Below are 57,671 nucleotides of genomic sequence, written 5' to 3' on the forward strand. Positions count from 1 at the left end.
CCGGCAAAATGCGCCTTGATAAATTGCTGTGCCGTAGCCGGAAGTTCGCCGACTGCGATCGGACGGTCGTTGCCCGCGAATGCGGGGGCGGAAGTTACCATCAGGGCTGTGCCTGCGAGAATCATCATGAGCTTTTTCATAATCGTTTCAATATTAGGTTTGACTTGTGTTCACAGTGCAAAGTTGCGACCTAAAGCTGAAATGAAGTTGAAATAATCGGCCCCGATCCGTTTTTTTCGTTTTTTATATCCGGAAATGTACCGAGAAACAGTGGCACCTATTTATATAAGAGTATCCCACGCGCAGCCCGTAAAGGCGGCACACGGCGTCGACGATCGAGAGGCCGAGCCCCGTCGAACTCTCCTTCTTCGTCCCCTGGTAAAAGCGCTCGAAAATATGCTCCGCGTCGAGTGCTCCTCCGCCGCCGCTGTTGCAGACGCGCAGTTCATGCGGGGCAACAGTGACCGACACCGTCCCGCCCTTGTCGCCGTGGACATAGGCGTTTTTCAGCAGGTTCGACACCAGGCTGGCCGCCAGCGACGGATTCATCCGCACAGACAGATGTCCCTGCTCATGCAGTTCGAAACGCATTTCGCGCCCGGCGTAGATCTCCTCCATATCCTCGGCCATACGTCGCACCTGGGCGTTGAAGTCGACCTGTTCCGTCTCGGGGAATTGTCCGTTCTCGATCTTCGAAAGCAGCAGCAGCGAGCGGTTGAGCCGCACGAGGTAGTCCAGCGTCCCCTGCACCTTCAGTATCTCGCCGAGCTGCGCCTCGGTCAACGCCGAACCGTCGTCCACGAGCATCTCCAGCCGGTTGCGGCAAATGGCCAGCGGGGTCTGCATCTCGTGCGAGGCATTGCCGATAAATTGTTTCTGGCGTTCGAACAGGGACTCCGCCCGCTCGGCATAACGGTTCGCCGCCTCGTTCAGCCGCCGGAATTCGACGACCTTCGTATCGTTCACCAGCGGGGCGTTCTTCCCGCCCACGGTATAACTGTCGAACCATCGCAACAGGGCATAGAGTGGCCGCAGGGTACGGTGAAGCACCAGCACGTTGACCAGCAGGATCGCCAGCAACAGGAACAGATAGAGGTAGACGATCCACCAGAGGATCGCTTCCTGCAAGTCGTCCTTTTCGATGGTCGGGGTCATCACGGTCAGTTCCTTGTAACGTCCTCCGCTGTCGCGGAATATCGTCCGCAGCACCCGCGCCGGTTCCTCTTCGTCTTTCTCAGGAATAAATATCTCCTCGTCGCTGAAAACCATATGCTGCCGCCCTTCGGCATACTCCGCCGACACGTCGTGCAGGTAATAGCCGTTGTTGCTGCCCGAATAGGCGGCAGGCAGTTCCCTCCCCGCGAGGCTCCGCGTGACCAGCATCTCGGCATAGTTCTCCAGCGAATCGTCCACCTCGTCGTTGATCTCGTCGATCATCGTCAGGTAGAACAACACGGCCCACCCCGCCAGCAACAGCGAGAGGGCCCAGGACATGTGCAACACGATGCGATAGACCAACCTCATGGGGCAACGAGTTTATAGCCGAATCCATAGACGGCCCGGATCTCGATGTCGGCCTGCGCGTCGTGGAGCCGGCGGCGCAGGTTCTTCATCTGGGCGTATACGAAATCGAAATTATCCGCCTGGTCGATATGGTCGCCCCACACGGCTTCTGCCAGCGTGGCCTTATCGACCATATGGTTCGGGCGGCTCATAAAATAGTAGAGGATGTCGTACTCCTTGCGCAGCAGTTCCACCTCGCATCCGGCTACCTCCACACGGCGGCTGTCGGGGTAGAGGCGGACATTCCCCACGTCGAGGCTCTGCTGCCCGTCGCGCTGGTGACGGCGCACGACGCTGCGGATACGGGCGCTCAGTTCCGCCAGGTGGAACGGCTTGGGCAGGTAATCGTCGGCCCCGAGCTCGAGCCCCTCGACCTTGTCATCGAGCGAATCCCGGGCCGAAATGATGATCACGCCGGCAGGTTTTCGCTGCCGCCTGAGCTCTTCGAGTATCCGCAGGCCACTGCCGTCGGGCAGCATGATGTCCAGCAGGATACAGTCGTAATCGTATCCGGCGATCTTTTCGAGCGCCGATGCGTAATCGGACGCCTGCTCGACCACATACTGTTCGCGGCGCAGCGTCTGCACCATGATCTCCCGCAGGGAGGGTTCGTCTTCCACGATCAGGATTTTCATAAACAGCAAATATTCTTCGGGGCAAAGATACACCACGAATCCGAAAGGAATCTGAAACCGCGGCGGCAATGCCCACGTCCAAATATACGAAAAAATCTTGCACCCGCCGCTCCGGCACGGACAGCCCAGGCACGGAAAAGGGCGGAAACCGTACAAGTTTCCGCCCTATCCGTGTTTTCGGCCGGGCTCCCGCCCGCACCGGATTATTTCTCGGCAGGATCGACCTGGCAGGCTTTCGAACCGTCGTAAGCCCACTTCACATAGATGGCACCCCACGTATACCCGCCGCCGAATGCCGACAGGATCAGGTTGTCGCCCGGCTTCAGCTCCTTCTCGTAGTCGTAGAGGCACGAGGGGATCGTCGCCGCCGTAGTGTTGCCGTTGCGGTCGATATTGATCATGCACTTGTCATGGTCGAGCCCCATGCGGCGTGCCGTAGCGTCGATGATGCGCAGGTTGGCCTGATGGGGAACCAGATAACGGATGTCGTCCGAGGTAAGGTTGTTGCGCTCCATGATCTCCACCGATACATCGGCCATCTTCGAAACGGCGGCCTTGAATACGGCGTGTCCGTCCCACATGATCGTGTGCCAGTTGTTCTGCACGGTCTCGATCGAAGCCGGATAGCGCGAACCGCCGGCCTTCATGTAAAGCTGCAACTCGCCCGAGCCGTCCGAACGCAGGATCTCGTCCAGCACGCCGTAACCCTCCGTATTGGGTTCCAGCAGCACGGCTGCGGCACCGTCGCCGAAGATCGGACAGGTAGAACGGTCGGTATAGTCGACGATGGTCGACATCTTGTCGGCGCCTACCACGACTACCTTCTTGCACGATCCCGACTCGATGAACTTGGCGCCCGTCGTCAGTGCAAAGAGGAACCCGCTGCAAGCCGCCGAAACGTCGTATGCGAAAGCGTTTTTGCAACCCGCCTGGTCGGCGATCAGATTACCCGTCGAAGGGAAGAACATATCGGGGGTCACCGTGGCGCAGATCACCAGATCCACCTCCATCGGGTCTACGCCCGCCTTGTCCAGCAGGTTGATGACCGCGCGGGCACCCATATAGGAAGAGCCGACGCCTTCGCCTTTGAGGATATGGCGCGTCTTGACGCCGATATGCGACATGATCCACTCGTCGGACGTGTCGACCATGGTGCTTAATTCTTCGTTGGTGAGGATATAATCGGGGAGATATAGACCCACACCGGTAATTGCTGCTGTTATCTTGCCCATTAACTTTTCTTTACCTAATGATTATTAATTTTTGAAAGCGCGCTGCAACTTGGCGGTCAGATCCGCCGTAATGCACCGCTCGGTCGAAAGGATCATGCTCCTGATCGCCTTGGGCGATGAGATACCATGGCCGATGACCACAGGCGCATTGACGCCGAGCACGGGCGTGCCGCCCACGTTCTCGTAATTCATCGCGTCCCAGAAAGCGTTTCCGCCGCCGAGTTTCTTGTTGATGTGGTAGAGGCCCTCGGCCATCTTCAGTACCGTATTGCCCACGAAACCGTCGCAGACGACCACGTCTGCGACCTTGCCCGTGAAGAGGTACGACGCCTCGACGTTACCCACGAAATCGATGCGGTCGTCGGCCTTCAGCAACTCGTACGTGGCCTTGGACTGCGTATTGCCCTTGGTCTCCTCCTCGCCGATGTTGAGCACGGCTACACGGGGTTTTCGGATCCCGAGCACGGCTTCGGCATAAATCGAGCCTATCAGCCCGTACTGCGCCAGCACCTCGGGTTTGCAGTCTACGTTCAATCCCACGTCCAGCAACAGCGCGGGATGCCCCGTCACCGTAGGAATGATGGATGAGATCGTGGGACGGATAACCCCCTCGATCGGTTTCACGGCGTACATCGACCCGACCATCATGGCGCCCGTGCTGCCGGCACTGGCAAAACCGTCTATGGCCCCTTTGGCCAGGTAACCGAAGCCCACCGTGATGCTGGAATCGGCCTTGGCCTGGAACGCCTTGGCGGGATGGTCGCCCATTTCGATCACCTCGGTGGTGGCAACGATATCGAACCGGTCGGCAGGACAGCCTTCGCCCGCGAGCACGGCCCTGACCCTCGCCTCGTCGCCGAACAATACGATACGGCTGTCAGGCCCGATCGCATCGAGTGCCATGACAGCCCCTTTGACCGCAGCCTCGGGCGCATAATCACCTCCCATGGCATCTACACCAATCTTTAACATAATCGTGCGATTTGGTTAAACTTCACGTCCCGCCCCTCCCTGCCGGCATCCGGTCACAGGCCGGACGGCCGCACACACAAAGACAGGTGCTTGCATAAATTAAAAAGAGGGCAGCCTCGCGGATGCACTCTTTAACCCTGCCGATTTATTCGGCAGCCTTTTTCTCGATCGCCAGCTTTCCGCGATAGAACCCGCATTCGGGGCATACGCGGTGATACAACGTAGCTGCGCCGCAGTTCGAGCAGATGACCACCGTCGGAACGACAGCCTTGTAATGAGTTCTTCTCTTATCGCGTCGCGTCGACGAGACTTTGTGTTTAGGATGTGCCATTTTACAATATAAATTATAAGTTTAACGTATTTCCTGTCCTAAATATTTCCCGGCCCCGGGACAAAAGCGCCTCCCGGCCGGAAATAGCTTATTCCTTTTATTCTGTTTGCGTCCCGTCGGCCTCCATCTGTTCCTTGAGCGCGGCCAGCTTGGCCCATTCGCCCTCGTTGCGGCCCTCGGCCTCGATCCTGTCTTCGAGACGGCCGAACTCCTCGTCGGAAACGATGCGGAAACGTTCCAGCATGTCGGGATTGCACTCCCCGTCGGGATGCACCCGCTGGTAAGGCAGCGCCAGCACGATACTTTCGTAGATGTACTGCGTCAGGTCGACTTCGTCCTCCATCGGCAGCAGCCACATGACTTCGCCGTCGTACTCATGCACCTCGTCCGAGAATTTCACCAGCAACTGCCCCTCGTAATGGATTGGCACATTGCAGTCTTCCAGGCAGCGGTCGCACTCCACGACGACACTCCCGTCCACGGTAACATCAAGCGTAAGCATCGACTCGCCGCGCTCCAGGGCGACCGAGACATCGCAGTCCCCGTCCTTGATTTCCGTACTGCCGAAAGCCCTGAACAACCCGCCGTCGACCTTGAAATGGAAGTCGTGCAGGCCGCTCCTGAGCCCCCTGTAAGCAATCGTATATCTTTTTGTTTCCTCCATAGGAGCGCATTTAGGGCACAAAGTTACGAAAATATAAGACATTTGCAAAGAAAATGCAGAGTTTTAGCATCCCCGCACTCCCGGATATCCGGTCGCCCGCCCGCAGAAGAGGCACGGCACAGGCTCCGGAAATTCCGGCCGCGGATTCCATCTTCGGCAAAAATCGTTATATTTGCACCGTATGGCAACAAAAGAGGGATTCACAATCGAGATTTCGAGCCGCTACGAAGGCTGGTGGCGCTACAACGTCGCGCTGATGTGCGGCTGCTTCGACACGGCGGGCAACCGCACCGGCTTCGCATCGACCGAGGCACATGTCGCCGACGTCGGCTCGAACCTGCGGGAAAAGCCCGCCGGGAATCCCGGCGGCGGCCGCGCAAGTCTCGAAACCGGGCCGTGCGACCACCTTCTGCTCTACATCTATATCGTACCCCATACGCTGCCGGCCGGCAACGACATCGGCGACACGGCACCCTTCGAAGTCGAAATCCGCATCGCATACGGCGGACGGCGGCTCCGCGCGGAGAAACGCCTCATCAACCAGTGGTCGGGCGCCTCGATCGAGATGCGCGTGGATTCCGAAGCCCGGTAGCGGGCATCCCGGGACAACGCCCGCCGCCCCGGGACACGCCGCCAGGCAGCCCGGCAACCTCAGCCCTCCCCGCAGCCACAAAAAAAAAGAAGGAACCCACGCGGGTTCCTTCTTCCATTATAGCGACGGCTTACGATTATTTGTTGTTGTAAGCGGCCATCTTCTGAATCAGCATCACGACCTTGTTCGAGTAGCCCCACTCGTTGTCGTACCAAGCCACGAGCTTCACGAAGTTCGGGTTGAGTGCGATACCGGCCTTTGCGTCGAAGATCGAGGTGTTGGCGTCACCCGTGAAGTCGGTCGAAACCACGTCGTCCTCGGTGTACTCGATGATACCCTTGAACTCGTTCTCCGAAGCCTTCTTCATGGCAGCCTTGATCTCGTCGTACGAAGCGCCCTTCTCCAGACGGCAGGTCAGGTCTACGACCGAAACATCGAGCGTCGGAACGCGGAATGCCATACCGGTCAGTTTGCCGTTCAGGGCGGGGATCACCTTGCCTACGGCCTTTGCAGCACCGGTCGACGAGGGGATGATGTTGCCGCCGGCAGCACGGCCGCCGCGCCAGTCCTTCATCGAGGGGCCGTCTACGGTCTTCTGCGTTGCGGTGGTAGCGTGTACGGTGGTCATGAGACCCTCGACGATGCCGAAGTTGTCGTTGATGACCTTAGCCAGCGGAGCGAGGCAGTTCGTGGTGCACGATGCGTTCGAAACGATCTTCTGGCCGGCGTAGCTGTCGGTGTTCACACCGCATACGAACATCGGGGTGTCGTCCTTCGAGGGGGCCGACATAACGACGTATTTGGCACCGGCTGCAATGTGGGCCTCGGCCTTCTCCTTGGTCAGGAACAGACCGGTCGACTCTACGATATACTCGGCGCCGACTTCGTTCCACTTCAGGTTTGCGGGATCCTTCTCGGCGGTTACGCGGATCACGTTGCCGTTCACGATGAGCTGGCCCTTCTCCACGTTATAGTCGATCGTACCGTTGAAACGGCCGTGTACCGAGTCGTACTTGAGCATGTAAGCCATGTAGTCTACCGGAACGAGGTCATTGATACCTACAACCTCAATGTCTGCATTGTTGCATGCAGCGCGGAATACCAGACGGCCGATACGACCGAAACCGTTGATACCAACTTTGATCTTTGACATAGTTTTATGATTTATTTGTTAATAAAAAAATGCACTATTTTTTCACTGCGCAAAAGTACATACTTTATGTATATTACGCAAATAAAAAATTAAATTTTTTTAGGAACCCGGCTGCCTACTTTGCAGCCAGCTTGGCCTTTTTGGCCATCGCCGAGGCGAATACGAAATCGTTGAGTTCCGGGTTGTCGGCATGCAGGATATCGTCCTTGGTACCCTCCCACCACTTGCGGCCTTCGTGGATGTATACAATTTTCTCGCCGATCTCCATCACCGAGTTCATATCGTGCGTATTGATGATCGTCGTGATGTTGTACTCGCGCGTGATTTCGTGGATCAGGTTGTCGATGACGATCGAGGTCTGCGGGTCGAGGCCCGAGTTGGGCTCGTCGCAGAACAGGTAACGCGGGTTGAGCACGATGGCGCGGGCGATGGCCACGCGCTTGATCATTCCGCCCGACAACTCGGCCGGATAGAGGTGGTTGGCGTCTTCCAGCCGCACGCGCTGCAGGCAGAAATCCACACGTTCCATCTTCTCTTTCTCGCTCTGCGAGGTGAAGAGGTCGAGCGGCAGCTTGACGTTCTCCTCGACGGTCGAAGAGTCGAGCAGCGCCCCGCCCTGGAAAATCATGCCGATGTCCTTGCGGATGGCGCGCCGCTCGCGGAAATCGAGACGCGTGAAATTCGTATCGTCGTACCACACGTCGCCCGAATCGGGTTCATGCAGCCCTACCAGCGTTTTCAGCAGCACGGTCTTGCCCGAACCGCTGCGCCCGATGATGAGGTTGGTCTTCCCGGTCAGGAACTCGATCGAGATGTCGTCGAGCACCACGCGCCCGTCGAACGATTTGGTGATGTGCTCGGCACGTATCATATCAGCAGGACTTGCGTAAGGATCAGGTTAAAGATCATGATTACCACGGAACTGGCCACCACGGCGCGCGTCGAGGCGGCGCCCACTTCGAGCGAATTGCCCTTGGCATAGTACCCGTAGAACGCCGAAATCGAGGTGATGATATAGGCGAACACGGCGGTCTTGATAAGCGAGTAGACGATCGAATAGGGCTTGAAGTCCATCAGCAGTCCGTCGACATAGTCGGCCGGGATCATGATGCCGGTCAGGTAGGCGATGGCCCAGCCGCCGATGATTCCGATGGCGATGCTGAGGATCGTCAGGAACGGGAAGAAGACCACCGCGGCGACGATCTTCGGCAGGATGAGGTACGAAGCCGAATTGACACCCATGATCTCCAGCGCGTCGATCTGTTCGGTAATGCGCATCGTGCCGATCTCCGAAGCGATGCTCGAACCGACCTTGCCGGCCAGGATCAGCGCCACGACCGTCGACGAGAATTCGAGGATCATCGTCTCGCGCGTGGCGTAACCGACCAGCGAACGGGGGATGAACGGCGAATCGAGGTTGATGCACATCTGCAGGGTGATGACCGCACCGATGAATACCGAAATAATGGCCGTCAGGCCGATCGAGTCGATTCCCAGGGACTCCATTTCGTAAATGATGCGCCGGCGGTAGATGGCAGCCTTCTCCGGACGGGAAAAGACCTTTCCCATCAGCATGAAATAACGGCCGATCAACTCAAATATCTTCCACATGGCGCTACTCCTCTCCGGGCTCCTTGGTCTCTTCGAATTCGACATAGTCGCCCACGTCGCGCGAGACCCGTTTCTCGGGCGTTTCCGAGGTTTTATATACCTTCACTTCGCCTTCGCGACCCTTGCGGGGCTCCCCTGCAAAGGGCGAGCCGAAGCCCTGTCCGCCGAAGTTCCCTTCGCCGAACTGTTCTTCCATCCGGCGGCGCATCTTATAGACGCGCCAGCGGAACAGCAGGATCGCCGCTACTACCAATACGATGACTCCCATAATGAAATAGAGAAAAAAAAGTGCGATTCCCCTGAGCAGCGCCGGGGCGCCGACAGCCAGGATGAGGATGACCAGGGTCGTCAGCGGATTGCGCTGCACGAACCTCACCAGGCCATCTATGATCGCTGTCAGAAAATTCATTGCATTTTCGGTTTACAACCCTACAAAGGTAGGGAAAATTATGCGTATTTCAATTAAATGTCGTAAATTTGGTGCCGGAACTTTGCCGGCGGGCGGGGCAAAGCCTTCGGGCAGGCCCTGCCGGGCGCAGGCGAAGTCCCGATGCCAGTGGCGTATTAAATAAAACCATACATAAATCCATGAACTCCAATCCGCTCAACAGCCTTACCGCCATCTCTCCCGTCGATGGCCGCTACCGTAATACAACGGAGAAATTAGCCGATTATTTTTCGGAACAGGCGCTCATCCGCTACCGCATCCGCGTCGAAGTGGAGTATTTCATCGCGCTGTGCGAATTGCCGCTGCCCCAGCTGGCGGACATCGACCGCACGAAATTCGCAGCCCTGCGCGCCCTGTACCTCGATTTCGCACCGGCCGACGCCGAGCGCGTGAAGGAGATCGAATCGGTCACCAACCACGACGTCAAAGCCATAGAGTACATCATCAAGGAAAAAATGGACAGCCTCGGGCTGGGAGCTTACAAGGAATTCGTACATTTCGGCCTCACCTCGCAGGACATCAACAACACGGCCATCCCGCTCTCGCTCAAGGACGCCATGACAGGGGTTTACTACCCGGCCGTCGAAGAGGTGCGCGACAAACTGGCCGCCTTCGCCGACGAATGGCGCGACGTGCCGATGCTGGCCCGCACCCACGGCCAGCCGGCCTCCCCCACGACGCTGGGCAAGGAGTTCATGGTCTTTGTCGAACGCGTGGAGAAACAGCTCGCCATGCTGCACGACATCGCCGTGCCGGCCAAATTCGGCGGCGCGACAGGCAACTTCAACGCCCACCGTGCGGCCTACCCGCAGTACGACTGGGTGGCCTTCGCCAACAAATTCGCGGGCGAAACGCTGGGGCTCTGCCGCTCGCAATATACCACGCAGATCGAGCATTACGACAACCTCGCGGCGATCTTCGACAACATGAAGCGCATCGATACCATCCTGATAGACCTCTGCCGCGACATGTGGACGTACATCTCGATGGAATATTTCAAACAACAGATCAAGGCGGGCGAAGTCGGTTCGAGCGCCATGCCCCACAAAGTCAACCCCATCGACTTCGAGAATGCCGAGGGGAATTTCGGCATCGCCAACGCCGTCTTCGGACACCTCGCTTCGAAGCTCCCCGTTTCGCGCCTGCAACGCGACCTGACGGATTCGACCGTGCTGCGTAACATCGGCGTCCCCATTGCCCATGCGGCCATCGCGCTCCGCTCGCTGATGAAAGGCCTGAACAAGGTAATCCTCAACCGCGAAGCCCTCGAGCGCGACCTGGCGAACAACTGGGCCGTCGTAGCCGAAGGCATCCAGACCATCCTGCGCCGCGAAGGTTATCCCAAGCCCTACGAGGCGCTCAAGGCCCTGACCCGCACCAACGCTCATATCACGCACGAGTCGATCGCCGCGTTCATCGAGACGCTCGACGTGGCCGAGGCCGTGAAAGAGGAGCTGCGCGCCCTCTCGCCCTCGACCTACACGGGCATCTTCCGGTAACCCTTACGGAAAATATCCCGCAGGGGCGCAGTAATACCCCGCAACGGCGCAAGGCCCGGAATCATGTTCCGGGCCTTTGTCTTTGGCATACGTTTTGCGAGAGGATAGTCAACTGCGGACAGCAACCGCAGTGAGGTTTCTTCATTTATTTAAGTTTGGGTTAGTAGTTTTAGGAGGGCAATCCTCCAAGGGCAGCAGGCAATCGTGAGATTCCCTGCTGTCTTGTTATATATTGTCCTCCACCCGTTCACTCCGGCACCCTCACCCCCGATTTATCGCACTTTCAGGCAAGACGGATAAAAAAAAATTTGGATTTTATTGGCAGAAAGGTTATTTTTATCCCGTCACATATTGCACGGCCGCCCCGTAAACCCGATTGAATATCCAAAGACGACCGGCCCTGCGCCCGAACAACAGTATTAACCCACTAATTTCCAAAGTTTAACCACTATGATCAAATCTTTCCTGTCATGGGGAACGGCACTGTTGGTGCTGTGCTCCGGTCTGCTAAGCTCATGCGACGACAAAAACGAGGGGGGGGGGAAATCCTGACCCAAGCGTCACGCTCGCCATCGGCGACGCCGCATTCAACTCCCTGAAATTCACGCTCACACTCAAGGATGCGGACAAATGCAGCTACATCTGCACCAAGGCGTCCGAAGCCGTGCCTGCGGCAGCGACGATCATCGCCGAAGGCCAGTCCGTAAGCGCATCGGGCGTCGTCGAGATCGCCGGCCTCGAACCCAACACGGCCTACCGCCTCTCCGCCGTCGCCCTGAAAGGCAACATCAACGGTAAGGTCAGCTCGATCGAGCACACCACCTCGGCACCCGGCGTACATCCCGCGGTCGTCCTGACACCGGGCCAGTCCACCACAACGACCCTTACGTTCAACGCCGCCCTGACCGACCCAGAAACCGCAGCCTATGTCTGCCTCGAAAAGACCGAGGGGCTGACCCTTCCCACGGCCGAGGAGATACTGCGTGACGGCAAAGCCATCGCACAGACGGGCGATATCCTTGTCGAGAACCTGAAACCCTCGACCACCTACGTCATCGCGGCAGCTGTCGCCAACACCGGGATCTACTCGGAAGTCAACAGCATCGTGATGGCAACCGGAACGCCGACGCCCGTGGTGACGCTGACAGCGGGAGCCACAGCCCCGACGACACTCACCTTTACGGTAGGCCTCGCCGACACGGAGAAGGCCGCCTACGTATGCCTCGAAAAAGCGGACGGCACGCCTGTCCCGACGGCCGAAAAAATCCTCACCGACGGTACAGCCATCGCACAGGCCGGGGAGATCACCGTAGACAACCTGAAAGACGGCACCACCTATGTCATCGCCGTCGCAGCATCCAACAAAGAGGTCTATTCCGAAGTCAAGTCGATTGAAATGGCCACCGACAAGGATTTGAGCGGCCCGGCCGTCTTCGACCGCCAGGTAGCCGGCGGCTATTATGGTATTCCCGAAGGTGGCCGATACGGTGAATACCTCGTCATATTGGCCGACGGCGAGGCCGTAGGTGCCGACGGAGTGTATGCGACCATCGGAGCCGGGCGTACCATGAGCCTGAACCTCTATCAATTTGCCCCCACGAATATGAATAACATCGTCCTGCCGGATCGCACCTACAAATATGCCACCAACAAATCCATTTCGACATTCCATCCGGCCAAGACCTTCTGCATGGTCAACGACGGCAAGGGGAATATCACGAAAGTGGAATTCAAGGCCGGAACGATCGCTGTGACAAAGTCCGGCTCGACCTTTACGGTCAAGGCCACGCTGACCACGACCGACGACAAAGAGTTCACGGCCAGCTACACCGGCCCGATTACGATCGAGGACAAGACAGCCGTCAAAATCGAGCCCCTGCCCGACCTCGAAAACGACGTCACGAACGCAACTTTCATCCGCGCACTGGCTAAATACTATAACAACGATGCCGGCACGGCAAACGACTGCGTCGTAAACCTCTACGATGTCCAGCCGACGGTCAGCGACGATTACGACTACCTCATGGGAGCCGGGCATATGGTATCGCTCTACCTGACGACCGCACTTTCCGAAGAAATGGTGCTCCAGGAGGGAACCTACACGGTGTCCGACACAGGCACGCCGGGCACCTACGCACCGGGCGAGCAGATAGAGTTCATGGACTCCATGCTGGCCACGGGAACCTATTGCGAGGAACGCAACGACTCCAACGAATCGGTTTACGGGTTCATCACGTCCGGCACGGTGACAGTCACGAAGGTCGGCACCAACTACCGCTTCGTACTCGACTTTACGACCGACAAAGGCCGCAAGGTCAGCGGCACTTACGAAGGTGCCGTGGAGATGAGGGACAAACGCAGGTAAGCGCATCTCCCTTCCGTAATCCGGATATTACCGGGAAAACACACGCAGGATGTCCCCACGGGCATCCTGCGGCCGTTTATTCCCCACCCCGCCCGCCGGCACGTACCATAAACCGCATCCCCGCCGCACATTTAAAAGCCGTTCCAGGACGGCGGCGCGGCACGGGATTTGCAACATAGCCGAATAACTGCGGAACAGCAACCGCAGTGAGGTTTCTTCATTTATTTAAGTTTGGGTTAGTAGTTTCAGGAGGGCAATCCTCCGGAAGGCAGCAGGCAATCGTGAGATTCCCTGCTGTTTTTTTGCGTCCTGTCCGCAGGCGGACAACGCGCAGGCGCTACGAGGCATGCAGGGACACGCAAACGCCCGCATAAACCATGCACACGCCCGAAAAAACATCAGCCCGGCCGCGTTGCGGCACAGAAACTGATTGGCGGCCAGTTGTAAAACACAATTCCACATTATGGCAAAACGTAAAAATATCACCACGACACAGCTCGCCCTGATGACCGCGGCGGCGGTTATCAGCCTGCGCGGACTCCCGATGATGGCGCAGGAGGAGCTGACGATGTTCTTCTACATCTTTTTCGCCACGTTCCTGTTCCTGATCCCGGCGGCACTGGTAGGTGCCGAACTGGGAAGCGCCTTCGCCTCGAAGGGCGGCGGGGTCTACACCTGGGTCAAGGAGGCGTTCAACAAACACCTGGGGTTTACGGCCATCTTCCTGCAATGGATCCAAAACGTCGTATGGTACCCCACCGTGCTGGGCTTTGCCGCAGCCTCGATCGCCTATATGATCGGGATGCCCGGCCTGGCGCAGAACGGGCTTTTCGTGGGGCTTTTCTCGATCGCCATGTACTGGTGCGCCACGCTGGTCACGCTGCGCGGCACCTCGGCCATATCGGGCATTACGAGCAAAGGATTTCTGATCGGCACGGTGCTTCCCGGCATCGTCGTAATCGTCATGGCCGTCATCTGGATGGCCGGAGGCAATTCCGTCGCACTGGAACACATCCCCGACACCGTCAGCCAGGTCATCAATATCGACGCGGCGCACCACGTGCATCCGCGCCTCTTTCCGCACATCACGGGCATGAGCGACATCGCATTCCTGGCCGGGATACTGCTGCTCTTCGCCGGCGTCGAGGTACACGCCGTGCATGCCCCGGAGCTCGACAAGCCGCAGACCCAGTTCCCGCGCGCCATGTTCCTGGCGGCGCTGATCTCGTTCGGGCTCTTCACGCTGGGTGCGCTGGCCGTGGCGATCATCACCCCCTACGACCAGATCAACCTCCAGTCAGGGCTGTTCACCACGTTCCAGATCGTCTTCGACCACTACCGCATCGGCTGGCTCTCGAACGTCATGGGGTTGCTCGTGGCATTCGGCGCACTGGCCGGCGTCATGTCGTGGATTTCGGGCCCGAGCCGCGGCCTGCTGTGGACGGCCCAGGAGGGCGTGCTGCCCTGTTTCCTGCAAAAGACCAACAAAAACGGCGTGCAGGTCAACATCCTCGTCATACAGGGCTGCATCGTCACGCTGCTCTCGTCGCTCTACATCGTCATGGACGACGTGAGCGTGGCGTTCTTCCTGCTGAGCGCACTGACCGTAGGGCTCTACCTGGTGATGTATATGATGATGTACGCCGCGGGCATCCGCCTGCGCTACACGCAGCCCGGCCTCACCCGCAGCTACCGCGTTCCGGGCGGGAACGCCGGCATGTGGGCCGTCGGGGGCATCGGGTTTCTGGCCGTGCTCTTCTCGTTCATCGTCACCTTCTTCCCGCCGTCGCAGCTGCCCGTAGGCAGCCCGGCCACCTACACGTGGCTGGTAGTCGTCGGCACGCTCGTATTCCTCTCCATGCCGTTCATCATCAGCTTCGCGATGGATCGCACGAAAGGCGCGAATACCCCGGGCAGCGGGAAATAGCCGCCGGCACGTCCCGGAGCGCACGGAACCGCAGGGGCCGGAGATGCCTACCCCTGCGGTTCCGTATTTTTCTCCCGACACCTCCCTGCCTGCCGCTGCGGCATGTCGGCTTCCCTGCCCCGGTTATCGCCCCGGCTCCGGAATATCGCCCAAAGACACGCCCCGTACCCTCTAAAACTCAACGGTGATCCCCAGCGTAGGGATAAGCGACCCGCTCTGCTGCCCAATATACTTCATGCGGTAACGCTGTTCCGCCGCCGGGGCCTGGGGATTCTCCACCACGCCCGTCGACATCAGCACGTCGGGACGGCGGAGTTTGCTGCCCGTCACGTTCTGCAGGTCGATGTAAAGGCCGAGCATACAGCGGCGGAAATAGAAGGTTTTGTCGATACGCAGGTCTACCTGCGCAAAGGCGTCGAGCCGCCCGTCGTTGTAACGCCCATAGTCATAGTACGGGCGCCCCTGGGCGTCCCAGGCTTCGACCAACGACGATTTTTCGACATCGTAGGGCGTATAGGGCGTCCCGCCCACGGCGCTCAGGCGCGCCCCGACGCTCCAGTTGCGCGGCAGGTCGTACGTGCCGCTGAGGTTCGCCACGAAACGGCTGTCCCAGGCCGATACGATATACTCCGATGCGGCATCGGCACGGTACTCGCTGCGGAACAGGGTCACCGAACCGACGAGGTTGACCCTCCCGGGTATCTGCCAGCGTGCCATCGCCTCGACCCCGTACGACCGCCCGACGGCCGTCGGGCGCAGCGCTTCGTTGCCAACCACGCCATAGTCGTCGCCTTTGCACGAGAGCGGGATGCCGTCCGAGACGGAAAGCGGGATATTCCCGTATTTCTTGTAGAACCCCTCGACCGAGACGACCAGGCGGTCGCGCAGGCGCCATCCGCCTCCGACGCTGATCATTCCCACGCGCAGGTAGTCCAACGCCTCGTTCACCAGCGCCCCGTCCTGCTTGAACCCCAGGGCCGTATAGGGCGGCAACTGGTAATAAAGCCCGGCGCTTCCGCTCAGCGACCACCCTTTGCCGAGCTGGTATGAGACCGACGCCCGAGGCGAAAGCTGACGCCAGAACTTCGCCATGCGCGCGGAATAGTCGGCCCCGTCGGCACGCACGCCGACCGACGCCGTGAAGCGCTTGTCCGCCGAGGCATAATCCGCGCCGGCGAACAGGCCCCAGCCCACGATCCCCAGCCGGGTACGGTAGTCCGAGAGCACCGCCTCATCGGTGAAAAGCCGCTGCTCGGTACGGTTCGTATAGCCCGAATAGCTCAGCTCGGCACCTTCGCGCACCGTCCAGCGCCCCAGATAGCTGCGGTTTTCAGCGCGCAGCGTGGTCTTCTGCTCCACGGAGCGCAGCCGCAGCGTCAGGTTGTCCTCCGACGAGTCGTCGTTACCGCGGTATTTGAGATTGCGGTTATTCAGATAAGTGTGCCCGAGCGACACGGTCTGCACATGGCGGCCCGCATAGTGGCGCCATGATGCCCCGACGGTGAAGGTCTCCTGGCGGATGCGGGGCAGGTAACTCAGCAGGTACTCGGCGTCTTCGCCCTCCTCGTCGAGGTTGAGTTTCATGTTGTCGAAGCCCGCCAGCCCCAATACCGTCAGCTCGTCGTGCTCCGAAAGGCGCGTCTTGACCTTCAGCTGCCCGTCGATGTAGTTCGGCAGGAAAGGCAGGCCGATCATCTTGAACAGCAGTTGCAGGTAAGACTGGCGCAGCGAGAAGAGGTAGGAGGTTTTCTCGCCGATATGGCCGCTCCCGCTCAGCGACACCTCCGAAGCCCCGAGCGTCGCCTTAAAAGTCTGTTTCTCGGGGTTCCCGTCCCGCAGTCGGATGTCCAGCACCGAGCTCAGCGCCCCGGAACGGTCGGCCGGGAAAGCTCCGGTGTAGAAGTCGATCTCGCGGATCAGGTCGGCATTGAGGATGCTCACGGGGCCGCCCGTGGCGCCCTGCGTGGCAAAGTGGTTGATATTGGGGATTTCGATGCCGTCCAGGTAGAATTTGTTTTCCGACGGGCCACCGCCGCGTACGATCAGATCGTTGCGATAGCCCACGGGCGAAAACGACACGCCGGGGTACGAACGTACGATACGCGACACGTCACGGTTGGCGCCGGGGCTCTTCTCGATCTCCCGCACCCCGATGACCTGCAACCCGACGGGGCTTTCGGCCGTGGCGCGGAACGGCGAAGGCACGACCGTCACGGCTTCGAGCTGCGTGGCATCCTCCTCCATTTCGATTTCGATGAACGGCGTGGCGGCCGAAACGAGGTATTCGGGCGTGACGACGGTCTTGTACCCCACGGACGAGGCCGAGAGGCGGAAAATACCCGCCCGCACCCGCTCGAGGCGGAAGCGTCCCAGCGAATCGGTCGATGCGCCGCGTTGTTCCTGTCCGACGGGCACTACGGCGGCATAGGCGACCGGCCGGCGCGTCAGGCGGTCGATCACCCGGCCGCTGACGGCATAGGCGCCGTCCTGCGCCCTTACCGCAGAGGCGAGGCACAACGCCGCAAGGGCGAAAAAAAGTTTTATCCGCAATGCAGGAGACATGATTTTGCAAATGTATAAAATTAAGGCGGATTCCCGCCGATCGGGCGAAAAAATTTCGTATGTCCCGAATTTTCCGCACCGGGCTTCCGCTCCAATAATAAAGCCATTTCCACCAGGATGCAATTCAGAACATTATTAATCCGATAACGGAACAAGCGAAAAGACAAGAAAAATCGCTCCGGATTCTTACCCCTTCCGGCAAGGGTATTATTATATTAATATAATAATAAAATCCGATGCAAGTTTTTTTTCGATTTTTTGCATCAAAAAAAATATCACAAAAAGCTTGGATTTCAACATATTGTCCCTATCTTTGCCGACACGATCGCGGCAGTGAACACCCCTGTCGGCAATACAGCCGGATTCGAAAGCAGGCTGTACCGATTATTTTCGACGCAACATATACCGACCATTTTCCCGCCGGACAAGCCGGCAAAATTGCAGTGCATACACACGCTGTCAGGAGGCCGATTCCGAATACTTTGGGTCGTTTAGAATTGATGAAACAAAACTTCAATTATAAAAAAGATAAAAGTTATGAAAAAGCAACATTACACAGCCGAAATCCCAGTTTCCAACCCGTACAATTTTGCCGCGTTCGAAGACCTGATCGCCAACATCCAGTCCGGTTACAACGAAGAAAAAAGGCTGAAGAACGCAGCTTTCGAATTCATGATCAATAAAGGCATATACGTCGACTTCCACGAATGGCTGCACAACCCCGCCCGGCAGCCCCAGAGCGAAAATATCCGGGGACGGTTCCGTATGGGTACCGCCGCAACCACCCGAATCGCAAAATTTTTCGGGCGGTAAATGCCCCCGCGTCCGCAATGACGCCCGGCCCGCATTTCAGAGGGCCGTTTCCATATAGCGCATCCCCGGCTACGGATCGCGTGACTACTGAAAAGGGATAGAGAATAAGCCCGTTCCGGAAACATCCGGAGCGGGCTTATCACATATAGACTGTCTTCCCGTTATTCGGTCACGGGCAGGGCACGCGGCTCGCAGGCCCACCGCGTCCCGTCGATCCGGTTCCCGGAGACCGTGATGGCGAAAATATTGATGTCGGCATCCTCGGGCAATGTCAGCTTTCCGGCTCCGGGGGCGATATCGAACCCGAGCCTGTAAAGGTACGTGAAGGTATAGGCATCGTTCCGTCCGTTCATCTTGTGCCGGTGGTTCCCGATATGGGCGATCGTCCCGTCCTTGACGAACGACTTGGTCTTGTCGGCCCAGGCCCACTGAGCGCGGAAGCCCGAGTAATAGGGCACGACAGCCTCGTACTTGCGGCCGCCGACGTCAAAGACGGCTTTGCGGTCGCCCCTGGACGACGATGCGAGGATGTAGACCTTGTTATAATCGCCCTGCGGCAAATCGACCGTGACGGACTCCCTGCAGTTCAGCACGTTTTTCACGTCGGGTTCGCCGCGGCGGTATTCGATGCCGCCATGGACGATCACTTCGGGCATGAGCTCGGCAGCATAGGAGTTGCACTCCTTATCCACCTTGGCGACGGACTTGAACGCGTCGCTCGAAATGGAGTTCTGGTTTACAGGGAAATCCACAAAGGCATTCTCGATCGCGGGGGCGGCCACGGGAGCCTCCGCCAGCGTAACCTTATAGGTCTTGGGCGCGAAACGCCCGGCATCGACGAGCAGCCGGTTGCCTTCGAATCGTGCTTCCCCGACCGGCTCCTCGATTCCGTTCACCTCCTCGGCCGAAACGATCCGCACGGGGAAAGCCAGCTCGGCGCCGCGCACCTCCCGGCCCGTCGTTTCGAATACGCGGACGATATAACCGCTGCCGTCCTCGGCCTTCTTAAGCGCCTTGACGGCGATCTGCGGGGTCGAAGCCGCGACAAAAGAGAACCTGCGTCCCAGCTTCCCGGGGTGCTTCGGCGTCGTGAAGCTGAGGAGCGGCTGGTTGAGCAGCTCGCCTTTCTCCACCACCCCGGCGCGGTTATGGTCGCCATCGTGCCCGACGAGCGAGTAAGTCATCGTATGGCGTCCGAAATCCAGATCCCGTTGGTCGGCATAGCGTTTCTCGGTCGAAGGCGTATGCAGCAGACTCAGGCGCAGGGTATTGTCGGCGGGTTTGTCCCAGCCGTATTTCGAATCGTTCAGAACGGCGATGCCATAGTCCCCGTCCGAGAGGTCTGCCCAATGATGGGCGAATGTTTCGTGCGCCCGCTGGTGGTTGGTGGGACGGCGCTGGTTGCCGATGCCGATGTCGTAGACGGCCTCCTCGGCGGAAACGGACATCGGGAATTCGGCCTTGAGCAGGGCGTCGGGCGTCTTCCAGTCAATGTCGGCCACGATATCGATACGCTCGTCGTCCCCGCCGTCGGTCAGGCGGATATACTGCACCAGCCGGGAATCGCCGTACCGCCGTTCTACTTTCAGGGAGGCCCGTGCGGCGCCGCACTCCGCCACGCTGATCCGGACATCCGTATCCACGGGTTCGGGTGTCTGGTCGAGCGTCGCCTTGTGGATCTCCCATGCCGGATAGCGGTTCGACACATTGGGGGTCAGCACCGCAAGGCGGAAGGCCTTGCCTTTTTCGACCAGGTCGCGGCCGTTGCGCTTGTCAATGACCGAGGCGATGTCGCCGTTCGCATCGAGCGTCACCTTATAGACCCGGTTCTCGAGCGTATTGCCCGAGGCCCTGAGCACCTTGCCCTTGCCGGCCTTGCCGGCCCTCACGTCGTATACCGCATAGCTTACGGGTTCCATCGCGGCGGCAAACAGCACGGTCGCCCTGGCACCGTCGCGGGCAACGATCTGCGCAGGAACGGTCTTCCCGTCCGGCGCATAAACGGCCACCCCTTCGGCCTCCGCAGGCAGGTCGACCGTCGCCTCGACAAGGCTCCTGCGCGAATAAGCGGCGGGGTTATAAACCAGTACCGGACTTCCCTTCGCGCGGGTGTCCATTACGGATGCCGCAGCCCCGGCCGAGGCGAGGATCACATCGCAGAATTGCCCCTGCGCCAGAAATTCGTCGTTCCAGGAATAGGTATAAGCCTCCCAAATGCTGGTTCCCGTAAGGTCGTCGTGGAACTGGTGCCAGAGGAAACGCTTCCAGGCATCGTTGAGCGCCTCTTTCGGATAAGGTACGGCTCCCATCCAGTCGGCGATCACGGCCGAACGCTCGGCGGCATCGGCCAACTGCTCGTTACGGCGGTTGTAACGCTTCATCTCGGCCTGGGAGGTATAACAGCCCGGAGCGTGGACGTCGAGAGGCATCTCCCCGACGAACACCGGGAGTTCCGGATGGTTCCCGTAGGGCATATAATCCTCGTAGAGCTGCGAGGACGTGGCGCTGACAAGCTGCACGGGCCCCTTGCCGTTCGTAATCCCCTCCTCGAGCAGCTGGATGCTGCGGGGCAGGGCCGAGCCGCCGTGGTCTCCGGCTCCGTTCGCCAGTTTGTTGCCATAGTACCGGTAAGCGATGCCGAAAGGCGACTTCCGGGCGCTTTCTACCAATTCCTTGTTGGCGCTCAGATCCCCTTCGGGAAACTCGTTCCACGAATAGCGCCCGGGCTCGAGCGCCACCATGATGCGGGCACCGTCGACCCCTTCCCAGAGCCCGATCGGAAACGGGGTTTTGGAGTCGCCGACAAGCGGCTCGGTGCGCCACGACAATTTCTGCGTCGAAAAACCGATCAGGCCGCAGTGGTGTCCCAGCGTCGGCATGACCTGGCTGAATCCGAAGCAGTCGGGCAGGAACATATCCTTCGACTTGATGCCGAACTCCTTTTTATAAAACTCCTGGGCAAGCAGGATGTTGCGGATAAACGACTCCGACGACGGCATGTTCGGGTCGTTGGCCTCGAACGAAGCCCCCGAAATGTTCCATCGCCCGTCGGCTACGAATTTCCGGATGCGCTCGAAGAGGTGCGGATAGTACTCCTTGATCCATTCGTACTTGACGGCGCCTTCGAAATTGAACACGTAATGCGGATATTTTTCGAGCAGCGCCAGATTCTGCACGGCCGTATTATATAGGTAATCGTCGATCGTGGCTTTCACGTCCCACCGCCACTGCGTGTCGAGATGGGAATTGGAGACCATATAGACCTTGTATTTCTTTCCGGAATCCTGCGCCTGCGCAGCCGGCGGGCTTCCCGCCGAAAACAAAGCGAGGACGATTCCGATAAATCGCATGGTTTTCATATTTGCTTGCTTAAAAATTAAGTGATGGAAAGAAGATGGAAGTTGACCGGACTTCGACTACGTTGCGGACAAAAGTAATAAAAGGCAAGATAAATAACAACATAAACACAACAAATAATCAAAAATAAATTTCCTTTTAATCTCTTTTTAACACTTGTATTAAAATAAAACTTATATATTTGTCATAACCCAAAGCCTAAAAACGATGGAAAAGAAATTCCGGACTCTTTCGGCCTACCTCCCCAGTAGGAGGGCACCCATACCGCCCGCACTGCCGTTCGCCCTGCAAAACGGGTACGGCACATCCGCGGCCACCCGGGACATCGCTGCCGGAATCTCCGGCCAAACTTGCCCCGCAACGGCCTCCGGCATGGTGACCGGCGAAACCGCACACCCGGCATCCGGGGTCGTCCCAAGCGGCGGCGGCAATTGCGCCCCGATGGCCCGACCCGGCTCTACCGCGGGAACGAGGCAGTCGGCAGCGTACTTTGATTACCCCCAAACCGCAGCCTCCCGGGCACAACCCGTACAGTCTCGATTTTATAATGTATATTTGTAGTACCACAACCTAACCCTCGACCAGACATGAACCGTCATTTCGCTCTGCTTACCGGCCTTCTGATCTGCTGCTGCGTCCCGAAAAACGACGTTACCGCCCGCACAATGCGTGGGGGGGGGATTTCCCTCTTTTAATTTCGGGAACCGGCAACATCCTGCCGGAGCAAACAATCCGCTACGCCCCGAACGGCGACCAAGCCGGCAAAAGCAACGCTGACCCCGAGCCGGCAACGACAGGGGACACCCACATCCGAAGCCCGCGAAAAAGCAAGGCCGCACTGCCGGCCATCGCAACGGGCGCACTTCTTCTACTGGCGGCCGTCTCGCTCGCCTTCAGGCAAAAACACCTGATCAAACAGTTGCGTACGCAACACGCGCAAACCTGCGCCCGGCTGCACGAACTCAGCGAACAGCTCGCCGCCAGCAGCCTCCGCCACGAAACAGCCACCCGGGCACTCTCCCAGGCCAATACCATCAAAGACAAATACCTGCGTTACTACATGCAACGCAGCACGTTCTACATCAACAAATTAGAACGCCACCGCACACACCTCTACAAAACAGCGCTCTCGTTCGGACAGGAGCGCCTTTTGCGTGAGCTGCGCTCGCCTACGCCCATCGAGCAGGAATACAAATCGTTCTTCCACGAATTCGACCGGGTATTCCTTTCGCTTTATCCCGATTTCGTGGAAAAGGCCAATGCCCTGCTGCGGGACGGGGAGCAAATGAAAATGCCCGGCCTCAACACCGAATTCCGGCTGCTGGCCGTGATCCGGCTGGGCATCACGGGCAACAGCGAAATCGCCCAGTTCCTGCATATCTCCATAAATACGGTCTACACCTACCGCAACCGGCTGCGGAACTCCGCCAAATGCCCGCCCGCCGAATTCGAACGCCGGATCATGGAGATCGTCTGACAGCCGGAAATCGCGCATCGGCGATTCATACGGGATTCATATAATAACACCGGGGAATCGGAAATAACATGCTTTCCACCAGCCCATTGTCGAAAAAACGCATTCATATTTCATTTTGATGCTGTTGATACACATTTTCCAAAAGCATACTTTTACAAACAACAAAGCGGAATTTCTTCTGAAATAAACACAAAAGAATACAATAAGAAATCCGCAATAGCTCCATTTGATTTTTATTCGTCTTTCATTCAATATCTTTTTCTCAACCTTTAAAATACGGAGATGCCTATGACAAAGTAAAGACTACGACCGGACTTACACGACTACGAACCATTCATTCATCCAAATATTCAACCCTAAAACTTTCATTTATGAGAAAATCTCTTCATTTTCTTATTTACGTGCTTTTTGCCGCACCGCTATTGCTGTTCAGCTCCTGCGGCATCGAGGATGTAGAGGCAGAAGACGGTGCGATCGTATTCGAGCTCTATGACGCGGAGGGCAACCTCATCGAGGGCCTCCAGAGCATGCGGTTCGGCACGACGGCCACCTATACCTTAAAGAGTGCATTCGTCACTTATACAGTGGCCACCCCGCCCACAGGCTGGAAATGCACCGTGATTCCCAGCTCTCGGAGCTGTTCGGTCACCGCCCCCCCAGCCTCCGACCTGGGAGCCAAGGCCAGCGGCGACGTGGTCATCGAAATACAGTCCCAGGCCGGCCGCACGGAGACCTATACGCTCGCCGTAGCCGCCCTGGAAAACGACATCACGCTCACATTCGACGAAGAGGCGACCTCGAAGACCCATGTCTTCTCCTACGGGAAGAGCATGGAATTCGAATTCGCCAGCGAGAACACCGCGTCGCTCGACGTAAGCGTCCCCAAGGGATGGACTTACACGGCCGATGTCGATGCGGGCCTGCTGACCGTCACCGCGCCCACGCGGGAGACGGCCGACCCGGCCATGGAAGGCAGCGTCAAGGTTACGCCGCTGAGCGTCCGCGGGACGGCCGGCGAGGGTTCGTCGATCCCCGTCGAACTCTCGACCAAGTTGCCCATCATCTCCTTCGCCGAGGCCGATTACAAATTCGCCTTCGGCGAGCAGCGCGACATTCCCTGCACCGTCACCAACGTAGCCACGTGCGATATCACGGCGCTCAAAGGCTGGGACATCGCACTCGACATCGAAAATTCGGTGCTCAAAGTCACGGCTCCGGCCGACGGCGCGGACTGCACCGGTGCGGGCACGGTCGAATTCGCAGCCGTTTCGGCGGAAGAACTCACAGAATCGTTCAGCGTCCGCCTGAGCTGGAAGGGCATCTCGACCCCCGAAGAGTTCGTAGCCTTCGGCAACGCGGTAACCGAAGGGGCGCCGCTTGACGCCTACACCAACGGCGGCAGGATCGTCCTTGTCAGCGACATCGACCTGAGCGCCCTTACCCAAACCAGCTTCGCAGGCTCGGCCGCCAATCCGTTCAAAGGGACTTTCGACGGCCTGAACAATACGATCACCGTCAAGCTGGCGGATCAGGACTCGAAGGAACTCGGCCTGTTCCACACGCTCGACGCAACGGCCGAAATAAAGAACCTCTCGCTGGCGGGCAGCATGTCCGTATCGCAAGCCACCCCGGTAGTAGCCGGCACGCTGGCCGTCTATAACAACGGCGCGGCACTGACGAAAGTCACCAACAAGGCCACACTGTCCTTCTCCGGGGCGAAAACCGTTGCCACGGCAGGTTATCTCGGCGGGCTGGTCGGCCTGGCCAACGTCGGTTCGGTCTACACCGATTGCCACAATACGGGCGAATTCATCATCACGGGGACAGCCCGGACGGAGTTCATCGGCGGCATCGTCGCCGGCACCGCGGACAAAACGGAAGGGTCGCTCGTGAACTGCACGAACAAAGGCAATTTCAGCTTCGACTTCCCGGGCGCCGTCGACACCGGCCAATACGGAGGATTGTTCGGCCATGCCGAGAAATCGAACTGGACGTTCAGCAACTGCACCAACGAAGGCACCTTCACCGTCACCTTCGCCGATCCCGGGCACCAGTTCCACTCGCTGGGCGGTATCCTGGCCACCGGCTACGGCGTATTCGACAATTGCGTCAACAAGGGCAAGATCATGTTCAACAACTCCAACGGCACGAAATATCGCCGCACGGGCGGTATCGTAGGCTGCGTCGGATCGGACGCAGGCCTGGGTTATACGCTCAGGATGCCCAACTGCCGCAACGAGGCCGACATCGCGGCGTCGACGGCATCGGTCGGCGGTCTGATCGGCATTGCCGAAAAGGTGGCGTCGCCGGCCCTGATCGAAAACTGTGTAAACACGGGTAACATGACCAGCCCCACGATGGCCGACTACGACCTCTTCTACATGGGCGGCATCGCCGGCAAGGTCGCCGGAGCCTTCACGCTGAAGAACTGCATCAACCGCGGTAACCTCACGGCGGCCGTCGAGCGCGACATCGCGGGTATCGCCGTAGCCGGTGACAACAATGCCGTGTTCGACGGTTGCGAGAACTACGGCAACATTACGGTAGTGGCCAACCACAAAACCGACAAGTGGCGCCCGATCGTGGCAGGTATCGTCGCCATAGAAAATGACAAGGTCACCACAATCACCAACTGCACCTGCAAGTGCACCATCGATGCGACGCTCTACCAGGCGACCAGCGTCGGAGCGGTCTATATCTTCCAGAAAACCTGGGAAAAGGGTGTCGAAGATACGAAGACCGTATGCGACGAGGCATCCAAAACCAACTCCGCGGAAACGACAATCAAAATCACGACAAGAGAGTAAAACCCAATAAGAATACAATACGGTTATGAATAAATATCATATAATAACACTGATATTGTGTCTGTTTTGTCTGGGAGGGGCCGCCACGGCCTCTCCGGACAGGACGGCAGCCGCCCCGGACACTCAGGCGCGTTCCTCGCAGCTGAAGGTCTCGGGTATCATCAAGGATGACGTGGGAAGCCCGCTGATCGGCGTGACCATCGTCGTCAAAGGCACCTCCTCGGGCAGCGTATCGAACTCCGACGGCAGCTATACAATCACGGTTCCCTACGCCGAAGCGACGCTGATGGTCTCCTACATCGGCTATGCCCCGCAGGAGATAGGCGTAAACAACCGCACGAGGATCGACATCACGATGGTCGAGGACAGCAAGGCGCTCGAAGAGGTCGTGGTGGTAGGTTACAACGTGCAGAAGAAGGAGACCATCACCGGTTCGATCTCGACGATCACCACCAAAGACCTCAAGCAGTCCCCCACGGCCAACATCAACAATGCGCTGGCCGGGCGCATGCCGGGCCTGCTGGTCAACCAGTTCAACGGCGGCGAACCTGGTAACGACGCCGCGCAGCTCAACATTCGCGGTAAATCGACCTACGGCAAGTCGGACGTCATCATGATCGTCGACGGCATCGAGCGCGACATGAGCTACCTCTCCCCGGACGAGATCGAGACGTTCACGATCCTCAAGGATGCTTCGGCAACGGCACCCTACGGTATCCGCGGCGCCAACGGCGTGATCATCGTCACGACCAAGCGCGGCCGAAAGGGCGAAAAGCCGACCGTCGATTTCAAGGCGTCGGTCGGTGTCAGCGAACCGATCCGCTACCCCGACTACCTGGGTTCGGCAGGCTATGCGACCCTCTACAACGAGGCGATGCTCAACGACAACCCCTCGCTGGATCCCGGCTCGGCATCGCTCTTCTCCCAGGAGACGATCAGCAACTTCCGCCGCGCCAAGGGCGACAACTCCGACGGCCTGGGCTACAACTGGGATTACTTCGACTACGCATTCAAACCGTCGATCCTCCAGGATTACAGCCTTTCGGTACGAGGCGGCACCGACCGCGCCCGTTATTTCATCCTCGGCAGCTACTACAACCAGGGCGGCAACTACAAGCACTCGAACTCCGACAACGTCAACAAGTTCCTGCGCTATAACTTCCGCGCCAACGTCGATGTCGACGCCACCAAGCGGCTGAAGATCTCGGTCGACCTGGGCGCCCGCGTAACGGAATACAACTATCCGGGCGCCACGGCGGCCAACATCATCTCGCTGGCCAACACGCAGCCCCCCTACCTGCCGATCATCCTGCCCAACAACCACAACGACGTCAACCAGGCCGATTTCGAGGAGAACGGCGGCTACCTGCTCTATGCCGACAACGACTACCGCTACAACATGCTCGGGCAGCTCAACCGCACCGGCTTCAGCAAACGGACGCGCCGCTACCTGCAGGGATCGTTCAAACTGAGCCACGACCTGGACTTCATCACCAAGGGCCTGAGCGTCGCCGCGCAGTTCTCGTACGACACGTTCAACCAGCACACCATCAACAACAGCGTGCCGACCCACAGCACGGGCAACCTGACCTACCCGGGCTATTCGACCTGGATGCTCCCCACCGAATACAGCATCGACGAGTGGAAGAACAACGCCGACTACTGGATCAAGAACGGCACCTATGTAACCGCCAACCAGCGTACCACGGACGATGCGCAGAGCAACAGCATCAGCCACGGCTCGCCCGAAGGGACGTCGCGCTTCCAGGCGCGCCTGGACTACGCCCGCAAATTCGGCGACCACAACGTGTCGGGCATGCTGCTCTTCTACCTGCAGAACAAGGTCATCAGCAACCAGGTTCCCTATCGCTACATGGGATTTTCAGGCCGCGCGACCTACGACTACCGGAACAAGTACCTCTTCGAGTTCAACATCGGTTACAACGGCTCGGAGAACTTCGCCCGCGGCAAGCGCTACGGCGTATTCCCGGCAGGTGCCGTCGGCTGGGTCATCACGCAGGAGCGATTCATGAGGGGCGTAAAGTGGCTCGACCACCTCAAGCTGCGCGCATCGTACGGTCTGGTGGGTAACGACCAGCTCTCGGGCAACCGTTTCTCCTACCTGCAGTACTACAAGTCGTCGGACGGCATGACCACCTATTTCGGCGAGACCGAGGCGGGCTATACCAGCTACCTGGTCGAGGGCGTGTTCGCCAACCCGAACCTGACGTGGGAGAAGGCCCGCAAGTTCAACTTCGGTATCGACGCCCAGTTCTTCAACCAGCGGCTGACCTTCACGCTCGATGTTTTCAAAGAGCACCGCTACGACATCCTCACCTCGCTCTCGGCAGATGACAAGGTCGGGTTCCCCTACATCGTCGGGCAGGTCGCCCCGATCGTCAACTCGGGTATCGTCGACAACCACGGTGTCGAATTCGAAATCGGCTGGAACGGTCATATCGGGCAGCATTTCCGCTACTACATCCGCCCGAACTTCACGTTCGCACGCAACAAGATAAAATACTGCAACGAAATCTCCTACATCGACAACAACGGCCGCGACTGCCCGTGGCGTTACCAGACCGGCAAACGCCTCGATGAGAATTTCTGCTACATCTTCGACCACTTCGTGGCCGACCAGGGCGAGGCCGACCGCCTGAACGCGATGAACGGCGGCAGCGGATTCGCCATCTGGGGGCCCGTACAGCCGGGCGACGTGGTCTACAAAGACCTCAACGGCGACGGTGTGGTCAACAACTACGACCGCGCAGCCATCGGCAACCCCCGTACGCCCGAGATCCAGTTCGGCATTCCGCTGGGACTCTCCTACAAGGGCTTCGACTTCAGCATGCTGTGGCAGGGCTCGGCGCTCTGCTCCGTACAGCTGAGCGGCCCGGCCGTATGGGATTTCCCGCTCTACGACCAGTCGCGTATCGGCAAGGTGCGCCGGATGCACCTCGACCGCTGGACGCCCGAAACGGCAGCTACGGCGAAATACCCCGCTCTGCACTACGGCATCCACAACAACAATAAACAGCAGTATTCGAGCCTCTTCCTCTACGACGCTTCGTACATCCGCCTGAAGAACGTCGAGATCGGTTACACGCTGCCCAAAGCCTGGACTTCGAAAGCCGGCATCCAGAACGTCCGCATCTACGTGCAGGGACAGAACCTGCTCACGTTCGACAACCTGGGCGACGTCGACATGGATCCCGAGATCAAGAACGGCGACGGCAGCTGGTTCCCCGTACAGCGTGTCATCAACATCGGCCTTAACATGACATTCTAACCCAACAAAAACCAATGACAATGAAAAAAATCTTATATCTGCTCTGTAGCTGCTTTGCAGTCACGCTGATGGCTTCCTGCGAGGATTTCCTCGACAAGACCCCGCAGGGCGACAAAACGGATCAGGACATATTCTCGCGTTTCAACGAGACTGAAAGCCTGATCAACCGGCTCTACTTCTACGCCCGCGCCGCCGACCAGCCGCTCGTGCACATCCGTTTCTTCAGCGACTCGGCGCTCACGGACGAATGCGAAGGCTCTTCGGCCGAGAACGGGTGGTCCAACAAGTTCAACGACGGCGACTGGGAACCGGGTTCCCAGCTCTACACCTCGTGCAACGCCACGACCAACTCCGGCGCCTGCCACACCTTCTGGCCCAAACTCTACGAAGACATCCGCTGCGCCAACGTCATCCTCGAAGGTATCGAGAAGTACAACACCCCTGATTCCGAGGCACGACCCGGCACGCTTTCGCAGCGTATCGGCGAGGTGCTCTTCATCCGCGCCTACCTGCACTACTGCGTGCTGAAAAGCTACGGCGAATGCCCCTACGTCGACTATACGGTAAACCCCAACGCACTGCCGCCGTTCGAACGCGAGAACATCCATACGATCGTCGAGAAGATCTGCCGCGACTGCGACGAGGCCTATGCCCGCGTCCCGGCGCAGAACCTGATGGATCAGTTCGGCCGCGTGGAGAAAGGCGCCTGCCTTGCGCTGAAGGCCATGGCGCTCTGGATCGCAGCCACGCCGCTCTACAACGGGTCGACGCTCAAAGGCGACACCCGCAACTATGCGTCGGTCTACCAGTCGTACGACCCCGCGCGTTGGGACGCCGCAGCCGCAGCCGCCAAGGCCGTGATGGATTTCGAGGCCGAGGGGCAGAAACGCTACTCGCTCTACCAGGGTTCGCCCAAAAGCCAGACGACCGACTCGGGCGGCACGGATCAGAGCAACGGCGCGGTTTACAGCCGTCTTTGGGAGCTGTTCCACCGCACGATGAACGACGCCAAGAAGGCCGAATGGATCTTCTTCCACCTCCACTGCAAGACCGTGGGTTACCACAACGACATGTACCCGCCTTCGGCGCAGGGACAGGCACGCGAGGTACCCGTACAGGATCAGGTGGACGAATACGAGGTGATCGGCCCCGACGGCTACGGCTATCCGATCTATGCGCTCAAGCAGAACCACAAGGCGCTCTACGGCAGCCTGATCTCCGAGCAGGACATGGCCAAGGCCTATGACGACGGCAACCCCTACGTCAACCGCGACCCGCGTTTCTACCGCGACATCACCTACCACGGATCCATGTTCAAGGGCAAGTGGATCAACACGGCCACCGGTGCCGACGCCATCAACGCCGCCAACTCCACGTCGACAGGCTACTTCACCCGCAAATATTTCGACGGCTATTACACCAAGGGCATGTCGGGCAACTGGAACTTCGACGCGCCGCTGATCCGCCTGGCGACGATCTACCTGGTCTATGCCGAAGCAGTCACCCGCTCGAAGGGCGCCACTCCCGAGGTCTACAACCTGATGAACGAGCTGCGTGCCCGTTCGTTCATGGCTCCCATCCCGCCGGCCGCGCAGACCAACAAGGAGTTGCTGTTAGACTACATCCTGCGCGAACGCCGCGTGGAGCTCTACCACGAAAAGAGCCGCTTCTTCTCGACACGGTTCTACCTCGAACCGACCAGCTCCGAAGAACTGGCCAAGGATGCCCAGTGGAGTTCGATCCAGGGAACGAACGACCAGAAGGCACAGTTGTATTTCGACAAATACGGCGCCTACCCCAAGACGCAGCACCGCATCTGCGGCATGCGCCCCGTGGAAGACCCCAACGGCAAGATATCGGTGGGCGGCAAAACCTACCGCATGGAGCGCTTCTGGAAGGAGGACCGCGTATTCCTCGAGAAGCACTACCTCTTCCCGATCCCGACCGAAGAGTTGCAGCGGGCCAACATTCCGCAAAACCCCAACTGGTAATTGACAATCACCGGCCCGACCGCCCGAACCGGCGGTCGGGCTGACAGTAAAACAGACTATGAAAAACGATTCAATCTTCACACGGCTCCGCAGGACGCTCAGCCTCGCGCTCACGGCCCTGATAGCCGCAACGATGATGGCGTGCGAGGGAGACGACAAAATGCTCACCGAGCTCCCCAAGCCCGACGACGGCAACGGAAACGGCACGACGGAGATCACGCCCGACAAGGGCATCACCCTCTACGGGCTGGTAAGCGACAAGGAGGGCAACCCCCTCGAAGGGGTCGTCGTGAGCGACGGGTACAGCGTCGTGGCGAGCGACAAGAAGGGCGTCTACCAGATCGTGCGCGACCCCAGCGCCAAGCACGTATTCATTTCGGTACCTTCGGGCTACGAAATCCCGGCACAGGCGAACTTCGGCTCCTACCAGGGTGCCTACCAGGCAGCCAACTCCGTCACCGGCAGCAGTTCGAAACCCTACCGGGCTGACTTCACGCTCACCAAACTCACCCAAAGCGACAAGCGGTTCCTGCTCTTCGGGCTGGGAGACCCGCAGCCCGACAACAGCGACCATATCCAGCGGTTCCGCACGGAAACGGTACCCGACGTGAAGAAGATCGCCGCCAAGTACTCGATCCCGCAGGTCGGCATCGCCCTTGGCGACATCCTGGGTAAAGGCGACGCCCAGACCTTCACCTCGATGAAACGCGCCTTCGGCGAGACGGGCGTCCCGTTCTTCACCACGATCGGCAACCACGACAAGAGTTCGGTGGACTATACGGGTGACACCTACCGCGACGTGCTCGGGCCGCGCTGGTACTCGTTCAACCGCGGCGACGTGCATTTCATTGCGATGGACAACATCATCTTCACCGGCACGGAATACACGGGCGGCTTCACCGACGAGCAGGTGGCATGGCTGGAGAAAGACCTCGGCTTCGTCCCGACGGATAAAATGGTAATCCTCTACTACCACATCCCGCTGCGCGACAACACGGGCTACCTCAACCGCAAAAAGGTGCTCGACATGATCTCCAGGTATAAGAACCCCACCCTGATGTGCGCCCATACGCACTATTTCCAGCCCTACCACATGCGTTCGCACAATATTTTCGAACGCATTCACGGCGGCACGTGCGGTTATTTCTGGCGTTCGACATGCGGCGGCGACGGCACGCCCAACGGGTTCATGGTCTACGAGATCGACGGCACGAAAATCATCGACACCTATTTCAAGGCCTCGCAGCGCGCCGACGACTACCAGATACGGCTCTATCGCGGCAACGCCGAGTTCGCAGGCCCCTATGCGACCTACAAATACGATGTCGGGGCGGACGTGGTCGTAGCCAACGTCTTCACTTCCGGGATGGACGGCACGACCTGGAAAGTCGAACTGTCCGAAGACGGCGGCAAGACGTGGAGCGCCATGACGGCGATGGCGCAGAACTACGGCGACCGCTGGATCCGCGGTTACCACATCGGGGTCAAGAAACATCCGGTGGAAAGCGGCACCAGCCCCTGCTACCACCAATACCAGTGCAAGCTGAAAAATCCCGAAGCGACCGGCATCGTGGTTCGTGCGACCGACAGTTTCAACCATGCCTACACGCAGACGCGCTTCAACGAGAGCAACGATTTCACCGAAGCCGAGGGTTATTGACCCTCCCGGCCGCATCTATCGAGCGGGCAGCCCTGTGGCTGCCCGCTTTTTATTTACACAGGGAGGGAGGGGGCACCGGATAAGAAACGGAGGGACCGTATGAAAAAGGAGGAAGGCGAAGCACGCAAAGAGAACAGGGAACCGCACACATGAAGGAGGGGAAGCGGCCGAATTCCCGGAAAAAGATTGCCGGCACAGCAACCGTTTCCAGGCTATTTTTCGTATCTTTGCCTCACGTCACAAACGGAGGGGCAAAAATGGCAGACGATTATTTAGGCAGAAAAATGGAAGAGTACATGGCCCGCAAGGCATCGGGGCAGAGCAACCGCAGGCCGCTGGCGACATTGGGACGGTTACTGCTGAAAAACCGCAGCCACCGCGGTTACGACACCGGGTTCGTCGTACGCGAGGATCAGCTCCGGCGCATGATCGAGGTAAATACCAGGATCCCCTCGGCGCGCAACCAGCAAGTGCTCCGGTTCCGCCCCGTGCTGGCGGACGAAGCCCACAAAGTCCTGCCGCACATCCGCCTTGGCGGAGCCCTGCCCGCACTCCGCCTGCCCTTTCCGGGTACCGAGCCGAATGCCTTTATCATCATCTGCTCGACGGTCGAAGAGAACCGCTACGTCGACATGGATTTGGGCATCTCGGCCCAGAGCATGCTGCTCCAGGCAGCGGAGATCGGCCTGAACGGCATCTGCATCGGCGCATTCGACAAGGAGCGGATCAAACAGGAATTCCACCTGGCCTACGAACCGCTGCTGATCCTCGCCGTCGGCAAAGGCATCGAAAAGATCGAATTGGTGCCCATAGGCCCCAGCGACAGCCACACCTATTACCGCGAAAACGGCACGCATTACGTCCCAAAACTCCGCGCCGAAGAGTTGACAATCAAGGAATGATCCGCCCGTCGGTTCATTCGACCGCCTTCCACCATCGCCCGGGACGTTCCACCCCGGTGAGGGGATCTTCGGAATAGGTAATGCGGCAGGCCACACCGATGATGAACTCCTCGGGAACAAAGCCTAAATAGCGGCAATCCTTAGAATTGATTACATTGTCGCCGCAGAAGAAATAATAGTTTTCCCGGAATTCATAGGTCGAGATCGCCTCGCCGTCGAGCCGCAGGAGGTTCCCGTCGCAGGTCAGCGCCCCGCCTGTCTCATATTCCACGACAAGTCGGTACAGCTCATAATTCAGTGAGTCGAGTTCGACCCTGTCGCCGGCACGGGGAATATATAGAGGTCCCATATTTTTGATCGTCCACCCGTAGCGCCGGTCATCGAAAGGCAAGGCGCGCAGTACGTTGGGCGGCAACAACGAATCCGGAATCGCAGCCAGCCGTCCCTGCTGCACGGCATCGCCGATAACCCCCTTGTAACGATTATTACAGAAATATCCGTTCCGGATGGCAATGCTGTCGCCGGGCATCCCGACACAACGTTTGGCATAGACATAGTTGATCCGGAACTCTATGCGATCCCGGTCGTACCCGTGCGGGGCATTAAAGACCACCACGTCATTGACACGCACCCCTCTGAGGCCAGGCATGCGGAACGAACGGAGCGGAACATCCTGCCGGAACTCGAGTTTGCTGTAAATGCGGCTCCCGGCAAGCAGTTTATTGACCAGGATCCGATCCCCGGGCAACAAGGCCGGCATCATCGACTCCGACGGGACGACGAACTGGTCGCAGCAGAAAATCCGCACGAGCAGCCATCCCGCGAAAAGCATGCAGGCACTTGCGGATACCCAAAAGATATAGTTGAAAACCCGTCGCATATTACTCCCGTATTTCGCCCGAAGGGGGCATTTCCAACAATTTGCGCAGTTCTGCCTGCATCTCCCGCGTCTGTACCGATTCGACCTTGGGCTTATGCGCAATGACCCGGCATGCCGTGGCGAACGCCTTTTCCGTCTGCCCATCCGCAAGGTAGAGTTTCGCAAGCAGGTAAAGCGGGTAAACCCGATCCGGGATCATACGGTGCGCATGGAGATAGGCCAGCTCGGCAGCCGCGACATCCCCCAACATTTCGTAATTTCGCCCCGCGATATTCCAGAACATCGGGTCGCTGCTGATCCGCATCCCCTCGCGCAGGATTTCATTGCTTTGCCGGTAGCTGCCCGTTTTGTGCAGCGCATAGCCGTAGTCGTATAAAAACCGAAAGTCGCCCTGCAGAGCGTCGTGGTAACGGGGCCCGTCTTCGACCAGGTAGTCGTACCGTCCGGAATTCGGCCAGATGCGTACCTCGCTCCATTGCCGCCGGGCTTCCACACGACGAGCATAGCGGCTGCACAATCCCGTCCAGCATACGAGACATCCCGCAAGTGCCAGCAACACGACGACATGCCCCCGCCCGGGGATCGGGACAACCCGTTTCGAGCACGTCCCGGCAAGCAATACGACGAACAGCAGCCGCAATGGCAACACGCCCCACGGATAGGAGAAGCAGGCGAAAACTGCCACTGCCAGCAGCCCGTAACCGAAGGGCGCCCCGCGCCTGAGCTGGCTCACGATTGCGCTTCCCGTTATCAGCAACAGCAAGACAAGACCTCCCGCCCCCGTTTCAGCGCCTGTTTGCAGGAATTCGTTGAATCCCGCCTCGGGGCATCCGGCGACCTGGGTTTCGGCTTTCGGACGCTCTTCCGAGGCGAAGTAACGTGCTTGTTCTTCGCCGAACGCGCCTGCGAAATTTCCGATCCCGGCCCCGCAGAGCGGATGGCGGAGCATGATCTGCGTGTCGATCTTCCACATCAGCAGGCGTCCCTCGGCCGAAGGGCGCTTGATATGGTATGCCCCGGCCCCGACGCCCGCGAGGAGCAGCACAGCCAGCCCCGAAAGTACCCCCACGCGCAACGGATGCGCACGGTAAACGTACCGGAAGCGTCCCCGGACATTCCACACGCGGAATGCCAAGGCCCCGCAGCCCACGGCGGCGGCGACCAGCGCGGCCCTGCTCATCGACGCCGGAAGGACGACGACCGTCATCAGCGCCGCAACCCAGCCGAGCAGGTAAGGCGCCACGCCCCACAGCAGGACTCCGGCACGCAGGCGCCGCAGCGAGCCCCACGTTCGCAACGCCCGTTCGGCAAACCGGTATCTGGCGACACAGGCCGCGGCACACACGAATACGGGGGCGATGAACCCCGCATACGGGCCCGGGTTGAAAAGCGTGCCGGTTATTCTGAACAGCCCGTGGTTGGACTGCGCGAACCCGTAGATCTGACGGATGCCGACCCATGCTTCATAAATGCCCAGTACGCATAAAAGCATGAGCAGGAGTGTCATTGTCCGCCGCTCGGCCGTAAAGATGATCCGCAAGGCGGCGTAGAGCATCGCGGCCTGCAGCAACTCGTCATACCTGACCGCCGAAGCCAACCCGGGCCACAGGAACCTGCCTGCCGTAACCCAGCCCAGGAACAAGATCGCATACATATCCGTACGGTTCACATACAGGCGGGGCAGGTAGCACAGATAGTAACAGGCCGCCAGGGCTGTCAGGGCCGCGGTCGCCCGTAGCGACAGGAGGACATTCCCCTGCAACTCCTGCACGGGCATGTCGAGCGCAGGAACCAGCAGGAACCAGGCGGCGACCACGAACAGAAACGCCAGCGGATAACGCAGGAGCGGATGTGGGCACCGCGTCATGGCAGGTTGCAGGTTTTACGCCGCATCGGCAGGAAAACCGGCAGATAGACGACCAGGGCCACGATCGAGAACAACGTCCCGCTGATGGCGGCCATGGCGAATGCGAACCAGAAAACCTCCTCCGGGCCGTCGTACAGGAACGGCACCAGGCCCAGCACGGTCGACAGGATGGTGAGCATGATGGGAATGATCTTGTGGTTATACGCCTTCAGGTAGAGCCGGATCCCATGCTGGTGCGAAACATCGGCCCAGTTGTTCTGCTCGTTGATCAGGTAGATGCCGGCGTTGACCACAATACCGCACAGCAGGACGAAAGCGGCGAACCCGCCCTGGTCGAAGACGAAATCCGACCAGCCGAACGTGAGGAACACCCCGATGAACGAGACGGGGATCATCAGGATGATGACGACGGGTTTGCGCAGGGATTCGAAGATGACGGCGCACATGGTATATATTATCGCGACGACCAGCAGTATGAGCCACACCTGCAGTTGTTTCTCCTCCTGCCAGAACCCGGACGACGGCGAATCGACCCGAAAACCGATGGGCAGAATCTCCTCGTTGAATTGCTTGACGGTACGTTCGATCAGCCGCCTCCCAAGTTCGTACGACCCGATGAAATCGTACCCGACCAATATCTGATACGACTGCCTGTCGCGGCTGATGGAGACGCCCGTGCGCTGTTTTTCGATGGATCCGACCGCCGCGAGTTTCGTCTGCCGCGAGTCGATGCGTACCTGGGCATTGGCCACATGCCAGCGGTCGAAACGGTCGCGGTCACCCGATTCGAGCACGACCTGCTGGAGTTCCTCGCCATTGTAAACCGGCGACAGCCGCGATCTGAAAAGCATCGTACTGAGCATCCCGTAATAATCGGCCACGTCGAGCCCCGCGGCGGCGATTCGTTCGTCGTCGTAGCGGATGTTGAATTCGTTGTGGGGCAGCGACCATGCGTTGCCGTCCATGATCTCGGGATTGGAGACGCGGCGGTTCCGGGACAGGGTATCGATCAGCGCGTCGGCATAGGCCGAGAGCTGGTCGTAATTGTAGCCTTTGAGCCGGAACTGGTTCGAACGGTAGTTGTTGACGACGTTGTTGTTGAACGTGTTGTCGTCGATGCCCCGGATGTACCAGGTCGCGCCGCCGAAGTTGATCGCCGCGGAGGTAAGCTCCTGTTTGAGCATCGCCGGGAACGGGCCGTATTCGAATTCGGGTTTGAACGTGATCTCGATCTGTGCGTTATCGTAGGAGGTGATGCGCGTGCGGAACATGTCGACCTGATCGAAACGGCTGATGTAGTTTTCCATATGCCGCACGACCTCGTTGAGCTGCTGGACGGTACACCCTTCGGCCATTCCCGCGCTGACATAGAGGCGTTTCTGCTCCGGCGTGCGGAAATTATCGTACCGGTTGGTCGCGGTGCGGAACAGGTGCAGCGACGACCCGAAGACTTTGTCGATCACGGGACGGTGTTCGGAAACGGCCTGGCTCCCCATGATGCCGTTGTAGGCTTCGGCCCATACGGAGAGCTCCCTGTCCTTGCTTTCGGCGATCTTGTCGGGCAGCAGGAACGTCGGGATGCCGAACCCCCATACCAGCGCCACAACGAAGATCCAGCGGTGCCTGCGTCCCCAGGCGATAAACCACCCGTACCCGCGTGAAAACCGCACGACGAGCCTCCGGCGGCGCACGGACGCACCCGTCATGCTGCGCCCCAGCGGAAACTTATCGAGCAACGACGGGATGAACAGCAGCGCGACGAGCAGGGATACGACCAGGTTGACGACGATCACCAGTGAAAAATCGGTCAGGTTGGCCTGCTGCTCCTCGGGCAGCAGCCATACGATTCCCAACGCGCCGATCGTCGTCAGCAGCGCCCCGAGGATGGAAACGAATATCCGCCGGTCGCGGTAGTAGCTGTAATGATCGACCATGATGATCGACGTGTCGATGATGATCCCCAGCGAGACCGTGATCCCGGCGAGCGTATAAATATGGATATCCAGCCGGAGCAGGTTGTAAAAGACCACGGCGACCAGGATATTGACCACGAGCGTCGCCATGATGATCAGCAGATAGCGGAAATCCCGGCTGACCAGATAGACGAACAACAGCAGGATGGCGACGCAGAGCAGCGCGCGGACGTAGATTTTATGCAGTTCCCCCGAGACGTACTGCGAAGCGTCGTAGGTCAGCGTCGCGGACAGTTCGGCCGGGAAGGAGGCTTGAAGGCGCTGCATCTCCGCCTTGACCGAAGAGGCGACCTTCAGGATATTCGTGTGCGGATCGCCGACCACCGAGAGGTTGATCGTATTGAGGCCGTTGATGCGGAAATAGCTCGTCGGGAGCGCTTCGCGCCAGCGCGCCGTGGCGAAATCGCGCAGGTAGTAGATGCGGCCGTTGCGGCGCGCGACGGGAATCTCCCCGAAATCGAGCCCGGCACGGTTGCGGAGCTTCAGCACGATGCTCCGCTCGCTGCCGTCGGCTTGCGGGAGCGCCGTCATACCGATCACGTCGCTGCGGAAATAATTCTGGAATGCCAGGGCAAGATCCGAGGCCGTGATCCCGGCGGCCTCCATTGCCTTGGGGAGGAACGTGACGACCCATTCGAAGGGGGTGACACCCGACAGCACGACCCGCCCGACCCCCTCGACCTGCGACAGCGGGGTCGAGACGTGGGCCGTCACATACTCTTCAATGCGTTCGGAGGGCAGGTCGGCCTTGATCGTATAGACCAGCGTCTCGGATTCGCGGCTGCCGGAGGTGGCGAGCGAAATATAGGGATAGGAAATTTCCTGCGGCAACTTGCCATAGAGATTCCGGATCGCCGACGCGACTTCGAAACGGGCGGCTTCCATGTCCGTTCCCTTACGGAATGCGACCGAGATATTGCCGTAGCCCTTGGCCGAGCGGGAGGAGACGTTCTCGCACCCCGCGACGGTCGACATGGCGCCTTCGATACGCGAGGTGGCGCTCTGCTCGATCAGGCGCGCCGAGGCGTCCGGCCAGGAGAAATAGATGTCGATCCTTCGCCCGGCCTCCGACGGCGTATACTGGATATTGAGCATGGGCAGCATGGCCGCCCCGATGACCGCCAGCGCCGCCATGATCAGCAGCACCGAAAATGCGGGGATGCCCCTCCGCGACGGGGGTATGGGTCGCGGGACGTTCATCGGCGGGGTCGGTAAATCTCGTAATAAGCCAGCGGGATGAAGAATACGCTCACCAGCGTACCCACAATCATTCCGCTGATGATGGTCAGCGACATCGGGAGCTGCAGGTCGGAGCCCATGTCGCCGTGCGACAGGAACGGCGCTACGGCCAGGATCGTCGTGAGCGAGGTCATGACGATGGCTTTCAGGCGCCTCCGCCCGGCCTCCATGATGGCATGCTTGAGCCCCATGCCCTCCCGCCGCAGCGTATTGATCGTGTCGATCTTGAGAATCGAGTCGTTGATCACGATGCCGCAAACCACGATCAGTCCGATCATCGACATCAGGTTCAGCGTCTGCCCGAATGCCCAGAGGACGACGAGTGCCCCGAAGAGGTCGATGACGATCTCCGAGAGGATGATCCATGGCTGGACGAGCGATTCGAATTGTGCGGCCAGGATGAAGAACAGCAGCAGCAGGGCGACGGCAAGCACCCCGGCGAGCTGCCCCACCATGCCGCGGTTCGAAAAATAGCTGCCGCTGAAGCTCACCTCGAAATGCCCGTCCTCCGCCACACAGCCCCGGATCGTGCCGATGACGGCCGGGACATCCTTGGCCCGGGGCGCGAGGTCGAGCGGGTAATAGTTACCCTCGGCCCCGGCCACGACATGTTTCAGGTCGCGGGTCATTGTCTGGCGCATCAGGATGCCGACCGGGATTTCAGCCTCGGGGGTATGGATGAACGTATTGCCGAGCAGATCGTCCAGGCTGCGCAAGTCGTTGCCGATCACGACCGGCAACGATTCGTCGCCCGTGGTAACCGAGAAAAGCGTATTCTCGTTGAGCGCATTGCGCAGCGCGGCTATGAGGTCGTTGTAGGTCACGCCGTACAACGCCATCCGGTCGGGCTGTGCGATGTAGAGAATGTCCTCCTGCATGGCGACCGGCGGGATTTCCTGCCCCGGCAGCGCATCCCGTATGCGGCCGAGCAGCCGTTGCAACTGTTCCGGGTCGGCACTGCGCCCGGTCGTCGAACGCAGGCGTGCGGTGAGCACGGCTTCCCGCTCGGCGAAGATCATGTCGAATACGTTGCCCGAAACGCCGAACGAACAGCGGGCCGCAGGGGCGTTCGCCGCCAGATAGCCGCGGATGGCATCCTGAACGGGTGCCACGTCGTCCGGTTCATGGCACTTGAGGTAAACCGTGGCCTCGGCTACCCCGTTCTCCTCGGTATGCGAAAGGACGAACTGCTGGACGCCCGCCATGACCGTGGATTGAAGGATGCGATCCCCCAGCGAGGCGACGAGGTTTTCCGTCCTGCGGGCGTTCTCCTCGGCCGAGATGCGGTCGTTCCAATCGATGCGGACTAACATGTCGCTGTAAGTCATCGCCGGCAGCCGTTCCTTGTCGATCACCCAAAAGAGTCCCGCCAGCCCCAGTACCGCGACGACATAAATGCCCCACATCAGCCCGCGACGGCGGAAAAACCATTTCAGGATGACGTCGTACCTGTCGATGATCCGGTCGAAGGAGAAGAACGCGAGCCACGGCGTAGGCCGGAAGGCCTGCTGCCGGCTGTACCACCAGCGGTAATAAACCGGCAACAGTGTGACGGAGACCCCGTAGGCGACGAACAGCGTGATGGCTACGGCCATCGCCTGGTCGTAGAAGAGCGCCCCCGCCATGCCGTTGAGGAAGATCAGCGGGACGAATACCGCGCAGGTCGTCAGCACGGACGACAGCATGGGAACCATGACTTCCTTGGTGCCCTGCGTGACGGCACCGGCCAGCTGCTCCCCGCGTATCCAGCGGGCCGTGATGTTGTCGATGACGATGATCGAATTGTCGACCATCATACCGATGCCCAGCACCAGTCCCGACAGGGAGATGATGTTGATCGAGATATGCAGCAGGTAGAAAACCAGGATCGAGATAATCAGCGTCACGGGAATGGTCAGGATCACCAGCATCGGCGACTTCATGTCGCGCATGAAAAAGAAGATGATGACGCAGGCCAGCAATGCCCCCGTGATGATGTTGTTCACCAGATTCGAGATCGAATAATCGAGCAGTTCGGTCTGGTCGCGCGTGACGGTGAATTCCACGTCCGGATAGTCGTAACGGAACTGCCGGAGTTGCTTGTCGAGCTCGTCCTTGAGCTTCGACATCCGGGCGTCCGCCTGCTTGACGACCGCCAGCGACACGGCGTTGCGGCCGTCCGAAAACACCATGCCCTGCCGTTTGCGGGGATGCTCGACGACCGCAGCCAGTTCCTTGAGGCGGAACAACCGGCCGTTGATTTTCAGAAAAATATCCTCTATATCCTTCCTTCCGTTTATCGCCGACCGGAATTTCACGTTGTACTGGTATTCCCCGTCCCGGATGGCAAGGCTCCCCAGGGTTACGTTCGCCCGGCGCAACGCCCCTTCGACGGCGGCGATGGTGATGCCCGCCTGGCGGAGTTTCGCCTCGTCGGGAATAACCAGCAGCTCCGGGGCAACGGTGCCGCTCAGGTCGACCATAGCCACCTCGGGCAACTGCTCGATGCGCTTGGTGATGACCTGCGAAGCAAAACGGCTCAGCGCCGCGAACCGGTCGGATACGGGATGCCGTTCGTCCCGGTGCCCGGCCGGTTGATCCCCCCGTACGGTGAGGTTGATATAGAAGGCCGGGATGTCGGTGACGCTCGCCTTGATTACCTTCGGGCGCTCCACGTCGCGGGGCAGGGAGGTCGTCGAACGGTCGATCTTCTCGTTCACTTCGATGAACAGGTAGTCGATGTCCGAGCCCTGCTCGAAGGTCAGGCGGATAATGCCGTTTCCTTCGCGGGCCTCGCTGCGCAGATCGGTCAACTGCGACAACTGGATGAGTTGTTGCCGCAGCGGGGTGATGACGGTTTCATCCAGCTGCCGGGCCGAAAGCCCCTGTGCGGGGATCTGCACCGTGATATACGGCGCGTCGACGTCCGGCACGAGCGACACAGGCAGCAGGCGGCTGCTGACAATGCCCAGAATGAGCAGGACGACGGCGATCATCGTCACGGCGATAGGCCGGTCGAGAAGTTTGCGTAACATGGGTGCGGTGTTATTGTTCCCTGCCGAGCGAGACCTCCGAGCCTTCGGCCAGATTCAGGTTCCCCGAGACGATCACCAGGTCGCCGGGGTTGAGCTCCGCCCCGCGATCCAGATTCGCTTCGACCACATACTCCCGGCTGTTGGCCAGCGAAGTATGTACGTAAGTCCATTGCGCCCGGCCGTCTTTGTAGCGGAAGAGTACCTCGAGATTGTCGCGGATGACCACCGCGCTCTTCGGCACGACCAGTTGCCCGGGCACCTTTTGCCGCACGGCCACCCGGACGTTCATCCCGTCGGCCAGCGTGCCGTCGTTGACGACCTCGGCATCGACCTGCACCTGTCCGTGCACATCGACCGAAGGGTTGATCGCCGTAATGCGTCCTTTCACCTCCTTGCGCAGGTCGGCGAACGGGCTGACGCCGATCTCCTGCCCCGGGCTGAGCAGCCCGTATTCGGATTCGAGGACAGAGAAGCGGACGTTCAGCCGGCTGTCGTCCAACAGGGTGCAGAATTCGCCTTTCGATTTCTCATAGACCTGTTGTTCCACATCGGCGACCTTTCCCGCAAAGGGAGCCCGCAGGGTACAGTGAGCCAGGCTGCGGCGGGCGCTGAGCAGCGATGCCGTGGCATCGGCATACCCCGAGCGGATGCGTGCCAGCTGCATGACCCCGGCCGGAGGGGTGACCGTGTCGCCGGCCTGATACCCCTGTCCGACCAATACGTCGTAAAACCCCAGCCGCGCCTTGTCCAATGCCAGCTGCGCCTTGTGCAGCTGAAGGGCGTAGTCGCTCGTATCGATGCGGGCGATCGGCTCCCCGGCGCCTACGCGGGATCCGTTCTTCGCATCGATCGCCGCGATTGTCCCCGAAACCTCGAAGGAGAGCGTGCTGCGCTTCGAGGCTGCCAGCCGTCCGTTGCTGATCAGCTCCCGCATGAAGTCGCGCCTTTGCAGCGTATCCACCGTGACTTCGTTGCGTTCGATGCGGTGCTGCATGCGATCCTGTGCCGCATCCGTCTTTTCGTTCTTCGTTTTGCCGCAGCCCGCAAGGAGCACCGCACAAAGCAAATAGGGGTAGTATTGTTTCATGGCAAGGGTTATTCTTCGATGAGGCGGTCGAACTCGACGCTGATATCGGTGTGGGAAATGAAGTCGTAGAGGGTTTTGCGGCGCAGCGAGTAGTAGTAGTTCCAGAAATCGGCCAGCGCCGACACGTAGGTCTGGCTGGCCTGGTCTTTTTCGGTCTGCGCCGTATTCATGTACGTAACCGACACCGTGCCCCGCCGGAAATTCTCCATCGCCATGGCATAGCGGCTTTCAGCGACCTCCCGTGCCCGGGCGGCCACGATGCATTGGTTCCGCTGGTTGTGGAATTGTTCGATGAGCGTATAGATTGTGTGCCGGTAATCGGTTTCGTCCTGCTCGATCTGGTTGCGCACCATGTCGGCCCTCGCCTTGGCCATGCGGACACGGCCCTTGCCCATGCCCCAGTCGAAAAGCGGGATGGAAAACTGAAGTCCGATGACCTCCTGGTCGAGCAGGTTCGAATAGGCCGTCCGGAACTCTTCGCCGGTTTGGGACAACCCGAACCGGGCATTTATCGTGGCCGTAGCGCCCCGTTCGGCCTTGGCCCGGGCGATGCCTGCCTCGGCGTTGAGCGCTCGCAGTTGGTTGCCGGCATTGAACGACGAGTTTTCCAGCGCCTTGTCCAGTACGGTCACATAGTCGATCTCGATGGCGGGGATTTGCTCGTCGAGCACCGGGTCTATATCGACGTTCTCGCTGTAACGCAGGTAAGAGTTGAACCTCATGCGCTGCTCGCGGACTGCCAGTGCCGTGTCGTTGATCGCCAGGCTGTCGTTGAGCATGCGCAGTTGCAACTGGAGCAGCTCGTCGTTGGTGATGCTCCCCAGTTTGAGCCGTTCTTCGGCTATGGAATAGAGGGATTTGGTATTGCCGTAGTTCTTGACGGCGATGGTATGCCTGGTTTTGCTCAGCAGCAAGCTGAAATAGTAGCTCACGGCCTGCACCGTAATGTCCTCCATGGCTTCGATGTAGGTGCGTTTGGCCAGTTCGTACTCTTTCGGGGCGATCTTCTTATTCCATTTGAAGCTGTTGTAGGCAAAGAGAGGCTGGGTGTAGGAAAGCGTGATGGGCTGTGAATAATAGGATTTAGACTCCTTGGGGGCGAACTGGTCGAGGCGGTTGAGCGACGAGTAAAGCCTGAGGGTGCCGCCCGTCAGGGTGATATTCTGCTGGATGGCAAGCCCCAGTGTGTTTTGCAGGTTGTAGTTCTCCAGATAACGCATCTCTCCGGTGTCGTAATCCTGCAACAGGCGCAGCGAACGGTCGAAACTCAGCACCTCGCCGCTCAGGTTGAGCGACGGAAGCCGGCTCGCCTGGTAGGAGCGGAACGACCAGTACGAGGAGAGAAACGTATATTTGGCGACCATCGCGGCGATCGAATGGTTTTGCGCCGAATAGATCGCCTTGTCGAGCGTCAGGCGGAGCTGAATCTGAGTCCGGCTCGCAACCCTCTCCCGAACCGAATCCGGCGGCAAGGGCAGGGCTGCCCCGGATTGCGCCGGGGAAGAGATCGCGATACCTGCACAAACGATAAATATCAACGTACTTCGTACCGATATGAATTTCATAGGCTATTACAGTGAGATCGTGACGCAATCGGGTATATTACACAATACTATTATAAATCAGGAACCATCCACTCGCCATAAAAACATTCCGGGCCGCTGCAATCGCACGACAACCGATCGACGGCAAACGAACCCGGATTTATTAAGTACTATGTATTATTCCGCATATAAATTTAAATCAAAAAAATGAGATTTGCAACTATGCCGGAATAAAAGTTCGGGAAGGAGATAGATCGGGTTGTTTTAGGCGTCTCGAATGGCATAAGGCACCGGAGCCCGCTCGGTACAGCGCCTTTGCCATCTTTTCTGCCTCATAAACCCCGGAATAGCTATTTTCCCGGGACAACCCGAGGAAAACAGATCGCCCCTTCCCGCCTCACCGATTTCCATTTTCCAAGACGGCTTCGCCATCCACAACCAACGCATTGACCACCGAGTCATCAACGGATCTGCTCCGTTTGCAAGCATTTTTGACTTGCAGCACAGAATGCGCACAGTTGTCGCCAAGTAGTTTCCCGGTTTGACTTCCGGCTTAACCCGGCAGCTGAAAAACGCTGAAATACACGAGAATAGCACACATAAAAAAAGACAGCTGCATTTCTGCAACTGTCTGATTTTCATTGGTGGGAACATGCGGATTTGAACCGCAGACCTCCTGCTTGTCGAGCAGGCGCTCTAAACCAACTGAGCTATGCTCCCGGAACAAAAAAACCACTTGCATTACTGTAAGTGGCTGATTTTCAGTTGTGGGAGCTGAGGGATTCGAACCCCCGACCCTCTGCTTGTAAGGCAGACGCTCTGAACCAGCTGAGCTAAGCTCCCGTAGTGAATGGCTTGGGACTGCAAAGGTAATTCAAAATACATGAACTCCAAATTTTTCATCGAAATTTTTCATTCTTTTTATCACCTACCCTGCAGGCGTTTCTGAAAGAACCTTACGCAACCCTCGCGCATCTGCGCCTGAACAAGGACTTGAACCTAGGACCCCATGATTAACAGTCATGTGCTCTAACCAACTGAGCTATTCAGGCATTCGGAAATCGGTTTTTCAACCGTTTCGGAGTGCAAATATATAGCAAAATTTCATTCCCGCAAAATTATTGCACGATTTTTTCTCAAAAAATGTACCTTTGCATCATAGACACCAATCAGCACCATGACGGCACGACGACATATCCTCCTCACACTCTTGGCTCTTTGCGCTTTCGCAACGGCGGCGCAGGCACAACTGGTCTTTACCCCCGACACCTGGGATTTCGGCACGATCCGCGAGACCGACGGCCGCGTGAGCCATACCTTCACGGGCGAGAACCGCAGCAATACGCCCGTGGTGATCCTCGACGTGGTCACCACCTGCGGCTGCACGGTACCCCAATTCACCAAGCGTCCGATCCGCCCCGGCGAGAAAACCACCGTCAAGGTGACATTCGACCCGGCCAACCGCCCCGGCGCCTTCACCAAGGAACTGGGCGTCTACTCCTCCGAGCGGAAAAAGGTCGCCACGCTCACCATCCGGGGCAATGTCACGCCGCGCATGAAATCCACCGAGGAGCTCTACCCGGTCGATGCGGGCGGAGGGCTGCGGCTCTCCACGACCCTCAACGCCTTCTCCTACATCCGCCCCGGGCAACAGGTACAGTCCGCCATCGGCTATGCGAACACCTCGGGCAAAACCATCCGGCTCGAACTGCGCCCGCTGGAATCGAGCGGGCTGCTGACGGTGACCGCCCCGCGCGAGATCGCACCGGGCGAACAGGGATCGATCAACGTTGCCTACCTCATCCCCGAGGCCGATCCCCGCTACGGCACGCTGCGCGACGCCCTCGAGGTGCGCGTCGACGGCCGCACCAACGGCACGGCAATCGTCACCCACGGCATCGGCATCGACCGGACGCCAACAGGCGCCGAAGGACAAAACGCCCCGAAAGCACAGATAATCGAAAATATTATTAAATTTGGCCCGGTAAAGCATGGTGCCCCCAGGCAGGAACGCACCTTTACGCTCTCGAATACGGGCAGTGCCGAACTGGTCGTGCGCGCCGTCGAAACCAACGGCAGGATCGCCACGACGCTCGTCCCCGGACAACGCATCCCGGCGGGCAGTTCCTTCACGGCGAGGGTGTCCGTCGACCCGGGCGAACAGGATTTCGGCGTGCTGACCGATTTCGTGATGATCGTCACCAACGACCCGCTGCGCCCGATGCGGCGGCTGAGGGTGACGGCCATCATCGAAGAATAACGACAAAATGCGGCTCCCGCCCGATGGCAGCGGCCGGAAAAAATATAGTAATGTACCCGATACTTGAAAAAAGACTCCTCGCCGAGGGCATCTGGCTGATGCAAGTCCTCGCACCGCGCGTCGCACATTCGGCGCAACCCGGGCAGTTCGTCATCGTCCGCGTCGACGAACACGGCGAACGCATCCCGCTCACGATCTCGGACTTCGACCCCGCGCAGGGCAGCGTCACCATCGTGACGCAGGCCATCGGCGCCTCGACACGCAAAATATGCTCGCTGGATGCGGGCGATGCCTTCGCCGATTTCGCAGGCCCGCTGGGACACCCCTCGGAATTCGTAACGATGCAGCCCGGCGAGCTCCGCAGGCGGCACTACCTCTTCGTAGCGGGCGGCGTGGGCACCGCCCCGGTCTACCCCCAGGTCAAATGGCTCCGCGAGCACGGCGTCGCGGCCGATGTCATCATCGGCGCCAAGACCCGCGACATGCTCATCTATACCAACGCCATGCGTGCCGTAGCCGAAAACCTCTACATCGCCACCGACGACGGTTCGGAAGGGTTCAAGGGGCTCGTCACGCAGGTCGTCGAGGAGCTGGTCGAAAAACAGGGCCGGCATTACGACGAATGTGTCGCCATCGGGCCCATGGTCATGATGAAATTCGTGGCGCTCACCACGAAAAAATACGGGCTCAGGACAACCGTGTCGCTCAACGCGCTGATGGTCGACGGCACGGGCATGTGCGGCGCCTGCCGCGTGACGGTCGGCGGCAGGACGCGTTTCACCTGCGTCGAAGGCCCCGAGTTCGACGGCCACGAGGTCGATTTCGACGAAGCCATGCGCCGGCAGGGCATGTACCGCACGCAGGAACAGCGCGCCGCGGCCATCGAGGCCGAACGCGCCGCCGGGCACCAATGTAAAATAGGACTGGATAAATAGACATTGTCCGGGACGCACACCCCGGAAATCCCCAAAGTATACACGACAATGGCAAACAAGATACCGCGCGTCCCCGTGCGCGAACAAGACCCGCAAATCCGAGCGACCAATTTCGAAGAGGTCTGCTATGGCTACGACCTCGACGAAGCAAGGCTGGAAGCATCGCGCTGCCTGCACTGCAAGAACCCCCGCTGCGTGGCAGCCTGCCCCGTCAGCATCCGCATCCCCGACTTCATCGGTGCCCTGCATACCGGTGATTTACAGCAGGCCGCCGACATCATCGCCGGTGACAGTTCGCTGCCCTCGATCTGCGGCCGTGTCTGCCCGCAGGAGAGCCAGTGCGAAGGCTCCTGTATCCTGGGCATCAAAGGCGAACCGGTCGCCATCGGCAAACTCGAACGCTTCATCGGCGACTGGAAGCTCGAACACGGCGCCGCCGCGGCACAGGCCGCACCCCGCAACGGGCACAAGGTCGCCGTCATCGGCAGCGGCCCGGCCGGGCTGGCCTGCGCAAGCGACCTTGCGAAACTGGGCTACGGAGTGAAAATCTTCGAGGCGCTGCACAAGGCGGGCGGCGTACTGGTCTACGGCATCCCCGAGTTCCGGCTTCCGAAGGAGCGTATCGTAGCCCGCGAAATCGCCGAGGTCGAAAAACTGGGCGTAGAGATCGAGACCGACGTCATCGTCGGCCGTACCGTGACCATCGACTCGCTGCTGGACGAAGAGGGCTACGCCGCCGTGTTCATCGGCTCGGGTGCCGGGCTGCCCCGCTTCATGGGTATCCCGGGCGAGAACCTCAACGGCGTGGTTTCGGCCAACGAATTCCTCACACGCGCCAACCTGATGCACGCTTACGACCGGGACTACGACACCCCGATCTATGTCGGCAAACGGGTGGTGGTGGTCGGCGGAGGCAACGTGGCGATGGATGCCGTACGCACGGCCAAGCGGCTGGGCGCCGAGGCGACGATCGTATACCGCCGCAGCGAGAAGGAACTCCCGGCACGCGCCGAAGAGGTGCACCATGCCAAGGAGGAGGGCATCTGCTTCAGGATGCTCACCAACCCCACCGAGGTGCTCGGCGACGAGCGCGGCTGGGTGACCGGCATCCGGTGCGTGGAGATGGAGCTGGGCGAACCCGACGAAAGCGGCCGCCGTTCGCCCGTCGTAAAGGCCGGCTCGGAGTTCGGGATCGCCTGCGACGTAGTCATCATGGCACTGGGCACCTCGCCCAATCCGCTGCTGGCCGCCACGACCGCAGGGCTCGAAACCAACCGGCGCGGCTGCATCACCGCCGACGAACACGGCGCCACATCACGCGAAGGGGTTTTCGCGGGCGGCGACGCCGTGACGGGAGCCGCCACGGTAATCCTGGCAATGGGTGCCGGCCGCACGGCGGCAAAGGCCATCGACGAATATATCCGAAAACGTTAAACCTTTAAAATACCATACGAACGATGAAACGCATGAAAATCATGGTCGCGGCCATCGCCCTGTGCGGCCTGGCAGCCTGCAACGACAACACCCCCAAGAGCTTCACCGGCACCATCACCGATGCGTCGATGAACACCGTAACCGTCGAAAACGCCGAGGGGACATTCACCTTCTCGACCATGGACGCCGACAAGAGCGAGGCCAACGGCCTGCTGCTGGGAGCGCCCGTCACGGTCAATTACAGCGGCAAACTCGAAGAGGGCGCGGCCGCCTCGAAAGTGTCTACCGACCCCACCTATGCCGAGGCCGTCGGAAATTGGACGATGCCCGACCCGATCGACCCCGACGGTGTCATGGGCATCCGGATCATGGTCGAAGGAGAGGCGCAGTCGATCAACATGGCCACGCTGCGCTACGCGTCGTGGGAATTGCAGGGCGAAGCCGGCAAAATCCTGCTCAAGGGCGTGAGCGAAGGGTCGGGCTCCCCGATCGAATTCACCGAAACGGCCACCATCGCCAAGGATGCCGACGGTATCTATACGCTGACGGTAGAGGGCAATGGCGCCGTCTACACCAAAGCCAACGAATAGCCGCAGCCCCCTGCGGTCACACGCGCCTTCCGCAATCCCGGAGGGCGCGTTTCATTTGCCGGAGGGCGGCCCCGCAAACAGTTCCGGGAAACGGCTTGTCCAAATAGGTTTTATTCGTTAAATTTGCATCCGTCAACCACACTGCAACTATGGCCAGAATACTCTTCGCAGCCCTGCTGCTCCTGTTCACCCTCCCGGCCGCGGCACAGACGCCCGGCGACTCCATCGCCTTCGTCACCGCCGACTGGCATACCACCGACCTCGGCCGGGGTGCCGCGTGCCGCCACGCCCAGGTCGAAATGTTCGGCTCGCGGCAGAGCATCTCGGTCGTCAGCTACCCCGTGCGGCACTTCGCCACGCAGATCGTACAGCTCGACGGCAAGGGTGAAACCACGGGCCGCATGGGCGAAGCCGCCGACGCCACAGCAGCCATCAACGGCAGCTATTTCAACATGAAAACCTTTACGCCCATCACCTTCGTGATGGTCGACTGCCGGGTATTGGGCCGCACGACACCCGGCGAACTCATGCGCACCAACGGCATCATCGCCATCCGGGACAAACAGGGGCACGACGTCGCCATTTTCGCCTGCGACACCACCCAATACCCCCGCATAGCCCGCCGCTACCGCGCGGCGCTCGCAGCCGGGCCCCTGCTGGTCAGCGGAGGCAAGATCATCGAATACGACTCCGGCGACAGCTTCTATACCCACCGCCACCCGCGTTCGCTGATCGGCAAGCGCCCGAACGGCGAGGTGGTGATGGCCGTGATCGACGGCCGCGCCAAAGGCCAGGCTGCCGGCGCTACGATCGCCGAAACGGCTTACATCGCCCGCCTGTTGGGGCTCACGGACGCCCTCAACCTCGACGGCGGCGGTTCTTCGGCACTCTGGACAGCACAGGAAGGGGTGGTCAGCCACCCCAGCGACAACCGCCGCTTCGACCATGCCGGCGAACGCGCCGTACCGAACGGCATCGTCGCCCGTCCGCGGAAATAAAGGGACAGTCCTGAAAAGTGCCCGGCACAGCCCCCCCCCGCAAACGTCACAAAAAAACAGCCCTCCGGATCCGGAGGGCTGTTTGCATATCCACAGCAAACCTATTTACCGACCATTTCGGCCACCCGCTCCGCAATCATGGCGGGCGTCACGGCATACAGGCAGCGGTAATCCCCGTAACGGCACGGCTTGTTCCCGAAGACCGAACAGGGACGGCATTCCATATCAGCCTGCAGGATGCCGCGCGGGTCGCAACCATAGCCGAAGAACCCCAGTCCGGGATGGGTAGCACCCCATACCGACACTACGGGCGTCGCCACGAGCGAGGCCATGTGCATGACGAGCGAGTCCATCGCCACCACGCAGTCCAGGTTGGCGATCAGGTCTAATTCGCCGTCCATCCCGACCCGTCCGAACAATGCCGTCACATTGGGGTACGCACGCTCCATTTCCCGTGCGAACTCCGCTTCGGCTCCGCCTCCGCTGTGTATGAACACCCGCTCGTAGCGTTCGGCCAACAGGCGCACCGCCTCCCGCCCGAGCTCCGTGGGATAGGTTTTCCCCTGCTGCGCCGAAAAAGGCGAGAAGCCGATCCAGGTACCCGTCTTCTCCCCCATCGGGTTGGAACGGCAGCCCCGCAGGGCCGGCACGGGGTCGTCGAACACGAACCCCAGTTTGCGGAACACATCGCAATAGCGGACGACGGTATGCTTGGCGGGCTTCACGCCGCGGCCGCCCTTGCGGATAAACTCCTTTTTCTCCTCGCGCCCCTTCTCGATGGCCGCCACGGGGACTCCGCGCAGCCACAGGGCGGTGCGGAACATCACCGAACGCAGCACGCCGTGCACGTCGGCCACGGCATCCACCCCCAGGCGCCGCGCATCGGCGGCCAGGCGCCACATTCCCCGCAGGGAGTGGTGCACACCCTTGATATCTACATCCATAAAACCGAGATCGAGCCCTGTAAAAAAGGCTCGAAACACGGGTCTTGTCGCTACCGTCACCCTCAGGTCGGGATAGGCCTCCTTCAAGGCCCGCAGCGCATGCGCCAGCATCGCCACATCCCCCATCGCCGAAGTCCGGAAAACGACCAGATGACGCGGAAGTCTCTTATTTTTTCTGCCCATAAAGCACCGGGTTCAACGCCGGGTCGTTATACATCTTCATCTGCTTATAGGTCTTCATATACTTGCGGCCGGCCTCGATATCCCCGATCAGCTCTTCGATCGCCCCCGAAAGGTCGACCTGCTGCGCCAGCAACACGTCGAGTTTCTTGCGGCACGCCGCGCGGTGGGCATCGCCGACGTCCGTACGCTCGGCTTCGCATGCCATGTGGTAAATCTTCAGCGCCAGGATCGACAGACGGTCGATCGCCCACGCCGGGGTCTCGGTATTGAGCCTGGCGTCGGGCCGGGGTTCCACGTCCTTGTATTTATCGAGCAGGTACGAGTCGATATATTCCACCATATCGGTACGATCCTGGTTCGACTTGTCGATACGGCGCTTGATGGCCAGTGCGGCCACGGGGTCGATCTGCGGGTCGCGGATGATATCCTCCAGGTGCCACTGCACGGTGTCGATCCAGTTTTTATGGTATAACAGGTGTTCGAGCGAACCCGGCTCATAGGGATTTTCGATCGGATGATCCACATCGTCCCACCGATGGTAATCCCCGATGGCGCGGTTGAAGATCTTGTTTGCGGTTTCGGTAAACATAGCTCAGCAGTGCATTTTATATTGTAATTCTCGTGGGAAAATCATACCTTTGTCCGTAAAGATTAAACAAAGATAATGAATTTTTCCAAAAAAGCAATATCGCTCGCAGGAATCCTTTTGATAGTCGTACAAAGCCTCCCGGCACAGGTGCGGCAGACCCGCGAGGAATATATCGACCGCTACAAATCCATCGCCGTGGCCCACATGGAGCGGTACGGCATCCCCGCCAGCATCACCATGGCGCAGGGCATCCTCGAGTCCGACTGCGGCAACAGCTGGCTGTCGCTGCAATCGAACAACCATTTCGGCATCAAGTGCAAACGCAACTGGACGGGCGACAAGGTCTATTACGACGACGACGCCAAGGGGGAGTGCTTCCGCAGCTACCCCTCGGTCGAGGCGTCGTACAGGGATCATGCCGAATTTCTCGATTCGCAGCCGCGCTACGACTCGCTGTTCGCCTACTCGTCCGACGATTACAAGAGCTGGGCGCGGGGGCTCAAAGCCGCCGGCTACGCCACGGCACCCGACTACGCGCAACGGCTCACGCGCATCATCGAGGAGAACCAGCTCTACCTGCTCGACCGGCCCGACGGCGAGCGGCTCTACGCCTCGCGCATGGGACGCAAGGTAACCGACCCCGAAGGGTGGTTCGCCGACCAGAGCAGCGTCGAACCGGCCGCAGGAGCTTCGCCGGCCATCGACCCGGACAACTACCGCGTGACGATCAACGCCCACAACGGCTACAACGTCTACCAGACCAACGGCGTACACTACGTGCTGGCCAAGGAGGGCGACACGTTCGAAAATATCGGGCAGAAGTTCCGCATTTCGGCTCGCAACCTGCGTAAATTCAACGACCTGAAAGACAAGAAGGCACAGCCGCTGACCGGCGAGGTGGTCTACATCGAGCGCAAAAAGAAGCGCTGGGAGGGCAATGCCCACACCCACATCTGCCGCCAGGGCGAAACGGCCTATGCCGTAGGCCAGTCCTACGCCATCCGCACCCGTTCGATCGAAAAACTCAACCGCCTCAAGCCCGGCAGCACGCTCGAAAAGGGGCAACAGATACGCATAAAATAAAAACAGCATAGCATGGAAACGACACCGCTCAGGAGCAAGATCCTGGATACGATCATCCGCAAGTCGACCCTCAAGCAACGGGTCTTCGACAACACCTTCGCAGCCTTCAACGAACTGAAGGAAACGCTGTTCGAAATGGCATCGGAGATGGACGACGAACTCGACGGCAAGCTCGACCGCCGCGTCAGGCTCGAATACCGCGACCGCGGAAAATTCGAGGCGCAGCTGCAGGTGGCCAACGACATCCTCATTTTCCAGATGCACACCGACGTCTTCGAATTCGACGCCAACCACCTGATCTGGCAGAACCCCTACGTACAGTCCGACCGCGAAAATTCCTACTGCGGCCTGATCAACATCTACAATTTCCTCTCCGACTCGTTCAAGTTCAACCGCAACGCCGACGAGGGATACCTCATCGGGCGTATCTTCATCAACCGCGAGCGCCGCTATTTCGTCGAGGGCAAACAGCAGACCTCGATGCGGGCGATGAACTTCGGCAAGGCCGAGATCGACCGCGAAGCCCTGATCGGCATCCTCGAACCGGCGATCTGGTTCGCCCTGAACTTCGACCTGCTGATGCCGCCCTACGAGGACAACAAACGCGTGACGGTCGACCAGTTCAACACCAAGATGGACAACTCGAAATTCGTCACGGGCAAACGCCTCGGCTACGATTTCGAAGTAGAGGACATTTAAACCCGATTCCCACGTGAAGGCACAACTTTTCACACTCCTCGCAGCCGCAGCGGTCGGCACAGGTACGGTACAGGCTCGGGGCGAATATGCCGAGATCGCACGCCTGCGCTCGATGAACGAAACCGTCCGCGGCATCCGCTCGATGGCCGATGGCGAACACTATACCATCCTCGAAGGCAACAACATCGTCCGTTACGGCTACGCCGCGGCGGGGCAGGGCGAGCAGATGCTCCCCAAGCCGACGGCCAACCTCGTCGTCACGGACTACGCCTTCTCGCCCGACGAACGGCAGATACTCATCGCCTCGGGCGCCAGGCCGATCTACCGCCATTCCTACACGACCGATTATTTCCTGGCCTCGGGCAACAGTCTGATGCCCATACTCCGCGAGGCCGAAGCCCCGCGCGACGCCTCGTTCTCGCCCGACGGCAAGCTGATCGCCTATTCCGACCGCAACGACCTCTATGTCTACGATACCGCGGGCAAGCGCACGCGCCGCATCACCGACGACGGGGCGTGGAACTCGGTCATCAACGGCACCACGGACTGGGTCTACGAGGAGGAGTTCGGCTTCACCAGAGCCTATGCCTTCTCGCCCGACAGCCGCCGCATCGCCTACCTGCGTTTCGACGAATCGGAAGTGCCCCTGATGGAAATGATGCGCTTCGACGGCAAGCTCTACAACCAGGCCTACTCGTTCAAATACCCCAAGGCCGGGGAGCGAAATTCGACGGTCGAAGTGTGGGTCTGCGACCTTGCGACCGGGACACGGGAGCGCATCGACACGGGCGGCGTGACCGACCAGTACATTCCCCGTATCGGCTGGACACCCGACGGACGGCTTTACTTTTTCCGCCTCAACCGCCGCCAGAATACCTTCGAGGTGATCCTCTGCGAGCCCAACGGCGCCCAGCGCACGATCTACGACGAACGCTCGCAGCAATACGTCGAGCGCGTGGATGACAAGACCATTACCTTCATCGACGGCGACCGCTTCCTCGTACGGCAGGAGGGACACACGGGCTACATGCACCTCTACCTTTACAGCATCCGCAAGGGTTTGCTCGCCCAGGTAACCAAAGGCGACTGGGAGGTGACCGACGTGGTCGGCACCGACGGCAAACGGGTCTGGTACCTCTCGACCGAAACCTCTCCGCTGCGCCGCAACCTGTACAGCGTACGGCTCGACGGCAAGGACAAGCGCCGCCTGACGACCGGCGAAGGCTACTACGCCATCGCCCCGAGCGCCGGGATGAAATACTACATCTCGACCTTCTCCAACGCCACGACCCCCAACCGGGTCGAGGTCTGCGACAACGAAGGCAACCCCATCCGCACGCTGGCCGACAGCCGCAAACTCCGCGAAGAGCTGGCGGTCGTACAGCGCCCCGTCCGGGAGTTCTTCACCTTCACGACCGAGCGCGGCGACACGCTCAATGCCTACATCGTCAAGCCCCGCGGCTTCGATCCCTCGCAGCGCTACCCCGTGCTGCTGACCCAGTATTCGGGGCCCGGCTCGCAGTCGGTAAGCGACCGCTGGTCGCTCGACTGGGAGGATGCGCTCACGGACAAAGGCTACATCGTAGTCTGCGCCGACGGCCGGGGCACCGGGTTCCGGGGCGAGAAGTTCAAGAAATCGACCTACGGGCGCCTCGGAGCGCAGGAGGTCGAAGACCAGCTCTCGTTCGCCCGCTACATGGCCGCGCAGCCCTACGTCGACCCTGCGCGCATCGGCATCTACGGCTGGTCGTACGGCGGGTTCATGGCACTGGGCTGCGCGATGAAAGGCCACGGACTATTCCGCATGGCGATCGCCGTGGCTCCCGTCACTTCGTGGCGCTACTACGACTCGATCTACACCGAAATCTACAACAACCTGCCGCAGTACAACGCCGCAGGCTACGACGACAACTCCCCGATCAACTTCGCCCGGATGCTCGACGACACCAAGACCCGACTGCTCATCATCCACGGCACGGCCGACGACAACGTTCATTTCCAGAACAGCGTGGAGATGGCGCGCGCCCTGAACCGCTGCGGCAAGCAGTACGACATGATGGTCTACCCCGACCAGAACCATTCGATGCAGCCCGACGACACGGCCAATGTCCGGCAGAAGATGATCGAATACACGCTCGAACACCTTTAAACCGCCATACCCTGAATCGCCATCGTCGTCGCCTGCCACCGCGTGGTTGGCAGCGGCGGCGCTTTGGTCGGCTATGCGGGCGGACTGGAGGCCAAGGCCTACCTGCTCGGCCTCGAACGGGAAACCGAGGGCTGAAAAACCGCCGCCCTGCAAACGGGAAGACGGGCGGCAAACTTCCCGACTTCGGAATGCACATTCCCAAAAGCACCGCGGAAGACCGCACGAATAAAGGAGGGGGCACTTGCTTTAGCAAGTGCCCCCTCCTTACCCATTCCCGTCCGGCTAAAGCCCGAACGAGAATACGTTGATACTGTCGTAAACCACGCTGAAGACACCCAGCAGCAAGACCCCTG

At 59.5% G+C, this 57,671-nt stretch carries 42 protein-coding genes and 3 tRNA genes (2 of these 45 cut by a window edge); 20 read left to right on the forward strand and 25 right to left on the reverse strand.

The features are described 5' to 3' along the window. From DW189_RS05195 to DW189_RS05225, 7 genes are all read right to left on the reverse strand, one after another. Positions 1-140, reverse strand: the 5' end (the start) of a protein-coding gene (locus tag DW189_RS05195; RefSeq protein ID WP_055202849.1) for a PepSY-like domain-containing protein. It extends 304 nt beyond the left edge of the window; only the first 140 of its 444 coding nucleotides appear in the window; its start codon is at positions 138-140; the stop codon falls past the left edge of the window. Positions 141-243: 103 nt separating this feature from the next. After that, positions 244-1,524 (reverse strand): sensor histidine kinase, encoded by a 1,281-nt coding sequence (locus tag DW189_RS05200; protein ID WP_117507099.1) that lies wholly within the window; start codon positions 1,522-1,524, stop codon positions 244-246. After that, positions 1,521-2,198: a response regulator transcription factor gene (locus DW189_RS05205; RefSeq protein ID WP_018694727.1), complete on the reverse strand. Its 678-nt coding sequence runs from the start codon at positions 2,196-2,198 to the stop codon at positions 1,521-1,523. Before DW189_RS05205 ends, DW189_RS05200 begins: the two co-directional genes overlap by 4 nt. A 203-nt stretch (positions 2,199-2,401) precedes the next feature. Further along, positions 2,402-3,430: a beta-ketoacyl-ACP synthase III gene (locus tag DW189_RS05210; RefSeq protein WP_022331910.1), complete on the reverse strand. Its 1,029-nt coding sequence runs from the start codon at positions 3,428-3,430 to the stop codon at positions 2,402-2,404. A 24-nt stretch (positions 3,431-3,454) separates the two neighbouring features. Continuing rightward, on the reverse strand, positions 3,455-4,402 hold the full coding sequence (gene plsX / locus DW189_RS05215) for a phosphate acyltransferase PlsX (RefSeq protein ID WP_117507100.1): 948 nt from the start codon (positions 4,400-4,402) through the stop codon (positions 3,455-3,457). A gap of 145 nt (positions 4,403-4,547) precedes the next feature. Continuing rightward, the gene (gene rpmF, locus DW189_RS05220) at positions 4,548-4,733 is read right to left on the reverse strand and encodes a 50S ribosomal protein L32 (RefSeq protein WP_033395117.1); all 186 of its coding nucleotides are present in this window, start codon (positions 4,731-4,733) and stop codon (positions 4,548-4,550) included. Between the two features lie 97 nt (positions 4,734-4,830). Next, the gene (locus tag DW189_RS05225) at positions 4,831-5,397 is read right to left on the reverse strand and encodes a YceD family protein (RefSeq protein WP_117507101.1); all 567 of its coding nucleotides are present in this window, start codon (positions 5,395-5,397) and stop codon (positions 4,831-4,833) included. 181 nt (positions 5,398-5,578) lie between these two features. Between DW189_RS05225 and DW189_RS05230 the strand changes: the two genes are divergently transcribed. Then, complete coding sequence (locus tag DW189_RS05230; protein WP_022331907.1) at positions 5,579-5,989, forward strand: hypothetical protein; 411 nt, start codon at positions 5,579-5,581, stop codon at positions 5,987-5,989. A 136-nt stretch (positions 5,990-6,125) separates the two neighbouring features. Here DW189_RS05230 and gap read toward each other — a convergent pair whose 3' ends face one another. From gap to DW189_RS05250, 4 genes are all read right to left on the reverse strand, one after another. Further along, entirely contained in the window at positions 6,126-7,142 is a 1,017-nt protein-coding gene (gene gap, locus DW189_RS05235) for a type I glyceraldehyde-3-phosphate dehydrogenase (RefSeq protein WP_018694721.1), read from the reverse strand. Between the two features lie 115 nt (positions 7,143-7,257). After that, positions 7,258-8,013: an ABC transporter ATP-binding protein gene (locus tag DW189_RS05240; RefSeq protein WP_018694720.1), complete on the reverse strand. Its 756-nt coding sequence runs from the start codon at positions 8,011-8,013 to the stop codon at positions 7,258-7,260. Then, positions 8,010-8,753, reverse strand: a complete 744-nt coding sequence (locus tag DW189_RS05245; protein ID WP_018694719.1) for an MlaE family ABC transporter permease — start codon at positions 8,751-8,753, stop codon at positions 8,010-8,012. The genes DW189_RS05240 and DW189_RS05245 overlap by 4 nt, the downstream gene beginning before the upstream one ends. 4 nt (positions 8,754-8,757) lie before the next feature. Beyond that, positions 8,758-9,162 (reverse strand): DUF4834 family protein, encoded by a 405-nt coding sequence (locus tag DW189_RS05250; protein WP_018694718.1) that lies wholly within the window; start codon positions 9,160-9,162, stop codon positions 8,758-8,760. Between the two features lie 179 nt (positions 9,163-9,341). On the opposite strand from DW189_RS05250, the gene purB reads away from it, so the two are divergent. The 3 genes from purB (at position 9,342) to DW189_RS05265 (ending at position 14,992) form a co-directional block, all read left to right on the forward strand. Further along, positions 9,342-10,700, forward strand: a complete 1,359-nt coding sequence (gene purB / locus DW189_RS05255) for an adenylosuccinate lyase (protein WP_117507102.1) — start codon at positions 9,342-9,344, stop codon at positions 10,698-10,700. Positions 10,701-11,364: 664 nt separating this feature from the next. Beyond that, entirely contained in the window at positions 11,365-13,065 is a 1,701-nt protein-coding gene (locus DW189_RS05260) for a hypothetical protein (protein ID WP_232045472.1), read from the forward strand. Between the two features lie 463 nt (positions 13,066-13,528). Further along, positions 13,529-14,992: an amino acid permease gene (locus DW189_RS05265; protein ID WP_117507104.1), complete on the forward strand. Its 1,464-nt coding sequence runs from the start codon at positions 13,529-13,531 to the stop codon at positions 14,990-14,992. A 171-nt stretch (positions 14,993-15,163) separates the two neighbouring features. Here DW189_RS05265 and DW189_RS05270 read toward each other — a convergent pair whose 3' ends face one another. Next, positions 15,164-17,554, reverse strand: coding sequence for a TonB-dependent receptor (locus tag DW189_RS05270; protein ID WP_117507105.1), 2,391 nt, complete (start codon positions 17,552-17,554; stop codon positions 15,164-15,166). A gap of 537 nt (positions 17,555-18,091) precedes the next feature. Here DW189_RS05270 and DW189_RS05275 point away from each other — a divergent pair. Continuing rightward, positions 18,092-18,367, forward strand: a complete 276-nt coding sequence (locus DW189_RS05275) for a hypothetical protein (RefSeq protein ID WP_117507106.1) — start codon at positions 18,092-18,094, stop codon at positions 18,365-18,367. 161 nt (positions 18,368-18,528) lie between these two features. On the opposite strand, the gene DW189_RS05280 is transcribed toward DW189_RS05275, so the two are convergent. Then, entirely contained in the window at positions 18,529-21,717 is a 3,189-nt protein-coding gene (locus tag DW189_RS05280) for an alpha-mannosidase (protein WP_232045471.1), read from the reverse strand. An 845-nt stretch (positions 21,718-22,562) separates the two neighbouring features. On the opposite strand from DW189_RS05280, the gene DW189_RS05285 reads away from it, so the two are divergent. The 6 genes from DW189_RS05285 (at position 22,563) to DW189_RS05310 (ending at position 33,850) form a co-directional block, all read left to right on the forward strand. Beyond that, positions 22,563-23,201: a DUF6377 domain-containing protein gene (locus DW189_RS05285; protein ID WP_259295432.1), complete on the forward strand. Its 639-nt coding sequence runs from the start codon at positions 22,563-22,565 to the stop codon at positions 23,199-23,201. Positions 23,202-23,572: 371 nt separating this feature from the next. Further along, positions 23,573-26,008 (forward strand): hypothetical protein, encoded by a 2,436-nt coding sequence (locus DW189_RS05290; RefSeq protein ID WP_232045469.1) that lies wholly within the window; start codon positions 23,573-23,575, stop codon positions 26,006-26,008. 25 nt (positions 26,009-26,033) lie between these two features. Beyond that, entirely contained in the window at positions 26,034-29,297 is a 3,264-nt protein-coding gene (locus DW189_RS05295) for a SusC/RagA family TonB-linked outer membrane protein (RefSeq protein WP_232045466.1), read from the forward strand. A 20-nt stretch (positions 29,298-29,317) separates the two neighbouring features. Beyond that, positions 29,318-31,288 carry a RagB/SusD family nutrient uptake outer membrane protein gene (locus DW189_RS05300; protein WP_117507111.1) on the forward strand — a complete coding sequence of 657 codons (1,971 nt, stop codon included), beginning with the start codon at positions 29,318-29,320 and terminating at the stop codon, positions 31,286-31,288. A 58-nt stretch (positions 31,289-31,346) separates the two neighbouring features. Further along, the gene (locus DW189_RS05305) at positions 31,347-32,948 is read left to right on the forward strand and encodes a calcineurin-like phosphoesterase C-terminal domain-containing protein (RefSeq protein ID WP_117507112.1); all 1,602 of its coding nucleotides are present in this window, start codon (positions 31,347-31,349) and stop codon (positions 32,946-32,948) included. A gap of 257 nt (positions 32,949-33,205) precedes the next feature. Then, positions 33,206-33,850 (forward strand): nitroreductase family protein, encoded by a 645-nt coding sequence (locus DW189_RS05310; RefSeq protein ID WP_055202876.1) that lies wholly within the window; start codon positions 33,206-33,208, stop codon positions 33,848-33,850. Positions 33,851-33,863: 13 nt separating this feature from the next. On the opposite strand, the gene lepB is transcribed toward DW189_RS05310, so the two are convergent. From lepB to DW189_RS05355, 9 genes are all read right to left on the reverse strand, one after another. Next, complete coding sequence (gene lepB, locus DW189_RS05315; protein WP_022331891.1) at positions 33,864-34,730, reverse strand: signal peptidase I; 867 nt, start codon at positions 34,728-34,730, stop codon at positions 33,864-33,866. A 1-nt stretch (position 34,731) separates the two neighbouring features. After that, positions 34,732-36,597, reverse strand: coding sequence for an O-antigen ligase family protein (locus DW189_RS05320; RefSeq protein WP_117507114.1), 1,866 nt, complete (start codon positions 36,595-36,597; stop codon positions 34,732-34,734). Continuing rightward, complete coding sequence (locus DW189_RS05325; RefSeq protein WP_117507115.1) at positions 36,594-39,770, reverse strand: efflux RND transporter permease subunit; 3,177 nt, start codon at positions 39,768-39,770, stop codon at positions 36,594-36,596. The genes DW189_RS05320 and DW189_RS05325 overlap by 4 nt, the downstream gene beginning before the upstream one ends. Next, the gene (locus DW189_RS05330; protein ID WP_117507116.1) at positions 39,767-42,823 is read right to left on the reverse strand and encodes an efflux RND transporter permease subunit; all 3,057 of its coding nucleotides are present in this window, start codon (positions 42,821-42,823) and stop codon (positions 39,767-39,769) included. The genes DW189_RS05325 and DW189_RS05330 overlap by 4 nt, the downstream gene beginning before the upstream one ends. A 10-nt stretch (positions 42,824-42,833) precedes the next feature. Then, positions 42,834-43,910 carry an efflux RND transporter periplasmic adaptor subunit gene (locus tag DW189_RS05335; protein ID WP_117507117.1) on the reverse strand — a complete coding sequence of 359 codons (1,077 nt, stop codon included), beginning with the start codon at positions 43,908-43,910 and terminating at the stop codon, positions 42,834-42,836. 8 nt (positions 43,911-43,918) lie between these two features. Then, complete coding sequence (locus tag DW189_RS05340; RefSeq protein WP_117507118.1) at positions 43,919-45,475, reverse strand: TolC family protein; 1,557 nt, start codon at positions 45,473-45,475, stop codon at positions 43,919-43,921. Positions 45,476-46,096: 621 nt separating this feature from the next. Further along, positions 46,097-46,174 (reverse strand) — tRNA-Val (locus DW189_RS05345). Positions 46,175-46,222: 48 nt separating this feature from the next. Then, positions 46,223-46,297: transfer RNA gene (locus tag DW189_RS05350), tRNA-Val, on the reverse strand. A gap of 135 nt (positions 46,298-46,432) precedes the next feature. Next, positions 46,433-46,506: transfer RNA gene (locus DW189_RS05355), tRNA-Asn, on the reverse strand. A gap of 125 nt (positions 46,507-46,631) precedes the next feature. Between DW189_RS05355 and DW189_RS05360 the strand changes: the two genes are divergently transcribed. The 5 genes from DW189_RS05360 (at position 46,632) to DW189_RS05380 (ending at position 51,671) form a co-directional block, all read left to right on the forward strand. Further along, entirely contained in the window at positions 46,632-47,714 is a 1,083-nt protein-coding gene (locus DW189_RS05360; RefSeq protein ID WP_117507119.1) for a DUF1573 domain-containing protein, read from the forward strand. Between the two features lie 50 nt (positions 47,715-47,764). Continuing rightward, entirely contained in the window at positions 47,765-48,649 is an 885-nt protein-coding gene (locus tag DW189_RS05365) for a sulfide/dihydroorotate dehydrogenase-like FAD/NAD-binding protein (protein ID WP_022331995.1), read from the forward strand. A gap of 48 nt (positions 48,650-48,697) precedes the next feature. Further along, entirely contained in the window at positions 48,698-50,083 is a 1,386-nt protein-coding gene (gltA, locus tag DW189_RS05370; RefSeq protein ID WP_117507120.1) for an NADPH-dependent glutamate synthase, read from the forward strand. A gap of 23 nt (positions 50,084-50,106) precedes the next feature. Further along, positions 50,107-50,673: a lipocalin family protein gene (locus DW189_RS05375; RefSeq protein WP_117507121.1), complete on the forward strand. Its 567-nt coding sequence runs from the start codon at positions 50,107-50,109 to the stop codon at positions 50,671-50,673. Positions 50,674-50,822: 149 nt separating this feature from the next. After that, positions 50,823-51,671: a phosphodiester glycosidase family protein gene (locus DW189_RS05380; RefSeq protein WP_117507122.1), complete on the forward strand. Its 849-nt coding sequence runs from the start codon at positions 50,823-50,825 to the stop codon at positions 51,669-51,671. 101 nt (positions 51,672-51,772) lie between these two features. Here DW189_RS05380 and DW189_RS05385 read toward each other — a convergent pair whose 3' ends face one another. Then, positions 51,773-52,798: a glycosyltransferase family 9 protein gene (locus tag DW189_RS05385; RefSeq protein WP_117507123.1), complete on the reverse strand. Its 1,026-nt coding sequence runs from the start codon at positions 52,796-52,798 to the stop codon at positions 51,773-51,775. Next, the gene (locus DW189_RS05390; protein WP_022332000.1) at positions 52,782-53,387 is read right to left on the reverse strand and encodes a DUF4254 domain-containing protein; all 606 of its coding nucleotides are present in this window, start codon (positions 53,385-53,387) and stop codon (positions 52,782-52,784) included. Before DW189_RS05390 ends, DW189_RS05385 begins: the two co-directional genes overlap by 17 nt. A 75-nt stretch (positions 53,388-53,462) precedes the next feature. On the opposite strand from DW189_RS05390, the gene DW189_RS05395 reads away from it, so the two are divergent. From DW189_RS05395 to DW189_RS05410, 4 genes are read left to right on the forward strand one after another with little or no spacing between them, the layout of a single operon-like run. Beyond that, the gene (locus DW189_RS05395) at positions 53,463-54,470 is read left to right on the forward strand and encodes a glucosaminidase domain-containing protein (protein ID WP_022332001.1); all 1,008 of its coding nucleotides are present in this window, start codon (positions 53,463-53,465) and stop codon (positions 54,468-54,470) included. 12 nt (positions 54,471-54,482) lie between these two features. Beyond that, the gene (locus DW189_RS05400; protein ID WP_022332002.1) at positions 54,483-55,169 is read left to right on the forward strand and encodes a hypothetical protein; all 687 of its coding nucleotides are present in this window, start codon (positions 54,483-54,485) and stop codon (positions 55,167-55,169) included. 13 nt (positions 55,170-55,182) lie between these two features. Beyond that, positions 55,183-57,318, forward strand: a complete 2,136-nt coding sequence (locus tag DW189_RS05405; RefSeq protein WP_117507124.1) for a S9 family peptidase — start codon at positions 55,183-55,185, stop codon at positions 57,316-57,318. A gap of 21 nt (positions 57,319-57,339) precedes the next feature. After that, positions 57,340-57,453 (forward strand): MGMT family protein, encoded by a 114-nt coding sequence (locus tag DW189_RS05410; RefSeq protein WP_390613129.1) that lies wholly within the window; start codon positions 57,340-57,342, stop codon positions 57,451-57,453. 147 nt (positions 57,454-57,600) lie between these two features. On the opposite strand, the gene DW189_RS05415 is transcribed toward DW189_RS05410, so the two are convergent. Beyond that, positions 57,601-57,671, reverse strand: the 3' portion of a protein-coding gene (locus DW189_RS05415) for an NADH-quinone oxidoreductase subunit N (RefSeq protein ID WP_117507125.1). Its footprint extends 1,357 nt past the window's final position; only the last 71 of its 1,428 coding nucleotides appear in the window; its start codon lies off the right edge, out of view; the stop codon is at positions 57,601-57,603.

The sequence above is a fragment of the Alistipes sp. AM16-43 genome (genome assembly GCF_003435745.1).
Taxonomy (GTDB): Bacteria; Bacteroidota; Bacteroidia; order Bacteroidales; family Rikenellaceae; genus Alistipes; species Alistipes onderdonkii.

Coding starts and splice junctions, on each gene's coding strand:
- DW189_RS05320 (WP_117507114.1), bottom strand. CDS start 36,597: ATGACGCGGTGCCCACATCCGCTCCTGCGTTATCCGCTGGCGTTTCTG.
- DW189_RS05270 (WP_117507105.1), bottom strand. CDS start 17,554: ATGTCTCCTGCATTGCGGATAAAACTTTTTTTCGCCCTTGCGGCGTTG.
- DW189_RS05250 (WP_018694718.1), bottom strand. CDS start 9,162: ATGAATTTTCTGACAGCGATCATAGATGGCCTGGTGAGGTTCGTGCAG.
- DW189_RS05295 (WP_232045466.1), top strand. CDS start 26,034: ATGAATAAATATCATATAATAACACTGATATTGTGTCTGTTTTGTCTG.
- DW189_RS05200 (WP_117507099.1), bottom strand. CDS start 1,524: ATGAGGTTGGTCTATCGCATCGTGTTGCACATGTCCTGGGCCCTCTCG.
- DW189_RS05385 (WP_117507123.1), bottom strand. CDS start 52,798: ATGGGCAGAAAAAATAAGAGACTTCCGCGTCATCTGGTCGTTTTCCGG.
- lepB (WP_022331891.1), bottom strand. CDS start 34,730: ATGCGACGGGTTTTCAACTATATCTTTTGGGTATCCGCAAGTGCCTGC.
- DW189_RS05275 (WP_117507106.1), top strand. CDS start 18,092: ATGAAAAAGCAACATTACACAGCCGAAATCCCAGTTTCCAACCCGTAC.
- DW189_RS05205 (WP_018694727.1), bottom strand. CDS start 2,198: ATGAAAATCCTGATCGTGGAAGACGAACCCTCCCTGCGGGAGATCATG.
- purB (WP_117507102.1), top strand. CDS start 9,342: ATGAACTCCAATCCGCTCAACAGCCTTACCGCCATCTCTCCCGTCGAT.
- DW189_RS05265 (WP_117507104.1), top strand. CDS start 13,529: ATGGCAAAACGTAAAAATATCACCACGACACAGCTCGCCCTGATGACC.
- DW189_RS05360 (WP_117507119.1), top strand. CDS start 46,632: ATGACGGCACGACGACATATCCTCCTCACACTCTTGGCTCTTTGCGCT.
- DW189_RS05305 (WP_117507112.1), top strand. CDS start 31,347: ATGAAAAACGATTCAATCTTCACACGGCTCCGCAGGACGCTCAGCCTC.
- gltA (WP_117507120.1), top strand. CDS start 48,698: ATGGCAAACAAGATACCGCGCGTCCCCGTGCGCGAACAAGACCCGCAA.
- DW189_RS05340 (WP_117507118.1), bottom strand. CDS start 45,475: ATGAAATTCATATCGGTACGAAGTACGTTGATATTTATCGTTTGTGCA.
- gap (WP_018694721.1), bottom strand. CDS start 7,142: ATGTCAAAGATCAAAGTTGGTATCAACGGTTTCGGTCGTATCGGCCGT.
- plsX (WP_117507100.1), bottom strand. CDS start 4,402: ATGTTAAAGATTGGTGTAGATGCCATGGGAGGTGATTATGCGCCCGAG.
- DW189_RS05245 (WP_018694719.1), bottom strand. CDS start 8,753: ATGTGGAAGATATTTGAGTTGATCGGCCGTTATTTCATGCTGATGGGA.
- DW189_RS05310 (WP_055202876.1), top strand. CDS start 33,206: ATGGCAGACGATTATTTAGGCAGAAAAATGGAAGAGTACATGGCCCGC.
- DW189_RS05400 (WP_022332002.1), top strand. CDS start 54,483: ATGGAAACGACACCGCTCAGGAGCAAGATCCTGGATACGATCATCCGC.
- DW189_RS05390 (WP_022332000.1), bottom strand. CDS start 53,387: ATGTTTACCGAAACCGCAAACAAGATCTTCAACCGCGCCATCGGGGAT.
- DW189_RS05375 (WP_117507121.1), top strand. CDS start 50,107: ATGAAACGCATGAAAATCATGGTCGCGGCCATCGCCCTGTGCGGCCTG.
- rpmF (WP_033395117.1), bottom strand. CDS start 4,733: ATGGCACATCCTAAACACAAAGTCTCGTCGACGCGACGCGATAAGAGA.
- DW189_RS05240 (WP_018694720.1), bottom strand. CDS start 8,013: ATGATACGTGCCGAGCACATCACCAAATCGTTCGACGGGCGCGTGGTG.
- DW189_RS05290 (WP_232045469.1), top strand. CDS start 23,573: ATGAGAAAATCTCTTCATTTTCTTATTTACGTGCTTTTTGCCGCACCG.
- DW189_RS05230 (WP_022331907.1), top strand. CDS start 5,579: ATGGCAACAAAAGAGGGATTCACAATCGAGATTTCGAGCCGCTACGAA.
- DW189_RS05325 (WP_117507115.1), bottom strand. CDS start 39,770: ATGAACGTCCCGCGACCCATACCCCCGTCGCGGAGGGGCATCCCCGCA.
- DW189_RS05330 (WP_117507116.1), bottom strand. CDS start 42,823: ATGTTACGCAAACTTCTCGACCGGCCTATCGCCGTGACGATGATCGCC.
- DW189_RS05300 (WP_117507111.1), top strand. CDS start 29,318: ATGAAAAAAATCTTATATCTGCTCTGTAGCTGCTTTGCAGTCACGCTG.
- DW189_RS05395 (WP_022332001.1), top strand. CDS start 53,463: ATGAATTTTTCCAAAAAAGCAATATCGCTCGCAGGAATCCTTTTGATA.
- DW189_RS05280 (WP_232045471.1), bottom strand. CDS start 21,717: ATGCGATTTATCGGAATCGTCCTCGCTTTGTTTTCGGCGGGAAGCCCG.
- DW189_RS05365 (WP_022331995.1), top strand. CDS start 47,765: ATGTACCCGATACTTGAAAAAAGACTCCTCGCCGAGGGCATCTGGCTG.
- DW189_RS05225 (WP_117507101.1), bottom strand. CDS start 5,397: ATGGAGGAAACAAAAAGATATACGATTGCTTACAGGGGGCTCAGGAGC.
- DW189_RS05335 (WP_117507117.1), bottom strand. CDS start 43,910: ATGAAACAATACTACCCCTATTTGCTTTGTGCGGTGCTCCTTGCGGGC.
- DW189_RS05210 (WP_022331910.1), bottom strand. CDS start 3,430: ATGGGCAAGATAACAGCAGCAATTACCGGTGTGGGTCTATATCTCCCC.
- DW189_RS05380 (WP_117507122.1), top strand. CDS start 50,823: ATGGCCAGAATACTCTTCGCAGCCCTGCTGCTCCTGTTCACCCTCCCG.